This window comes from Nissabacter sp. SGAir0207 (genome assembly GCF_005491205.1).
In the GTDB taxonomy this organism is placed as follows: domain Bacteria; phylum Pseudomonadota; class Gammaproteobacteria; order Enterobacterales; family Enterobacteriaceae; genus Chimaeribacter.
The window spans coordinates 57,672-114,637 of record NZ_CP028037.1 but is presented as its reverse complement, the minus strand read 5'-3'; the positions used below and the strand labels follow the sequence as shown (position 1 = coordinate 114,637).

54 protein-coding genes (2 of these 54 cut by a window edge) are annotated in these 56,966 nt (G+C 62.8%); 25 read left to right on the top strand and 29 right to left on the bottom strand.

The genetic code is table 11. The annotated features are described in order from the left end of the window. From C1N62_RS19710 to ssuD, 8 genes are all read right to left on the bottom strand, one after another. Positions 1-1,077, bottom strand: the 5' portion of a protein-coding gene (locus C1N62_RS19710; protein WP_137765435.1) for an acyl-CoA dehydrogenase family protein. It extends 141 nt beyond the left edge of the window; the window shows 1,077 of its 1,218 coding nt (coding positions 1-1,077); it begins with the start codon at positions 1,075-1,077; its stop codon lies off the left edge, out of view. Then, positions 1,074-2,525, bottom strand: a complete 1,452-nt coding sequence (locus C1N62_RS19705; RefSeq protein WP_137765434.1) for an MFS transporter — start codon at positions 2,523-2,525, stop codon at positions 1,074-1,076. Before C1N62_RS19705 ends, C1N62_RS19710 begins: the two co-directional genes overlap by 4 nt. A 174-nt stretch (positions 2,526-2,699) precedes the next feature. Then, the gene (locus C1N62_RS19700; protein WP_137765433.1) at positions 2,700-3,575 is read right to left on the bottom strand and encodes a MetQ/NlpA family ABC transporter substrate-binding protein; all 876 of its coding nucleotides are present in this window, start codon (positions 3,573-3,575) and stop codon (positions 2,700-2,702) included. Between the two features lie 2 nt (positions 3,576-3,577). Next, positions 3,578-4,279, bottom strand: coding sequence for a methionine ABC transporter permease (locus C1N62_RS19695; protein WP_137765432.1), 702 nt, complete (start codon positions 4,277-4,279; stop codon positions 3,578-3,580). Continuing rightward, positions 4,276-5,295 carry a methionine ABC transporter ATP-binding protein gene (locus C1N62_RS19690; protein WP_137765431.1) on the bottom strand — a complete coding sequence of 340 codons (1,020 nt, stop codon included), beginning with the start codon at positions 5,293-5,295 and terminating at the stop codon, positions 4,276-4,278. Before C1N62_RS19690 ends, C1N62_RS19695 begins: the two co-directional genes overlap by 4 nt. Then, entirely contained in the window at positions 5,292-6,719 is a 1,428-nt protein-coding gene (locus tag C1N62_RS19685) for an LLM class flavin-dependent oxidoreductase (protein ID WP_137765430.1), read from the bottom strand. Before C1N62_RS19685 ends, C1N62_RS19690 begins: the two co-directional genes overlap by 4 nt. A 76-nt stretch (positions 6,720-6,795) precedes the next feature. After that, positions 6,796-8,208: an FAD/NAD(P)-binding protein gene (locus C1N62_RS19680; protein WP_137765429.1), complete on the bottom strand. Its 1,413-nt coding sequence runs from the start codon at positions 8,206-8,208 to the stop codon at positions 6,796-6,798. Between the two features lie 104 nt (positions 8,209-8,312). Continuing rightward, on the bottom strand, positions 8,313-9,470 hold the full coding sequence (gene ssuD / locus C1N62_RS19675) for an FMNH2-dependent alkanesulfonate monooxygenase (protein ID WP_137765428.1): 1,158 nt from the start codon (positions 9,468-9,470) through the stop codon (positions 8,313-8,315). Between the two features lie 276 nt (positions 9,471-9,746). On the opposite strand from ssuD, the gene C1N62_RS19670 reads away from it, so the two are divergent. The 5 genes from C1N62_RS19670 (at position 9,747) to C1N62_RS19650 (ending at position 16,283) form a co-directional block, all read left to right on the top strand. After that, positions 9,747-11,642, top strand: a complete 1,896-nt coding sequence (locus C1N62_RS19670; protein ID WP_137765427.1) for a sigma 54-interacting transcriptional regulator — start codon at positions 9,747-9,749, stop codon at positions 11,640-11,642. Between the two features lie 46 nt (positions 11,643-11,688). Further along, entirely contained in the window at positions 11,689-12,210 is a 522-nt protein-coding gene (locus C1N62_RS19665) for an ATP-binding protein (RefSeq protein ID WP_240775833.1), read from the top strand. A 211-nt stretch (positions 12,211-12,421) separates the two neighbouring features. Next, on the top strand, positions 12,422-13,159 hold the full coding sequence (locus C1N62_RS19660) for a gluconate 2-dehydrogenase subunit 3 family protein (protein WP_137765426.1): 738 nt from the start codon (positions 12,422-12,424) through the stop codon (positions 13,157-13,159). A gap of 3 nt (positions 13,160-13,162) precedes the next feature. Further along, complete coding sequence (locus C1N62_RS19655) at positions 13,163-14,947, top strand: GMC family oxidoreductase (protein WP_137765425.1); 1,785 nt, start codon at positions 13,163-13,165, stop codon at positions 14,945-14,947. A gap of 10 nt (positions 14,948-14,957) precedes the next feature. Then, the gene (locus tag C1N62_RS19650) at positions 14,958-16,283 is read left to right on the top strand and encodes a cytochrome c (RefSeq protein ID WP_137765424.1); all 1,326 of its coding nucleotides are present in this window, start codon (positions 14,958-14,960) and stop codon (positions 16,281-16,283) included. A 60-nt stretch (positions 16,284-16,343) separates the two neighbouring features. Here the strand turns inward: C1N62_RS19650 and C1N62_RS19645 are convergent, their stop codons facing one another. Further along, positions 16,344-18,527, bottom strand: a complete 2,184-nt coding sequence (locus C1N62_RS19645) for a beta-glucosidase (RefSeq protein ID WP_137765423.1) — start codon at positions 18,525-18,527, stop codon at positions 16,344-16,346. Between the two features lie 253 nt (positions 18,528-18,780). Between C1N62_RS19645 and C1N62_RS19640 the strand changes: the two genes are divergently transcribed. Together C1N62_RS19640 and C1N62_RS19635 are read left to right on the top strand one after the other, a co-directional pair. Further along, positions 18,781-19,011 carry a DUF378 domain-containing protein gene (locus C1N62_RS19640; RefSeq protein WP_137765422.1) on the top strand — a complete coding sequence of 77 codons (231 nt, stop codon included), beginning with the start codon at positions 18,781-18,783 and terminating at the stop codon, positions 19,009-19,011. A gap of 432 nt (positions 19,012-19,443) precedes the next feature. Beyond that, the gene (locus C1N62_RS19635; RefSeq protein WP_240775832.1) at positions 19,444-19,950 is read left to right on the top strand and encodes a DsrE family protein; all 507 of its coding nucleotides are present in this window, start codon (positions 19,444-19,446) and stop codon (positions 19,948-19,950) included. 34 nt (positions 19,951-19,984) lie between these two features. On the opposite strand, the gene C1N62_RS19630 is transcribed toward C1N62_RS19635, so the two are convergent. After that, a complete protein-coding gene (locus tag C1N62_RS19630; RefSeq protein WP_137765420.1) occupies positions 19,985-20,527 on the bottom strand; it encodes a DUF924 family protein in 543 nt (180 codons plus the stop codon). A 228-nt stretch (positions 20,528-20,755) separates the two neighbouring features. Here C1N62_RS19630 and C1N62_RS19625 point away from each other — a divergent pair, with 228 nt between their 5' ends. The 3 genes from C1N62_RS19625 to C1N62_RS19615 all read left to right on the top strand — a co-directional run bounded on the left by C1N62_RS19625 (position 20,756) and on the right by C1N62_RS19615 (position 25,089). Continuing rightward, a complete protein-coding gene (locus C1N62_RS19625; protein ID WP_137765419.1) occupies positions 20,756-21,190 on the top strand; it encodes a pyridoxamine 5'-phosphate oxidase family protein in 435 nt (144 codons plus the stop codon). 1,078 nt (positions 21,191-22,268) lie between these two features. Further along, positions 22,269-23,774 (top strand): glycine betaine/L-proline transporter ProP, encoded by a 1,506-nt coding sequence (gene proP, locus C1N62_RS19620; protein ID WP_137765418.1) that lies wholly within the window; start codon positions 22,269-22,271, stop codon positions 23,772-23,774. A gap of 415 nt (positions 23,775-24,189) precedes the next feature. Then, positions 24,190-25,089 (top strand): manganese catalase family protein, encoded by a 900-nt coding sequence (locus tag C1N62_RS19615; RefSeq protein WP_137765417.1) that lies wholly within the window; start codon positions 24,190-24,192, stop codon positions 25,087-25,089. A 41-nt stretch (positions 25,090-25,130) separates the two neighbouring features. Here the strand turns inward: C1N62_RS19615 and umuD are convergent, their stop codons facing one another. The 4 genes from umuD to C1N62_RS19595 form a co-directional block, all read right to left on the bottom strand. After that, complete coding sequence (gene umuD / locus C1N62_RS19610) at positions 25,131-25,559, bottom strand: translesion error-prone DNA polymerase V autoproteolytic subunit (RefSeq protein ID WP_137765666.1); 429 nt, start codon at positions 25,557-25,559, stop codon at positions 25,131-25,133. Between the two features lie 101 nt (positions 25,560-25,660). Continuing rightward, positions 25,661-26,017, bottom strand: coding sequence for a hypothetical protein (locus tag C1N62_RS19605; RefSeq protein ID WP_137765416.1), 357 nt, complete (start codon positions 26,015-26,017; stop codon positions 25,661-25,663). Positions 26,018-26,190: 173 nt separating this feature from the next. After that, a complete protein-coding gene (locus tag C1N62_RS19600) occupies positions 26,191-26,589 on the bottom strand; it encodes an H-NS family nucleoid-associated regulatory protein (protein WP_137765415.1) in 399 nt (132 codons plus the stop codon). A 317-nt stretch (positions 26,590-26,906) separates the two neighbouring features. Beyond that, entirely contained in the window at positions 26,907-27,728 is an 822-nt protein-coding gene (locus tag C1N62_RS19595; RefSeq protein WP_137765414.1) for an IclR family transcriptional regulator C-terminal domain-containing protein, read from the bottom strand. Between the two features lie 238 nt (positions 27,729-27,966). Here C1N62_RS19595 and C1N62_RS19590 point away from each other — a divergent pair, with 238 nt between their 5' ends. The 8 genes from C1N62_RS19590 to C1N62_RS19555 all read left to right on the top strand — a co-directional run bounded on the left by C1N62_RS19590 (position 27,967) and on the right by C1N62_RS19555 (position 34,590). Further along, positions 27,967-28,650, top strand: a complete 684-nt coding sequence (locus tag C1N62_RS19590; RefSeq protein WP_137765413.1) for a 3-oxoacid CoA-transferase subunit A — start codon at positions 27,967-27,969, stop codon at positions 28,648-28,650. After that, on the top strand, positions 28,650-29,330 hold the full coding sequence (locus C1N62_RS19585) for a 3-oxoacid CoA-transferase subunit B (RefSeq protein WP_137765665.1): 681 nt from the start codon (positions 28,650-28,652) through the stop codon (positions 29,328-29,330). Before C1N62_RS19590 ends, C1N62_RS19585 begins: the two co-directional genes overlap by 1 nt. Then, complete coding sequence (gene pcaF / locus C1N62_RS19580; protein ID WP_137765412.1) at positions 29,308-30,510, top strand: 3-oxoadipyl-CoA thiolase; 1,203 nt, start codon at positions 29,308-29,310, stop codon at positions 30,508-30,510. The genes C1N62_RS19585 and pcaF overlap by 23 nt, the downstream gene beginning before the upstream one ends. 8 nt (positions 30,511-30,518) lie before the next feature. Then, a complete protein-coding gene (gene pcaD, locus C1N62_RS19575; protein WP_137765411.1) occupies positions 30,519-31,280 on the top strand; it encodes a 3-oxoadipate enol-lactonase in 762 nt (253 codons plus the stop codon). 15 nt (positions 31,281-31,295) lie between these two features. Then, positions 31,296-32,411, top strand: a complete 1,116-nt coding sequence (locus C1N62_RS19570; RefSeq protein ID WP_137765410.1) for a muconate cycloisomerase family protein — start codon at positions 31,296-31,298, stop codon at positions 32,409-32,411. 42 nt (positions 32,412-32,453) lie between these two features. Further along, entirely contained in the window at positions 32,454-32,744 is a 291-nt protein-coding gene (catC, locus tag C1N62_RS19565) for a muconolactone Delta-isomerase (protein WP_137765409.1), read from the top strand. Positions 32,745-32,819: 75 nt separating this feature from the next. Then, the gene (gene catA / locus C1N62_RS19560) at positions 32,820-33,749 is read left to right on the top strand and encodes a catechol 1,2-dioxygenase (protein WP_137765408.1); all 930 of its coding nucleotides are present in this window, start codon (positions 32,820-32,822) and stop codon (positions 33,747-33,749) included. A 277-nt stretch (positions 33,750-34,026) separates the two neighbouring features. Further along, positions 34,027-34,590: a hypothetical protein gene (locus tag C1N62_RS19555; protein ID WP_137765407.1), complete on the top strand. Its 564-nt coding sequence runs from the start codon at positions 34,027-34,029 to the stop codon at positions 34,588-34,590. A 180-nt stretch (positions 34,591-34,770) separates the two neighbouring features. Here C1N62_RS19555 and C1N62_RS19550 read toward each other — a convergent pair whose 3' ends face one another. The 3 genes from C1N62_RS19550 to C1N62_RS19540 are packed head-to-tail and all read right to left on the bottom strand — an operon-like array spanning position 34,771 to position 38,605. Then, positions 34,771-36,081: a c-type cytochrome gene (locus C1N62_RS19550; RefSeq protein ID WP_137765406.1), complete on the bottom strand. Its 1,311-nt coding sequence runs from the start codon at positions 36,079-36,081 to the stop codon at positions 34,771-34,773. A 1-nt stretch (position 36,082) separates the two neighbouring features. Next, complete coding sequence (locus C1N62_RS19545) at positions 36,083-37,855, bottom strand: GMC family oxidoreductase (protein WP_137765405.1); 1,773 nt, start codon at positions 37,853-37,855, stop codon at positions 36,083-36,085. Positions 37,856-37,888: 33 nt separating this feature from the next. After that, on the bottom strand, positions 37,889-38,605 hold the full coding sequence (locus C1N62_RS19540) for a gluconate 2-dehydrogenase subunit 3 family protein (RefSeq protein WP_137765404.1): 717 nt from the start codon (positions 38,603-38,605) through the stop codon (positions 37,889-37,891). A 395-nt stretch (positions 38,606-39,000) separates the two neighbouring features. Between C1N62_RS19540 and C1N62_RS19535 the strand changes: the two genes are divergently transcribed. Then, positions 39,001-40,047 carry a Gfo/Idh/MocA family protein gene (locus tag C1N62_RS19535; RefSeq protein ID WP_137765403.1) on the top strand — a complete coding sequence of 349 codons (1,047 nt, stop codon included), beginning with the start codon at positions 39,001-39,003 and terminating at the stop codon, positions 40,045-40,047. Between the two features lie 149 nt (positions 40,048-40,196). Then, positions 40,197-41,216, top strand: coding sequence for a LacI family DNA-binding transcriptional regulator (locus C1N62_RS19530; protein ID WP_137765402.1), 1,020 nt, complete (start codon positions 40,197-40,199; stop codon positions 41,214-41,216). A gap of 32 nt (positions 41,217-41,248) precedes the next feature. Here C1N62_RS19530 and C1N62_RS19525 read toward each other — a convergent pair whose 3' ends face one another. Then, on the bottom strand, positions 41,249-42,211 hold the full coding sequence (locus C1N62_RS19525) for a heme-binding protein (protein ID WP_137765401.1): 963 nt from the start codon (positions 42,209-42,211) through the stop codon (positions 41,249-41,251). A gap of 157 nt (positions 42,212-42,368) precedes the next feature. Here C1N62_RS19525 and C1N62_RS19520 point away from each other — a divergent pair, with 157 nt between their 5' ends. The 5 genes from C1N62_RS19520 (at position 42,369) to C1N62_RS19500 (ending at position 46,611) form a co-directional block, all read left to right on the top strand. Continuing rightward, positions 42,369-43,475 carry an L-dopachrome tautomerase-related protein gene (locus tag C1N62_RS19520; RefSeq protein ID WP_137765400.1) on the top strand — a complete coding sequence of 369 codons (1,107 nt, stop codon included), beginning with the start codon at positions 42,369-42,371 and terminating at the stop codon, positions 43,473-43,475. Between the two features lie 218 nt (positions 43,476-43,693). Further along, complete coding sequence (locus C1N62_RS19515) at positions 43,694-44,902, top strand: diguanylate phosphodiesterase (RefSeq protein WP_137765399.1); 1,209 nt, start codon at positions 43,694-43,696, stop codon at positions 44,900-44,902. A 90-nt stretch (positions 44,903-44,992) separates the two neighbouring features. Continuing rightward, positions 44,993-45,622, top strand: coding sequence for an alanyl-tRNA editing protein (locus C1N62_RS19510; RefSeq protein WP_137765398.1), 630 nt, complete (start codon positions 44,993-44,995; stop codon positions 45,620-45,622). A gap of 125 nt (positions 45,623-45,747) precedes the next feature. Further along, on the top strand, positions 45,748-46,062 hold the full coding sequence (locus C1N62_RS19505) for a multidrug efflux SMR transporter (protein ID WP_137765397.1): 315 nt from the start codon (positions 45,748-45,750) through the stop codon (positions 46,060-46,062). 129 nt (positions 46,063-46,191) lie between these two features. Next, entirely contained in the window at positions 46,192-46,611 is a 420-nt protein-coding gene (locus tag C1N62_RS19500) for a VOC family protein (protein WP_137765396.1), read from the top strand. Here C1N62_RS19500 and C1N62_RS19495 read toward each other — a convergent pair. The 11 genes from C1N62_RS19495 to C1N62_RS19445 all read right to left on the bottom strand — a co-directional run. Further along, a complete protein-coding gene (locus C1N62_RS19495; protein ID WP_137765395.1) occupies positions 46,608-47,147 on the bottom strand; it encodes a DUF3156 family protein in 540 nt (179 codons plus the stop codon). The genes C1N62_RS19500 and C1N62_RS19495 overlap by 4 nt on opposite strands. Next, complete coding sequence (locus tag C1N62_RS19490) at positions 47,125-48,618, bottom strand: APC family permease (protein WP_137765394.1); 1,494 nt, start codon at positions 48,616-48,618, stop codon at positions 47,125-47,127. Before C1N62_RS19490 ends, C1N62_RS19495 begins: the two co-directional genes overlap by 23 nt. A 57-nt stretch (positions 48,619-48,675) precedes the next feature. Then, positions 48,676-49,044: a cupin domain-containing protein gene (locus C1N62_RS19485; protein ID WP_137765393.1), complete on the bottom strand. Its 369-nt coding sequence runs from the start codon at positions 49,042-49,044 to the stop codon at positions 48,676-48,678. A gap of 16 nt (positions 49,045-49,060) precedes the next feature. Continuing rightward, positions 49,061-50,362, bottom strand: a complete 1,302-nt coding sequence (locus C1N62_RS19480; protein ID WP_137765392.1) for an FAD-binding oxidoreductase — start codon at positions 50,360-50,362, stop codon at positions 49,061-49,063. A gap of 158 nt (positions 50,363-50,520) precedes the next feature. Continuing rightward, a complete protein-coding gene (gene hpaC, locus C1N62_RS19475; protein WP_137765391.1) occupies positions 50,521-51,033 on the bottom strand; it encodes a 4-hydroxyphenylacetate 3-monooxygenase, reductase component in 513 nt (170 codons plus the stop codon). 9 nt (positions 51,034-51,042) lie between these two features. Beyond that, positions 51,043-52,605, bottom strand: a complete 1,563-nt coding sequence (gene hpaB / locus C1N62_RS19470) for a 4-hydroxyphenylacetate 3-monooxygenase, oxygenase component (RefSeq protein ID WP_137765390.1) — start codon at positions 52,603-52,605, stop codon at positions 51,043-51,045. A gap of 219 nt (positions 52,606-52,824) precedes the next feature. Beyond that, the gene (hpaA, locus tag C1N62_RS19465) at positions 52,825-53,703 is read right to left on the bottom strand and encodes a 4-hydroxyphenylacetate catabolism regulatory protein HpaA (RefSeq protein ID WP_137765389.1); all 879 of its coding nucleotides are present in this window, start codon (positions 53,701-53,703) and stop codon (positions 52,825-52,827) included. A 9-nt stretch (positions 53,704-53,712) separates the two neighbouring features. Further along, entirely contained in the window at positions 53,713-55,065 is a 1,353-nt protein-coding gene (hpaX, locus tag C1N62_RS19460) for a 4-hydroxyphenylacetate permease (protein ID WP_137765388.1), read from the bottom strand. Between the two features lie 17 nt (positions 55,066-55,082). Then, the gene (gene hpaI, locus C1N62_RS19455; protein WP_137765387.1) at positions 55,083-55,883 is read right to left on the bottom strand and encodes a 4-hydroxy-2-oxoheptanedioate aldolase; all 801 of its coding nucleotides are present in this window, start codon (positions 55,881-55,883) and stop codon (positions 55,083-55,085) included. A 9-nt stretch (positions 55,884-55,892) separates the two neighbouring features. Next, on the bottom strand, positions 55,893-56,696 hold the full coding sequence (gene hpaH / locus C1N62_RS19450) for a 2-oxo-hept-4-ene-1,7-dioate hydratase (protein ID WP_137765386.1): 804 nt from the start codon (positions 56,694-56,696) through the stop codon (positions 55,893-55,895). A 27-nt stretch (positions 56,697-56,723) separates the two neighbouring features. Continuing rightward, positions 56,724-56,966 carry the 3' portion of a 5-carboxymethyl-2-hydroxymuconate Delta-isomerase gene (locus tag C1N62_RS19445; RefSeq protein ID WP_137765385.1) on the bottom strand. 138 nt of this gene lie beyond the right edge of the window, so only the last 243 of its 381 coding nucleotides appear in the window; its start codon lies beyond the right edge, outside the window; it ends in the stop codon at positions 56,724-56,726.

Below are 56,966 nucleotides of genomic sequence, written 5' to 3'. Positions count from 1 at the left end.
GCTGAGCCGGGTGTCGGACGCGCCGAGTGCATTGAACAGCTCCGTAGCGGCGCGCGGCACCAGCTCGCTGGCGATCACCTGCGCCCGGTCGGCATCAATCTCCGCCGTGACATTCAGCGCCTGCAACCGCGCCTCATCCGTGGCGGCGTGCGCCTCGTAGGCACGTTGCAGCGCGTGGGCCGCCTGCTGCACGCTGGCCTCGGTGGCCCAGGCCCAGGCGGCAATCTGCCCCACCACCTGCAACACCTGTGGATCCTGCCGTACCTGGCTGGCGTTGCCGTGGCTATAGACGCGGCGGCGATCGCGCACCCCCTCGCGGGCATCACGCAGCACGGCCCGGCCAATGCCAGCCAGCGTCGCCAGCAGCACATGCTGGTAGAAGGCGGTCTGGTAACGGAAGCGGCTGGCAAAGTCATAGACGTGCTCCAGCTCCACCTGTGCGGCGCTGAAACGGGTGGTGCCGCTGCCGGTCAGGCGCTGGCCGAAGCCATCCCAGTCATCCTCGCGCACCACGCCCGGCTGGTGGGTACTGACCAGCGCGATCACATCGTCACCGGTGTCGCTGCGCTGCGCGAATACGTCGATCCAGTCGGCAAACAGGGTGCCGGTGCTGTAGAACTTCTCCCCCTCCAGCCGCCAGCCGTGGGCCTGCGGCGTCACTTTGGTATTGACCTCGCCAAGCTTGACGTTACCAATCTCCGTCCAGCCGCTGCCCACCAGCTCCCCGTCCAGAAAGCGCTGGAACCAGCGGTCACGCGCCGGGCTGTCGGGCTGGTTAAGGCGATCCTCCACAAAAGCGAAGTGGGCGCGCAGCGCCTGCGGCAGGTTGGAGTCGGCCTCCGCCAGCTCGGTCAGCAGGGCGAACAGTTGTGGCAGGGAAGCACCGAAGCCCCCCTTCTCACGCGGGATGCGCAGCGTGCCAAAACCTGCCGCCTTCAGCCACTGGATCGGCTCATGGGGCAGCGTGCGGCTGCGCTCGCGGTCACGCGCGCCCTCGGCGATGCGGGCAAAGAGCGGGCGGAAGCGCGCCGCCAGTTGCGCCTCATCGGCGCCGGTAGAGAGCAGGGGCTGGCTCATGGGGTATCTCCTTCAGGTGAATGGTCATCAATGTCGTGGCGGGTTGGCTCATGGCGCACCGCCAGCAGGAACACAATTGGGATCACGGCGCTCAGCGACACCACCCAAAACATGTTGGTGCCCAAGGACGCCTGCAAAATCGGCAGGACAAACAACGCCAGCGCGCTGCCGATGCCGGAGAGCGAGCGGCTGAAGCCCACGCCGGTGGCGCGGATGGAGGTCGGATAGGAGAGCGCCGGGTAGATCATCAGCTGCGCGCCGGGGCCAAAGCCCTCGGCAAACAGCCACAGGCCGAGCATCAGCACGGCCACGCCAATGCCAATCGCCGCCTGCGGGTGGCCAATCAGCGCCAGCGCCACCAGCGCGATGAACTGGAGGGCAAAGCCCGCGATGGCCACATGGCGCGACGGGTATTTCCACGCCAGCCGCATTCCCAGCAAACCGCCGGTGAAGGCGAACAGCACGTTCAGCCCGAGCGAGGCGGAGATGGTTTCAAACACGCCCGCCCCAAGGAACTGCGCCAGGATCGAGGGCAGGAAGAAGGCGATGGCGGTGTACTCAAAGGAGATGCAGACGTTCATCACGCCAGCGACAATCGTGCGCTCGCGGTAGGGTTTCTGGAACAGCACGCGGAAGCTGGGCTTCGGCGCAGGCGGCGCGCTGGGGCCATCCGGCTCCGCCTCATGGGCATGGATGCCGTAGGCGTCACGCAGGATGCGCACCGCCCCCTTCAGGTCGCCTTGGTTGGCGGCCCACAGCGGCGACTCGTTCATGAATTTGCTGCGCACCGCGATAATCAGCAGCGCTGGCACCGCGCCAAACAGCAGCGAGGCGCGCCACAGCCAGTCAAGGTGCTGCTCCGGCAGCAGGAAGTAGAGGCCAAAGATAATCAGGAAGCAGACTGAGGAGGCGGCGTACCACATCGGGCACCAGGCAGCCAGCCGCGCCGCCTTGTTGGCCTTGCCGCTGAATTTGGAGAACTCCGCCAGATAGGCCATCGCCACCGGCAGATCAATGCCGACGCCGATGCCCATCAGGAAGCGCGCGCCAATCAGCACCCAGACATTCGGTGCCAGCCCGGCGGCAATCGCCGACACCACAAAGAACAGCATATCGGCCATAAACACCGAGTAACGGCCATAGCGATCCGTCAGCCAGCCGCCAATCAGGTTGCCGATGATGGTGCCCAGCATGATGGAGGAGGTGACCAGCCCGGTCAGGGTGGGCGTCAAATTGAACTCCCTCACCACGTCATCAATGCCATAGGAGAGGGTCGTCAGGTCATAGGCGTCCAGGAACACGCCGCCCAGCGCCAGAAAGACGATCATGCGGGCATAGCTGTTGCTGTCGCTGCGGGTGTTGATCAGCCGCGCCACGTCGCTGGCGGAGCGTACCGGCGCCGAGGGCGGCGCGCTGACCAGTTCATCATCAAGGTTAAGTGTGCTCATGGGCATCCTCGGGTTATCAGGCAGGTGTCCCCCGGTTATACGAAGCGCTGCCTGACATCACAACCAACAATCCCTGCTAACGATATTCATCAAATTCAATAAGATACCTGGATGCCGGGCAGCAAAAAAACCGGTTCGGCCAGCGGCGGAACCGGTCAGGGTAACGACAGGAAATCAGTTGGCGGAGACGGGCACCAGCACCCCTTTCACCCGCGGGTCATCGGTCTCGGCCAGCCACCGTTGGACACGCGGATCGGCGAACGCCTGCTGCAATTTGGCGATGCTCGCCTGTTGCAGGTAGGGGGTGCCAATCACCAGCTGGGAGGCAAAGGTTTTGGGCGCGGGCGGGAACAGGATGCCCTTCTCGCGCGGCACCTTGCCAGCGTCAAACTGCGAGACGTAGCCAATGGCGGCATCCACCGAGTTGAGCGCGCGCGGCATGGTGAGCAGATCCAGCTCCTTGAAAACAAAGCCATGCGGGTTCTCGCGGATGTCTTTGAGGGTGGCGGTGCGTGGCTCCACCGCCGGGTCGAGTGTGATCAGGCCAATGCGCTGCAACAGCCACAGCGCCTGCCCCTGATTCGCGCCGTCGTTGGGCACCACAATCTCCGCCCCCTGCGGTAGCGCCTGCACCGAGCTGTAGCGATCCGAGTAGAGGCCAAACGCCCACTGGAACACCGGCACGGTGGCGGTGAGCTGGAAGCCATTGGCATCCACTACCTGTTTCAGCCACCACTGGTGCTGGTAGACGGTGGCGGCATATTGCCCCGCAGCCACCGCGCGATCCGCCTGCACCGGATCCTGAACGCCCACTGCCTCCAGCTTCAGCCCGTAGTCGGGCGCGACGTGCTCGGCGACATAGTTGATCAGTCGCTCCTCCCCGGCCATCGCTGGCTCAAAGTGCACTTTCAGCGTGTTGCCGAAGGTGACCGCCTGCGCCTGCCCGGCGTAGAGATGCCAGGCAAGGCCAGCGGCGGCGAGCACCGCCACGCCAGCGACCACCCACGGCCAGCGCCGTGGCTTGACGATCTCAAATGAGGGGTGTGACATGGCTAATTCCTCTCCTGGTGAGGTTGCAAGGCGGCAACCAGCCGGTCGCCAATGAACTGGATAATCTGGATAGTGGCGATCAACACCACGATGGTGGCGATCATGATGTGTTGGTCAAAACGCTGGTAGCCGTAGACCACGGCCAGATAGCCGATGCCGCCCGCACCGATGGTGCCAGCGATGGCGGAGTACTCAATCATGGCGATCAGGTTGAGAGTCACGGCCGCCACCAGCGCCGGCAGTGCCTCGCTTAGCTGGGCGCGGGTGATGATCTGCCACGGCGAGCCGCCTGAAACCAGCCCGACCGCCGTCACCTCCGGCGGCAGTTCGCGCAGCGCGTTCTCCACCAGCCGGGCGAAGAATGGCACGCCAGCGGCCACCATCGGCACAATCGCCGCCGGGATGCCGATGGTGGTGCCCGTCAGCCAGAAGGTGAAGGGGATGATGGCGGCCATCAGCACCAGAAAGGGCAGCGAGCGGCCAATGTTGACCAGCCAGCCCAGCGAGCGATTGAGCGCTGGCTGCGGGAACAGCCCGCGCGACGAGGTGTTGAACAGCACCACCCCCAGCGCGCCGCCGAGCGTGACGACCAGCAGCATCACGATGCCGACCATCAGCCAGGTTTCGCCATAGGCTGGCAGCATCAGTTGGGCAATCTGGTTCCAGGGGGTGTCCCGGCTCATCACGTCAACCGAATGCGTCATACCGCCTCCCGCCAGGCGGGTGCCTGTTCCAGCACCTCCGCCGCCAGTCCCAGCGCGTGGAGCGCCTGCACCAGTGCCTGCGCGCTGACGGGCGACTCCGCGAAGCGCACCGCGATGCGCGCTCGCCCCGCCTGCCGGTCGCCCAGCCGCTCCACCTGGCCGCCGAGCAGGTCAATGTGCAGGTTGAACTGGCGGCTCAGGCGGCTGATCCAGTCTGTCGCCACCGGCTGGCGGGTGCCGTAGGTGACCTGCAACAGCAGATCGCCCGCGCCCGGCAGCGCCCGCACCGGGAAGAGTTGCTCCCCCAGCCGTGAGCCGGGCTGCGCCAGCAGGTCACTGACCTCCCCCTGTTGCACCAGCCGACCGTCGCGGATCTCCGCCACCGCGTCGGCGGCGCTGCGCACCACATCCATCTCATGGGTGATCAGGATGATGGAGAGGCCGAACTGGTCACGCAGCTGCATCAGCAGGTGGAGGATGGCGTGGGTGGCCTCTGGGTCCAGCCCGGAGGTGGCCTCATCCGCCAGCAGCACGGCAGGTTTTAGCGCCAGCGCGCGGGCAATACCCACCCGTTGCCGCTGGCCACCGGAGAGTTGCGCCGGGTAGCGGTTGGCCTTGTCCGCCAGCCCGACGCTCTCCAGCAGCTCCCCAACGTGGCGCGCGATCGCCGGTGGTGCTACGTGCAGGTACTCCAGCGGCAGCGCCACGTTCTGCCAGACGGTCTTGCGTTGCAGCAGCGCCGAGGACTGGAACACCGTGCCGATGGCGCGCCGCTCCCGCCGCAGGGCCGCGCCGCCCAACAGCGAGAGATCCTGACCATTGACGCGGATACTGCCCTGGCTTGGCCGCTCCAGCAGGCTGATGCACTTCGCCAGCGTGGATTTGCCCGCGCCGCTCGGCCCCACCACGGCCGTGATGCCGCCCGCTGGCACCTGCAACGAGATGCCTTTCAGCACCTCCACCGTGCCGCCGTGGCGGGTGCGGTACTGTTTATGCAGATTTTCGATCTCAATCATGGTGTATTGGCCCCTGCGGTTTCACCCTGCGTGACGTTGTCACCCGCTGGCCAGCGATAGCCGGTGGCTGGGTGTGGTGCGGCCAGCCGTGGCCCCTGCCCAAACAGCTTCTCGCGCAGCGTGCCCTCGGCGTAGTCGCGCTTGAACACCCCGCGCTTTTGCAACTCCGGCACCAGCAGCTCGACCACATCGACAAAGGTTTCATGGGTCACGGCATAGGCAAGGTTGAAGCCATCGACGTCAGTCTCCTCCACCCACGCCTGTAGCTCGTCGGCTACCGTCTGCGCACTGCCCACCAGCAGCGGGCCAAAACCGCCGATGCCCACCCACTCCGCCAGCGCCTGCACCGTCCACTGGCGGTTGGGATCGGCGGTGGAGAAGGTTTCAACCGCCGACTGGATGGCGTTGGTGTGCAGATGCTTCAGCACCTGATCGGCGGGATACTGGCCGAAGTCGATGCCTGTCCAGCCGGAGATCAGCGCCAGCGCCCCCTCATGGCTGACGTAGGATTTATACTCCTGCCACTTGGCCTGCGCCTGCCGGTCGGTCTCGCCGACAATCACCGTTTGCAGGTTGAAGATCAGGATGCTGCGCGGATCGCGCCCCGCCTCGGCGGCGCGGCGGCGGATATCCGCCACGGTCTTTTTCAGCAGCACCTTGGAGGGCGCGGCGACAAACACGCACTCGGCGTGTTCCGCGGCGAACTGCTTGCCGCGGCTGGAGGCCCCGGCCTGATAGAGCACCGGCGTGCGCTGCGGCGAGGGTTCGCACAGGTGGATGCCCGGCACCTGGAAGAAGTGCCCCTGATGGTTGATCGGGTGCACCTTGCTCGGGTCGCTGAACAGGCGGCGCTCGCGGTCGCGCAAAATCGCCCCCTCCTCCCAGCTCCCCTCCAGCAGCTTGTAGACCACCTGCAAATATTCATCGGCGTAGTCATAGCGCACGTCGTGGTCGCTCTGCGCCTGCAACCCGAGATTGCGCGCGCCGCTCTCCAGATAGGAGGTGACGATGTTCCAGCCTACCCGCCCCTTGGTCAGGTGATCCAGCGTCGAGAGGCGGCGGGCGAAGGGATAGGGGTGCTCAAAGGAGAGCGAGGCGGTCAGGCCAAACCCGAGGTGCTCCGTTACCAGCGCCATCGGGGTGATCAGCGCCAGCGGGTCATTGACCGGCACCTGCGTCGCCTGACGGATCGCCGCCTCGTTGTTGCCGTTCAGCACGTCATACACGCCCAGCACATCGGCGATAAACAGGCCATCAAATTTGCCGCGCTCTAGCAGGCGCGCCAGCTCCGTCCAATAGGAGAGATCCTTGTACTGCCACGAGCGGTCACGCGGGTGCGCCCACAGGCCGGGCGACTGGTGCCCAACACAGTTCATGTCAAAGGCGTTCAAACGGATCTGGCGGGGTGATGAGGGTAAGGTCATGGCTACGCTCCAGGTAAAGCCGGGCCGCCGGAGCAGGCCCGGTGGGATCAAGGTTTGGTTAGGGGAAAGCGTTAACTCAGCGGGAAACCGGACATCGCCGGGAGGCGTCATTGACCGGCAGGGTCTCAAGGATACGTTGCGCCACCGCCTCGGCGTGCTCGGCCACCTGCGGCAGGCCCATCAGTTCGCCAAAGCGGCCGCGTGCCGCCGGGCCAGCCACCAGCAGGCGCGGATCGGGCTGCCCCTGCGGGTCGAGCGCCTCGGAGTGGGCATTGACCAGAATGCCGAGGCCGAGCGGATCGGCCACGATGCGCCCTTGCGCCGCCAGCGCGCGCAACAGCGGCTGGCTCTGGATCAGCGCGCTGTGGGCCGGGCCGGTGGTAACCATCAGGCGGTCAACCGTCACCTGCTCCAACATGCCGCGCCGGTGTTTCAGTGACAGCGTCACGGTGTGCGGCGTGCTGTCGAGGGCCGCCAGCCGTGCCGACACGACCCGTAGCTGGCCGCTCTGCTGCGCCGCCGCGATCACCGCGTGCACCTGGGGCGCGATGCGGTAGCGATGGACATCCCACCAGGGCCGCAGGTGGCGCAGGAAGCGGCGCTGTTCCGCCAGCGGCAGGCGTTGCCAAATCTGCTGCCCCCGCCGGCGCACCTCATCCAGCACCGCCTGCCAGCTGATGCCCTGTTCGGCAGCGGCGGCAATCTCCCGGCGGGTACGTGCCAGCCAGTCGCGGGTGCGGTCAGCGGTGACTTCATCGGGAGAGAGCGTCCACGGCGTGTAATCCCCCTCGGCGTTCGGGCGCGGCAACAGCCCCCGGCGAGAGAAGGCGGTAATCGGCCCACGGTGGCCAATGCGGTGCAGCGAGGCCACCACATCCGCCATGCTCAGGCCCGTGCCGATGATGCCGACCCGCTCATCACGCCCCACCCGGTGCAGCGCCGCCGGTTGCCACGGGTCGGCCACCAGCGCCGGGTGGTCGGCCAATCTTGCCGCCACCTGATGCGGCAGTGCTGGCGGCGGGTGGCTGATCGCCAGCACCACCACATCCGCCACCAGCCGCTGCCCGGCGGCGGTGACGATCGCTCCCTGATCCAGCCCGATGGCGCGATCCTGTAGGTGGCGCAAGGTGGAGGGAGAGTCACTCGCCGCCTGCCAAAACTTCTCTGCCATATAGCGGCCAAAGGCCGACCGCTGCGGGTAGAGTTTGCCATCCCGCCAGCGCGCCTGCGGATCGTCAGCGAATGCCGGGCTGGCGCGATACCAGCGCTCAAACTCCCCCTCCTCGGCGGCCGAAAGCATCATCCGCGCGGCAGGCACATTGATGCGGTGTGCCGGGTCTTCCGCGGAGTAGGCTACCCCATGCCCCGGCTGCGGGCGCGGCTCGAGCAGGGTGATCTCCAGCGGTTGCTCGCTGCGGCGCGCCAGCTGGATCGCCAGCGCCGCGCCGCTGAAGCCGCCGCCCACGATCACGATGTGTGGCCTACCCACGGGCGCGGCCCGCCTGTGGTGCGCACGCAAGCCCATACGCTCGCGGCATCGGTGCAATGTGGTGGTTCTGGTCTGGCATCATAGGTTCCCTTTGCTGGCCGGGCTTATTTGCCCGGACGTTTGTCACCGCCGATGGTCTCGCCAAACGGGCCGGTGTTGATGGTACGCGCGCGCTGGTGCGCCGCGTTCTCCAGCGGCAATAATGGCATCACCAGTTCGGCAAAGCGGTGCGCCTCCTCCAAATGCGGATAGCCGGAGAGAATAAAGTTCTCGATGCCGAGCGCCTGATACTCGCGGATGCGATCGGCGATCTGCTGCGGGCTGCCCACCAGCGCGGTGCCTGCGCCGCCGCGCACCAGCCCGACGCCTGCCCACAGGTTTGGCCCAATGCGCAGGCTCTCGCGGTTGCCTTGGTGCAGGGCGCTCATCCGCGCCTGACCGGTGGAGTCCATGCGGGCGAAAATCTTCTGCGCCGCCGCGATGGTCTCCTCATCCAGATGGGCGATTAGCCGGTCAGCCGCCGCCCACGCCTCCTCTTCCGTTTCCCGCACAATCACATGCAGGCGAATGCCATACTCCAATTTGCGGCCGCGCGCCTCTGCACGCTGGCGCACTACGGCGATCTTCTCCGCCACCTGCGCCACCGGCTCACCCCAGGTCAGGTAGCTATCAATCTGGTTGGCCGCCACGTCAATCGCTTCCGGGGAGGAGCCACCAAAGTAGAGCGGCGGGCCATTCTCCTGCACCGGTGGGAAGAGGATCTCCGCCCCTTCAACATGGATGTGCTTGCCCTCAAAGTCCACTTTTTCACCCTTCATCAGGCGTGAATAGACGTTAAGGAACTCCTCCGTCACCTCGTAGCGTTCGGCATGGTTGAGGAAGATGCCGTCGCCCTTGTTCTCCACCGGGTCGCCGCCCGTCACCACGTTGATCAGCAACCGGCCTTCGGAGAGGCGATCCAGCGTCGCGGCCATGCGCGCCGCCAGACTCGGTGGCTGGAGGCCGGGACGCACCGCCACCAGATAACGCAGCCGACGGGTGATCGGGGCCAGCGCTGAGGCCACCAGCCAGGAGTCCTCGCAACTTTTGCCGGTCGGGATCAGCACGCCGTAGTAGCCCAGATTATCGGCGGCCAGCGCAACCTGCTGTAAATAGGGAAGATCCACCGGACGGCCGCCCTGCGTGGTGCCCAGATAACGCCCGTCGCCGTGGGTCGGCAGGAACCAGAACACTTTTAATTTGCTGTCAGTTGCTTCGCTCATTATGCAATTCCTATATAACCATATCTGTTATTTATCGATGGATGCTTCCCGTTTGGTTATAAATCTATTAGCAGGATGCGTGCCAGCTTGTGATTCCACTTTTTTCATTACTTATTAGTAAGATAAAAAACTGGCCCGCCACACCGATTGTTGCAAATGCAACAAGTGCGCTGTCACCCCTGCCGCATTTGCAACAGCCACGCGCGTTTGCCCCCTCCCGCTGGCGGCAGCAGTGGGATAAGCTTTTTCTCCCATACCTGCCGCAGGGAGAGTGCCATGCAGAACGTTCACCCCATCGCCCCCGATCAGCCGGTCTTGATTGATCCGGCCTCCATCGCCTTCCAGAACTTGCTGGACCAGCTGGCGCCCACTGACGCCACCGTGCTGATTGTCGGCGAGACGGGCACCGGCAAGGAGGTGGTGGCGCGCTATCTGCACCACCATAGCCCCCGGCGGCACCAGCCCTTTCTGGCCGTGAACTGTGGCGCGCTGACCGAGAGTCTGGCGGAGGCCGAACTGTTCGGGCATGAGAAGGGGGCATTTACCGGCGCGGCTCAGGCCCATCCGGGCTGGTTTGAGGCGGCGGAGGGCGGCACGCTGCTGCTGGATGAAATCGGTGAACTGAGCCTGTCGCTACAGGTGAAATTGCTGCGGGTATTGCAGGAGCGGGAGATCACCCGCGTCGGCTCGCGCAAGCCGGTGCGCATCAATGTGCGGGTGATTGCCGCCACCCACGTCGATCTGGCGCAGGCGATCCGCGAGCGGCGATTCCGTGAGGATCTCTACTACCGGCTGAACGTGGCGGCCGTGGCGTTGCCGCCGCTGCGCCAGCGCCGTGAGGATATCCCGGTGTTGGCCGAGCACTTCCTGTCACTCTATGCCCGCCGACTCGGGCGGCCACGGTTACGGCTGTCGCCTGAGGCGCTCGCCGCGCTGATGGCCTACGGCTGGCCGGGCAATATCCGCGAACTGGAGAACACCCTGCACAATGCGGTGTTGCTGAACCGGGAGAGCACCATCACGCCGCGGCAGTTGCGGCTCAGTCAGGAGGAGCTGGCCCCCGCGCCGACGGCGGACAACCTGCACGTTGAGCGCTTCATCCGCCAGGAGGTGGAGCGCGGTGCGCCCCAGCTCTATGCGCGGCTGGTGGAGAGCATGGTGCGCCATGCGCTGGAGGCCAGCGACGGCAACCAGTTGCAGGCGGCCTCGCGGTTGGGCATCAGCCGCCACACGCTGCGCACCCACCTCGCCCATCTGGGGCTGATCAAAGGGCGCAGCAAACCCGCCGCCGCGCTGGCGGCGCAACAGGGCGACCGCACGCTGCGTATCGGCTACCAGAAGTTTGGCAATCTGGGCATGTTAAAGGCGCGGCAGAGTCTGGAGACGCTGTTTGCCGGGCGCGGGGTCAACGTGCAGTGGAGCGAGTTCCCCGCTGGCCCGCAGCTTTTGCAGGCGCTGCACCACAATGAGATCGATTTCGGCACCACCGGCGAGGTGCCGCCGATCTTCGCGCAGGCGGAGGGCAGCCCGCTGCTCTACGTCGCCTATGAGCCGCCCGCGCCGCAGAGCGTGGCGATGGTGGTGCCGCCAGACAGCCCCTTCCATACCCTGGCCGATTTGGCGGGCAAGCGCATCATGGTGAACAAAGGGTCGAATGTGCACTATTTGCTGGTGCAGATGCTGGATGAGCAGGGCATGGCGCTGAATGACCTACGCATCGTCTACGCGCCGCCGAAATATCCGCTGGCCCCCAGCGACTATCTGGCCGCCGATGCCTGGATGATGTGGGATCCGCTCTTAAGCGACGCCGAGCAGGCCGGTTGGCGGGTGATTGCCGATGGCCGCCAACGGGTGCAGAACCAGCAGTTCTATCTGGCGCGGCGCGATTTTGTCGCGCAGGCCGGGGATACGCTGCCGCCGCTGCTGGAGGCGCTGCAACAGACCGGACACTATATCGACAGCCAGCGGCACGAGGCCGCCCGCCATCTGGCCGGTGAGCTGGGCCTACCCTCCCCCTCGCTGGAGCAGGCGCTCTCCCGCCGCAGCCACCGCACGCAGTTGATGAATCATCAGGTGATCCGTGACCAGCAGGCGATCGCTGACCGCTTCTACGCGCTCGGGCTGCTGGCTCGCCCTATCGCCGTGCGTGACGCCATCTGGCAACCGGGGTGAATTCTTCATACGCTTAACCTGTTAACGGCATTCATTCAGGAGAGAGATGATGGCACTGCATACCCCGTCACAGCCAGCGTCACCGGCACCGGCATTGCACTTGTTCTGCGGCAAGGCTGGCGCAGGAAAATCCACGCTGGCACAGGAGTTGGCGCGCGATCACGGCATGATGCTGATCAGCGAGGATGGCTGGCTCAGCACCCTGTTCCCGGCGGAGATCGCCTCGCTGGCGGATTACGCCGAGCGCGCCACCCGGCTGAAACGCGCTCTGGCCCCGCATCTCACCCAATTGCTGCAACATGGCGTCATGCTGGCGCTCGACTTCCCGATGAATACCGCTGCCTCACGCGCTTGGGCGCGGGATCTGGCCGAGGCCGCTGGCGTCAGTGCCGTGCTGCACTGGCTCGATCTGCCCGATGACGTCTGTCTGGCGCGCGTCAATGCGCGCAATGCCTCCGGTGAGCACCCCTATACGCTGTCAGCCGAGCAGTTCGCGCAGTTAGGCCGTCATTTTGAAGCCCCGCACCCCGATGAGGGATTGACCCTTCAGCCGGTACGCCATTTTTAAGAAAATTTCTGATATTTTAAGAAAGCAGATTTAACATTTGCTGCAAAAGCATTCACCCCGTATAAATGTGATCCAGCTCACTTGTTAGGCATAACCGGATAATTTGTAAGAATATATTTAATGCCGTTATTTGCAAAGAAAAGGTAAACAAAAGCGATTTTAATCACGCTTTGTTAATTTTTTGTTTGACACAAGTAAGTGAGCGCAAGGAATGTCTAAATCATTTTCAGGAAATTCCCGTCGGGATTTCTTGCTGAAAACCATCACGCTGGCACCGGCCGTGGCCATTGGTGCCAGCGGGCTGGGCGGTCTGGCGGCTGTGAAAAAAGCCGATGCGGCGGAAGATATCGCCCCGGCCAACCATGAAGCCAGAGCCTATACCCCCACCTTCTTCACCCCGGAAGAGTATGCCTTTGTCTCCGCGGCCGCTGCCCGCCTGATCCCGGCGGATGAGCGCGGTCCCGGCGCCGTGGAAGCCGGTGCACCGGAGTTCATCGACCGCCAAATGAACACCCCGTATGCAACCGGTTCCAACTGGTACATGCAAGGCCCGTTCGACCCGGACGCCGATCCCGCGCTGGGCTACCAGCTGCCGCTGGTGCCGCGTGACGTCTACCGGCTGGGCATCGCTGCCGCCGATGAGCACGCCAAAAAGCAGTATGGCAAGGTGTTCGCCGAGCTGGAGACGGCGCAGCAGGAGGAGATGCTGGGCCAGATGGAAGCCGGCAAAGTGACCTTCAGCCAGGTGCCAGCGAAGATCTTTTTCGCCACGCTGTTGCAGAACACCCGTGAGGGCTTCTTCAGTGACCCGATCCACGGCGGCAACCAAAATATGGTGGGCTGGAAGCTGATTGGCTTCCCAGGCGCACGGGCAGACTTTATGGACTGGGTGGAACGGGGCGAAGCCTATCCCTTCCCGCCGGTATCAATTCGCGGCGAGAGGGCGTAACTGATGGCCAATGTAATGAAGAAAGTGGATGCGGTCATCGTCGGTTTCGGCTGGACCGGGGCGATCATGGCGAAAGAGCTGACCGAGGCTGGCCTGAATGTGGTGGCGCTGGAGCGCGGCCCGCACCGTGACACCTACCCGGATGGCGCCTACCCGCAGGTGATTGATGAGCTGACCTACAATATCCGCCGCAAGCTGTTCCAGGATCTCTCCAAGAGCACCGTCACCATCCGCCACAATAGCTCGCAGACCGCCCAACCCTACCGCCAGCTTGCTGCGTTCCTGCCTGGAACCGGTACCGGCGGCGCGGGCCTGCACTGGTCTGGCGTGCACTTCCGTATCGACCCGATGGAACTGCGGATGCGCAGCCACTATGAGGAGCGCTACGGCAAGAAATTCATCCCGGAAGGCATGACCATTCAGGACTTCGGCGTCACCTATGATGAGCTGGAGCCGTTCTTTGACAAGGCGGAGAAGGTGTTTGGCACCTCTGGCAGTGCCTGGAGCGTCAAGGGACAGGTGATCGGTCAGGGCAAGGGCGGCAACCCGTTTGCGCCAGATCGTTCAGACAACTTCCCGCTGCCCGCGCAGAAGCGCACCTACTCCGCCCAGCTGTTTGCAGCGGCGGCCGAGTCAGTGGGCTACCACCCGTATGACCTGCCTTCAGCCAACACCTCCGCGCCCTATACCAACCCGTATGGCGCGCAGATGGGCCCGTGCAACTTCTGCGGCTACTGCAGCGGCTATGCCTGCTACATGTACTCCAAGGCGTCGCCGAACGTGAACATCTGGCCAGCGCTGCGTCAGGAGAAGAAGTTCGAACTGCGCGACAATGCCCACGTGCTGCGCGTCAACCTGACCGACGACAAGCGCCGCGCCACCGGCGTGACCTATGTCGATGCGCAGGGCCGCCAGATTGAGCAGCCAGCGGACATCGTGATCCTCGGCGCGTTCCAGTTCCACAACGTGCACCTGATGCTGCTCTCCGGCATCGGCAAGCCGTATGACCCGGTGACCAACGAGGGTGTGGTCGGGCGTAACTTCGCCTACCAGAACATCTCCACCATCAAGGCGTTCTTCGACAAGGACGTGCACACCAACAACTTCATCGGCGCGGGCGGCGCGGGTGTCGGCGTGGATGACTTCAACGCCGATAACTTCGACCACGCCAAGTATGGCTTCGTCGGTGGCTCGCCGTTCTGGGTCAACCAAGCGGGTGCCAAGCCGATCTCCGGCCTGCCGACCCGTCCGGGCACCCCGACTTGGGGCAGCAAGTGGAAAGCCGAAGTGGCGGATGTCTACACCCACAACGTCTCGATGGATGCCCACGGCGCGCACCAGTCCTACCGCTCCAACTATCTGGATCTGGACCCGAACTACAAGAACGTCTACGGCCAGCCGCTGCTGCGCATGACCTTCGACTGGCAGGACAACGACGTCAAAATGTCGCAGTTCATGCATGACCGGATGCACAAGATTGCCGAGGCGATGAACCCGACGGTCATCACCGGTGCACCGAAAAAGCCGGGCCAGCACTTCGATACCACCGTCTACCAGACCACCCACATGAACGGTGGCGCGATCATGGGCGAAGATCCGAAGACCAGCGCAGTGAACCGCTACCTGCAAAGCTGGGATGTGCACAACGTCTTTGCACCGGGCGCATCCGCCTTCCCGCAGGGGTTGGGCTACAACCCAACCGGCACCGTCGCGGCCCTGACCTACTGGGCAGCACGCGCCATCCGCGAGCAGTACCTGAAAAACCCAGGCCCGTTGGTGCAGGCATAAGGAGCATGTCATGAAAAAGTTAATCTTTGCACTGACCCTCGGCGCGGCCAGCGTCAGCGCCTGGGCGCAGGACAACAGCGGCGCGGATCTGATCAAGCGCGGCGAGTATCTGGCGCGCGCCGGTGACTGCGTGGCCTGCCACACCAGCATGGGCGGCACCGAGTTCGCGGGCGGGCTGGGGATGAAGACGCCAATCGGCACCATCTACAGCACCAACATCACGCCGGACAAAGAGACCGGCATCGGCGACTACAGCTTCGAGGATTTCGACAACGCGGTGCGCCGTGGGGTCGCCAAGAATGGCCAGACGCTCTACCCGGCGATGCCCTACCCCTCTTACGCGGTGGTGAAAGAGGATGACATGCGCGCGCTCTATGCCTACTTCATGCATGGCGTGGCACCGGTGAAGCAGGCCAACCGCGACAGCGACATCCCGTGGCCGCTCTCCATGCGCTGGCCGCTGCGCTTCTGGCGCGGCATCTTCGCCCCAGAGGTGAAAGACTTCACGCCAGCCAAGGGCGAGGATCCGGTACTGGCGCGCGGTCGCTATCTGGTGGAGGGACTGGGCCACTGTGGCGCCTGCCACACCCCGCGTAGCCTGACGATGCAGGAGAAGGCGCTGAATGATCAGGAGGGCAGCAGCTACCTCTCCGGCAGCAACGCGCCGATTGATGGCTGGGTCGCCACCAACCTGCGCGGCGATAACAAGGATGGGCTGGCTCGCTGGAGCGAGCAAGAGCTGGTGGAGTTCCTGCGCACCGGCCGCAATGACCATACCGCCGTGTTTGGCGGCATGACCAGCGTGGTGGAGCACAGCCTGCAATACCTGAGCGCCGATGACGCCACCGCCATCGCCCGCTACCTGAAGTCGCTGCAACCGCAAGACCCGCACCAGCCGCCGTTCAAAGAGGACGAGACGGTGGCGCAGCAGCTGTTCCACGGTGACGACAGCAAGCCGGGCGCGGCGATCTATGTCGATAACTGCGGCGCGTGCCACCGCACCGATGGGCGCGGCTACGTGCGCGCCTTCCCGGAGCTGCGCGGCAACCCGGTGGTGATGTCTGATGACGCCACCTCGCTGATCCACGTGGTGCTGACCGGCTCGGTACTGCCGGGTGTTCAGGGCGCGCCATCCAGCCTCACCATGCCGGGCTTCGGCTGGCGGCTGAATGACCAGCAGGTCGCGGACGTGGTCAACTTCATCCGCTCCAGCTGGGGCAACCACGCGCCAGCCATCTCGGCCTCGGACGTCGCCAGCGTGCGCAAGGACAAGGATGTGATCACCGATCCCATCATGCTCGGCAGCCCCTCGATTGAGAAGCTGCACGCGGAATAACCTGCGCTAACGCACAGACAAAGGGCCTCTGATAGAGGCCCTTTTTTTATGGCGGCACGGTTACTGCGACCGTCCGCCGATGGGTAGCCACGCCTCCGGCAGGTGGACGGTGGTGCTCAGCGCCTCGTCCATCGCGTGCGCGCCAGCCACCACCTGATAGTCACCCCGGTAGATGTGCCACTTCACCTGCCCGGTGTCCCAGCGCGCCACCAGCCGTGGATCAACCTCCACCGCCACTTCGCTGCTCTCGCCCGGCTTCAGTGTCACGCGCTGCCAGCCCACCAGCCGCTTGACGAAACCGTGGTCGCTGCTGCCGTTGCTCAGGTAGAACTGCGGCGTATCGGTGGCGGTGCGGTTGCCATTGTTGACCACCGTCAGCCGCAGGCGCATCCCACCGCCCGCCACCGGCTCCACCTTCAGGTTGTGGTAGTGGAAGCGGCTGTAGGTCAGGCCGTAGCCAAACGGGAACAGCGGTTTCAGCGCCTCGCGCTCAAACCAACGGTAGCCGACATCCGCCCCCTCAATGTTGTAGTCAACCCGGATATCCTGCTTCAGCGGCTGGCCGGGCATGGCGGTGGTGCTGTCAGGATCGGGCAGGCTATGGCGCGGCAACTGTGACTCCGCCGCCGGGAAGGTGACCGGCAGGCGGCCAGCGGGCGAAACCCGCCCGCTCAGGATGTCAGCGATAGCCTCGCCGCCCCGGCTGCCGGGATACCACGCCTCCAACACCGCGCCCACCTGATCCAGCCACGGCATCTTCACCGGGCCGCCGGTTTGCAGTACCACCACCGTGCCGGGGCGGGCGGCGCTTACCGCCTCAATCAGCGCATCCTGATGGTTCGGCAGTGACAGGTCACGCACGTCGGTGCCCTCCGCCTGCCACTGCCAGGCGAACACAATCGCCACCTCGGCGGCCTTGGCCTGTGCGGCGGCGCGCGCCGGGTCAGCGCCGTCATCCCAGCTCACCTCTGCCTGTGGGAACGCCGCCCGCAATGCCGTCAGCGGCGATGAGGGGTGCAGCACCATAGTATCCGTGAAGACGCTCTTGAAGGGCGTTGGCGCACGCTGGCTGCCCGCCGGGATCACCTGGCTGGAGCCACCGCCGGAGATGACGCCCTTGTCGGCATAGCCGCCAATCACCGCGATGCGTTTGACCTCCGCATTGATGGGCAACTGGCCGCCGCTGTTTTTCAGCAGCACCATGCCCTGACGCGCCACCTCCTGCGCGACGGCAGCGTGGGACGCCTCATCTGACGGGCGTGGCTGCGGCGGGTGGCGCAGGCCATCTACGGCAATCAGGCTACGCACGATGCGGCGTACCATGTCATCCAGCCGCGCCATCGGCACCTTGCCGGACTCCACCGCCTCTTTCAGTGGCTGGCCGAAGAACACCGCCTTATCCAGCTCCTCGCCGGACTGTTGGTCCAGCCCGGCCATCACCGCCTTCTCCGTGGAGTGGGTCGCGCCCCAATCCGACATCACCCAGCCGGGATAGCGCCAGTCACCCTTCAGCACCCGGTTCAGCAGGAAGGCATTTTCGGAGGCGTACTCACCGTTGATCTTGTTGTAGCCCGGCATGATGGCACCCGGCTGCCCCGTCTCCAGCGCCAGCTGGAACGCCAGCAGGTCGGACTCACGCGCCGCGCCCTCCGCCAGTACCGAGTCCGCCTGCACCCGGCCCGTCTCCTGTGCGTTCAGCGCATAGTGCTTGACGGTGGAGACCACGTGGCGGCTCTGGATGCCAGCCACCGTCTCACCGGCCATCAGGCCCGTCAGCAGCGGGTCTTCACTCAGGTACTCGAAATTGCGGCCATTGCGCGGTTCGCGGATCAGGTTCATCCCGCCTGCCAGCAGCACGTTAAATCCACGAGCGTGGGCCTCCTCCCCCAGCAGCTCGCCGGTGCGGCGCGCCAGCGTCGGTGAGAAGGTAGAGGCACTCAGCAAGCCCGATGGCAGGGCAGTCATGCGATCGTCCGGGCGCACGCCCGCCGGGTTGGCGACGCCAAGGCTGGCATCGCTCTCCTGCAAACCGGGGATGCCCAGCCGTGGGATGGCGGGCGTATAGGCCGCCGACCCCACCGCGCCCTCAGGTTTCGGGCGATCGCCGAGCGCAAAACCCACTGGCGTGTGCACCAGCATGATCTTCTCATCGAGCGTCATCTTGCTGACCAGCTCTGCCGCCTGCCGGTCGGCCGGGGCGCTGGCCTGATACACCTGTTGTTCCTGCTGCGCACTGTCCGTCATCGGTTCCTCCTTATTTAAAAGCCTGCCCATAAGGATAGTCCCCACCACCGTGGATGGCGGTTTTTACAGATTCTTACCCCCGCTCGCACTTTTATAAAAATTAAGCAGCGGCAGGGGGGATAGCGGTACGGCAGGTTAAAAATTAAGCGCTATACTCAAAGTGAAAACATGACTTTCTGCTGTTCAGGACGTGCCTGTCAGAATTTTTCAGTAGGACTATTCCTTACCGCAGGTGACATTGATAGGAGGACTCATGAAAGCACTGAATACCATCGCTCTGTTGCTGCTCATTATTGGCGGCTTGAACTGGTTACTGGTCGGCCTGTTCCAATTTGATCTGGTCGCGGTTATTTTCGGTGGCCAAACGGCGATACTCTCACGCATTGTTTACATCATTGTTGGCCTGTGCGCGCTCTACTGCCTGGCGCTGTTGCCACGCATCCGCTCGCATACCGTCACATCGACCACCACCACTCGCCTCTAAGCCAATGGCTTCCCAGAATCATGCCCAAAATAAAAGCGGCAGTGCCCATTCCTGCCGCTTTACTGTTTTATTCGTTTCCGTTATCGATTAGGCCGGCTAATTAATTCCCGTACACTAACCCCGCTATTTAGGCTGCCAACTAAGCGCATGGAAAATATTCATGTTAGCGCCCTTTACCTGTCGTCCTAGTCTTATTCTGATTCTTGTCAAGCCTGATTAATATGGCGAAACACTATGCTATAAATCTCTCCACATCTGCACGTGGTGAACCGCTTTCCGCCCCTTTTGGGCGCTTGAAGGCTGATGTGCTCTGTCTTGTATTATTTGGAGAAAGGTATGCGTCTGGCGTCAACGGTATTAACAGTGGTACTGAGTGTGGCCGCAAGTGTGGCAGTGGTGAAGTCCCCGGCCCTCATCAATAAAGTGCATGCCATGAATGCACCTAAGGATGAACCGGGCTTCTGGCAAACGCCAACTATCGATGGTTACGGCCCTGTACACTATTGGGATGATGTGGCTTATCGCCCAAGCGTGGGCAATGGCGATCCTTACAAGATCGTCTTCTTTATTAATAAACAGGAAGTGGGGCCAGACCAAATTAACGAGGGGCTGGATCGCGTTGCGCGCGCCGTGAACCTCTATGTGGCCTCTGGCGTGCCGCTGGACCAGCTGAAGTTTGTGGCCGTGCTGACCGGCGGTGCCACGCCAGCCACCCTGAACAATGAGCAGTTCCACAAGATTAACGGCTTCGATAACCCGAACCTGCCGCTGATTGAGAAACTGCGCAAGGTAGGGGTGGATATCTCCGTCTGTGACCAGTCAGTAGCGGCGCACCACTATGACCGCACCTGGGTGGATAAGAGTGTGACACAGGCGCTCTCCGGCCTGACCACCGTCACCACCCTGGAGCATCAGGGCTACTCCTTTATGCCGCTGTAATCCCCCGGACGGCGCCACCCGGCGCCGTTTTTCGCTAGAAGAAAGGGAGCTGGTTCTCTTTCAGGTAGCGTGCCTCCTCTGGCGTGGATGCCCTGCCCAACCGTGCGTTGCGGTGCGGGTAGCGGCCAAACCGCTCAATGATCTCCCGGTGCTGCCGCGCATGGTGCGCCATCTCCGCATCGCCCAACGCCTCAAACAGCGCGACAGCCTGCTGGTGGATGACGCGTGACTCCGCGTGCATCCAGGGCATCAACAGGAAGGCGCGTTCCCGCGTGGGCAGTTGCTGCCAGCCGGGCTGGCGCATTGCCTCCTGTGAGAGCACCAGCGCCATGCCATCCTGCGCCCAGGCCGCCGCATCCTGCCGCGCCAGATTGCGCGAGAACTGATCCAGCACGATGACCTCCGCCAGCCGCCCGCGCAGGCTGTGCCGCCACGAAGAGAGTTCGCCACGACATGCCGCCTGCCAGCACTCGCCAAACCGTTCGCGCAGGGTCTGGTCAAACTGCTCATCCTTGCTGAACCATTTCGCCTCACCGGCCTCATCAAACCAGAATGCCAGTACCTGTTCATACTCCATTGCCCTTCCCCCTTTAGGCCGCTGATGCCCTAAATTTAGCCAATCTGGCGGGAGTGTGGTGACGGCACATCGTGTGGATATTCATTTTTGTTATAGGCCGTCGATTGGACGCTCGGGTGTTGCTCTACTAGCCTTATCTGGGTGACACATTGATTTGAAACGGGTTACGCGCCCTTTGCAGCACCGCCAGCCTGGCGGTTCCCTGATCATGATAACCAGGAGCTTACGATGAGCCAGAAGACGCTGTCCGAACTGTCCAAACTGATCAAAGACATCGACTACGCCATGATGTGTACCTACAGCGAAGGTGGCGCCATCGCCAGCCGTCCAATGAGCAATAACCGCAACGTGGAGTACAACGGTGACGCCTACTTCTTTACCACCGAAGACAACCAGACCGTGGCGGACATTGATCGCAACACGGCCACCACGCTGAACTACGTCACCGCCAAGTCCTCCGACAAACCGAGCCTGTTTATCGCCATCGAAGGCACCTCGGAGCTGATCCGCGACAAAGAGACGCTGAAAGAGTACTGGACGCCGGACGTGGAGAAGTGGTTCCCAGAGGGCATCGACACCCCTGACCTGCTGCTGATCAAGGTCAGCGCCCAGCGCCTGACCTACTGGGACGACCAGAACAACCATCAGGAAATTACGCTGTAATCCCCTGCTCAAAACCGCCTGCGGGCGGTTTTTTATTTCCGCGATAACGCCAGCCAATTTCGCCCGGTTCCGGCAGTGAATATTCCGGCCCTTTAGCCGCCCACCCCATCGCGAAATTTACTTCCCCTCACGGTGAAGCCCGGACAATTTTCCCCCGTGAACCGGCACCTGCTAACGCCGCAAAGTGATGGCGGAAGTGGGCATTATTACACGATGGCGGCCCGCCATTTTCCGGCACTGGCTGGGATAGCGGACGAATATCTTCCCTTGCTTCACAATGGTGCCAGTTCGCCGCGCCGATCTGGCCGGGAAAATATCATTCTGCCGGGCCGCAGCCGGCCCAATTATAGCGCGACAATGTGACAGGGCGTTTATTCCGCTGAGCATGGAAACCCCAGAATACGCGGCTGGCGCTGGCGAAGAAATCACCCGGCGATTTTTTTGCCATTTATTGAGCAGGTTGCAGTAATGACGCTTTGTTCGCCGAAATGCCCGGCGCGGAGGGGTGAAAAGGCAGGTTTATGTGCACATTTTGACTGGATGCGTTAGCCATCGTCGTGGTACTGGCAAGGAGAACAACAGGAGGAAGGTGATTTTTTCAGCGAAAAAATAGCGGTGGACTCTGCCAGCAATTAACCACGCTGTTATGATTGCATCCGGGAAATTGATTTCCTGACGCCCCCAGTTTTTGGCGCAATATCCCCCCGCGCGATCGCCTTGGTTGCAATGAATAATCTCTGCCAAAACCGAGTCAGTTAAGCAAAATTAAACAACCCACTTTTTTCCACTTCGGGAAATAGCGTAGCCTGCTCAACCAGATATGCCCACTAACACTGGGTGTACTCGCAATTTGGCTTATTTTGTCCTTCAACTTATCCTGTCGGCTTAATAGTGAAGCGGAAAAATCCGGATATTTTTGCTGATAATTTGTGCATTCAGCGTTTTATTTTGCATTTTCGCTTAGAACTTAACCATAAAGACCCCATTTACTGTTCCTATAGTCTATCCTTCTGTTATAACAATTATGAATGACTGGAACCATCAAGCATCAATAACCATAACAACAGGTCCACTTGCTATGAAACTTAGAAAAAAACAGGTGAAGCCCATCGGCTTAAAAGACGTAACCATCATCGATGATGCCAAGTTGCGTAAAGCCATTACCGCTGCCTCTCTGGGCAACGCAATGGAGTGGTTTGATTTTGGGGTCTACGGCTTCGTGGCCTACGCGCTCGGGCAGGTCTTCTTCCCGGATGCCAACCCCAGCGTACAGATGATCGCCGCGCTGGCGACCTTCTCGGTGCCGTTCCTGATCCGCCCGCTGGGTGGGATGTTCTTCGGCACCCTCGGCGACAAGTATGGCCGCCAAAAAATCCTCTCCATCACCATCATCATTATGTCCGTCAGTACCTTCTGTATCGGGTTGATCCCCTCCTATGCCTCCATCGGCATCTGGGCGCCGATCCTGCTGTTACTGGCGAAAATGGCACAGGGCTTCTCCGTCGGCGGTGAGTACACCGGCGCGTCAATCTTTGTCGCCGAATACTCCCCTGACCGCCGCCGTGGCTTTATGGGTAGCTGGCTCGACTTCGGCTCCATCGCTGGCTTCGTGACCGGTGCCGGTATCGTGGTGCTGATCTCCGCCATCGTCGGCGAGGCCAACTTCCTCGAATGGGGCTGGCGCCTGCCGTTCTTCCTGGCACTGCCGCTGGGCATCATCGGCCTCTACCTGCGTAACGCGCTGGAAGAGACCCCGGCCTTCCAGCAGCACGTTGACAAGCTGGAACAGGGCGACCGCGAAGGCCTGCGTGATGGCCCGAAAGTGTCGTTCAAAGAGATTGCCACCCGCCACTGGAAAAGCCTGCTGACCTGTATCGGTCTGGTGATCTCCACCAACGTCACCTACTACATGCTGCTCACCTACATGCCGAGCTACCTGTCGCATAACCTGCACTACTCGGAAGACCACGGTGTACTGATTATCATCGCGGTGATGATCGGGATGCTGTTTGTGCAGCCGGTGATGGGCCTGCTGAGTGACCGCTTTGGCCGCCGCCCGTTCGTGATTATCGGCAGCATCGCGCTGCTGGTGCTGGCAGTGCCTTGCTTCATGCTGATTAACAGCCAAGTGACCGGGCTGATCTTCGCTGGCCTGCTGCTGCTGGCGGTCGTCCTTAACGCCTTCACCGGCGTAATGGCCTCCACCCTGCCAGCGATGTTCCCGACCCACATCCGCTACAGTGCGCTGGCCAGCGCCTTCAACATCTCGGTGCTGATTGCTGGCCTGACGCCGACCATCGCCGCCTGGCTGGTGGAGTCCTCGGGTGACCTCTATATGCCGGGTTACTACCTGATGGTGGTGGCGCTGGTGGGTCTGGCGACCGGTATCTTCATGAAAGAGACTGCCAACAAGCCCCTGCGCGGCGCGACCCCGGCGGCCTCCGACCTGGCGGAAGCCAAGGAGATCCTGCGTGAGCACCACGACAACATTGAGCAGAAGATCGAAGACATCAATACGCAGATCGCTGAGCTGGAGACCAAACGTGCCAGCCTGATCCAGCAACACCCGCGTATCAACGAATAAGGCTCCCATGCCTTGCGCAAAGCCCCGGCCACTGCCGGGGCTTTTTACATTTTGTCGCCTTTCTTAACGCAAAACTGCGCTATCCCGCCAAGCCGCCAATAACCCCAAGGTTATCAGGCGATTCAGTGCCCCGAGCCACGCTGGTGCCCCCTGATACCGCCTCCCCCTTTCTGCCAGCCACCCGACACATTTCCCATCACAGCCGCGTCACTTATCCCACATGTTCTATAACTTAGGTGTGTTATCTGCCCGGCTGGCCCTGTGCCACCTCCCAGATAACGCCATGCAGTGCCGTTTTCACCCGATGGTTTTTCCCCACGGCCTGCATGTGTGAGCATGATATCGACAAAGCACCACAATGCGGTTTGCAGGGGGCTTCCCCTATTTCTGACCACCCAAACATTGAGGATGGCGAATGTTTAAACATGTCAAATCACTGCAATACACTGTCCGGGTCTCTGAACCCAACCCTGGTCTGGCTAACCTGATGCTGGAGCAGTTTGGCGGGCCACAGGGCGAACTGGCGGCGGCCTGCCGCTACTTCACCCAAGGGCTGGGCGATGACGATCCGGGGCGCAAGGATCTGCTGCTGGATATTGCCACCGAGGAGCTAAGCCATTTGGAGATCATTGGCACCATCGTGGCGATGCTGAACAAGGGCGCGAAGGGCGAGCTGTCGGAAGGGACGCAGAAAGAGGCCGATCTCTATCGCTCGCTGACCGGCAACGGCAATGACAGCCACATCACCGGCGTACTGTATGGCGGCGGGCCGCCGCTGACCAACTCCGCTGGCGTACCTTGGACGGCCGCCTACATTGATACCATCGGCGAGCCGACAGCCGACCTGCGCTCGAATATTGCTGCCGAAGCCAGGGCAAAAATCGTCTATGAACGCCTGATCAACCTGACGGATGATGTCGGCGTGCGTGACGCACTGACCTTCCTGATGACCCGTGAAGTGGCGCACCAGCTCTCCTTTGAGAAGGCGCTCTACGCCATCCGCAACAACTTCCCGCCGGGCAAACTGCCGCCGGTGCCCGCCTTTGCCAACATCTACTACAACATGTCGGGTGAGGGCGAGGTGCGGGGGAGCTGGAACTCGGATGAGAACTTCCAGTATGTGGCCGACCCGCAGCCCGCGGTGGATGGCGGCGACGGGCTGGCGGTACTGACCATCCCGGAGTCGCAAAAAGTGGACTATCAGGTGATGGCGCAGCGCACCCAGTCTGACCCGAACATCAACCCCGCCACCGGCGCGGAGCTTGGCTCCACCCCGTTGGAGGATAAGGATCTGGGGAGCAAGGGCCAGCCATAACGGCCAGCCCGGCAGGGGGCATACCCGCGGGTATGCCTTTTTTACTTGCGCAGGGTATGGATGACGTGCAGCACCTTGCCGAAGATCTCCAGCCGGTCAGCCTCCACGTAGATGGGCTGGTAGGCCGTGTTCATCGGCTCCAGACAGAGACGCGGCGTCAGGCAGAGCCGCTTGACGGTAAACTCCCCCTCCACCGCCGCAATCACGATGTCGCCATGCTGCGGCGTTTCGGCGCGATCCACCACCAGCAAATCGCCACTGTTGATGCCCGCCAGTACCATTGAATCCCCCTCGGCACGCACAAAGTAGGTGGCGCTGGGGTGACGGATACAGTACTCGTTCAGATCCAGCGTCCGCTCGATGTAGTCCGCCGCCGGTGACGGCACCCCGGCACGGCAGTAGTCGGCAAACAGCGGCAACGCCAGCACCGGTATCTCCTCATCCGGCGTGCTAAATATGCTCGTTACAATCACATCACTTCCCTCAATGATACTGGTTATCTATCCAGTATATGATAATTTAGAGGAATGGAAAGTGAGATTGCTCCGTTTCTCAAGGTGTTAGCCGCAGGTTATTTCGCCAGTGCCGCCATCAGGCTGGCGCGGCAGGCGCTGTCTTGCTGCACGGCGCGGGCTTTGTCGGCCTCAGGCAACCCTTGGAAAGCGGCAATCACCCGCCGGGCTTCGTCGCGATCCAGCGATTTGCGGTCAAGCGCGTAGAAGGAGTTGCCGCCCTCAATCACGGTATTGAAATCGCGCAGGTAGGCCTCTGGCGATGTGTCACTGCCCAAGCGCTGCACAATCACACACATCACCGCGCTATAATAGCCGTCGTTTTCCACACGGGCTTTATCGGCCCGATTTTTCCACCACATGCCAGCGGCCGCCAATATCAGCAGCACGAGAATTAAGGTTACGCTTTTTTTCATTTTGATCTTTTCTTGATAATAAAAGGTGATTCTAAAGTGTCATCAGACAAACCACCAGCCAGAATAGCGGGATGATATAGGGTTGGTTGAGAAAAGCGGAAATGGCGGCAGGGAAAGAGGCAAAGCGGGGAATTAAAGGCAGGACGCCGCTGTTACACGGCGTCCTGAGGCGATCACAGGGCGAAATCGTCCAGCGACTTGCCGGCATCCAGCGCCAGTTTAATGGCTTTCGGGGTGCGGCCCTGGCCGGTCCAGGTTTTCAATTCGCCATTTTCATCGCGGAATTGATATTTCGCCGGACGCGGCTGGCGCTTCTGGCGGCCACCCTGGGCATCGGTCATCGCCAACAGTTCAGCCGGGTCAATGCCCTCTTCCTGCATCAGCTCCAGATACTCTTTCAGCTTGGTAAGGTGCTCTTCTTTCTGCTGCTTTTCTGACGCCTCTTCTTCGCGGCGTTCTTCCACGATAGTTGTCAGTTTTTGCAGGATTTCTTCCAAGGTTGAGAGATCGACCTCACGCGCCTGTGTGCGCAGGCTGCGAATATTGTTCAACGTCTTCAGAAAACCAGTCATAATAATACCTTTCTATTCGATGCTTTATATTTATACAAATGTTTAAGAAGCGCGATCTTATAATACCCCTACGACTATTAACAACATTAAATCGTAAATAGCCGACAACAGCCTAATAAGTATCCGATTTTTCCTGCGCTATTATCCGCGCAGAAATCAGGGATACCCTGCCGTCATTAAAATAGTGGATACCATTATTACGATATAATGCCCAAACTGATGATGGCGAAACGCCGCATATCGGCGGCGCAAACAGGATAATATTGCGCGGCCTTCAGGCAAGCCAAGCCGGCAGGAATTTCATTTAAATGTCGCGATTACAACAATAGCGCCAGCTCCATCGCGGTACGCTGCAACTGCGGCAATACCGTGTCGCGCAGGGTCTGGGCCGAGACCTGCGAGGCATTGACGCCGACGTTCATCGCCGCCACCACCCCACCCTTACGCGCGTGCATCGGCACCGCAATGGATCGCAATCCTATCTCAAGTTGTTGATCATTAATCGCATACCCCTGCCGCTGCACCCGCGCCAGCTGCTCGCGCAGTTGGGTGGCGTCACGCACCGTGTGGGGCGTCAGCGGCTCAAAGGTGACGCGTGACAGGTAGGCGTCCAGCTCGGGTTCCGCCAGCGCGCTGAGCAGCACCAGTCCCATCGAGGTGGCGTAGGCAGGCAACCGGCTACCACGCTGTAGGTCGATGGTCATGATGCGTTTCACATTGGCGCGGGCGATGTAGAGGATGCTGTCGCCATCCAGCGTCGCCACCGAACAGGACTCATTGAGCTGCTTGCTCAAAAACTCCAGCGAGTTCTGTGCCGCCCGCGCCAGTTCCGAGCTGGCAAGGTAGGCATGGCCAATGGTCAGCACCCGTGGCAGCAGCACATAGTGGCGGCCATCCGGGCAGTGGACAAACCCCAGCGCCTTGAGGGTGTAGAGACAGCGCCGCACCGCCGCGCGCGGGATGCCGGTCATCTGGCTGATCTGCGAAACCGACAGCCGGTGCAAGTGCGGTGTGAAGACCTGCAACACCTCCAGCCCACGCGCCAGTGACGCCATGAAATTGGGATCGCCCTTGTAGGTGTGATCGCTCAGCGCGCCAATCTCCCCCAGCCGCTGCCACTCGTTATGCCCCTCGCTCACCCTATTCTCCCCTTGGTTGGTGACGTCTGGAGGGCTAATTATCGCCTTCACCGCCCCGTCGCAAGCGCCCCGCGTGCAAATTCTCTGGCTGGATCACAGATTTAACACAATTTTAACCAACTGTCCGATAATCGCACAATGTTTTGATATTCGGTATTGCGGCAGGTCAGGGCGGCGCATAGGGTGAAAAAAACAGCAGTCACGCGGAGCACACTCCGCAGTGTGAAAAGGAGATCCCATGATTGATAAAAGCGTCCCCTCCGCCGACGACGCGGTGGCGGACATCCATGACGGGGCAACGGTGATGGTCGGCGGCTTTGGCCCGGCTGGCCAGCCCTACGCGCTGCTGGAGGCGCTGGTGCGCCGCCGCCCGCGCGACCTGACCCTGATCAGCAACAACGCCGGCAACGGCGACCACGGGCTGGCGGCGCTGCTCAAGGCTGGCTGCGTGCGCAAGGTGGTCTGCTCCTTCCCGCGGCAGGCGGACTCCTGGGTATTCGACGAGCTGTATCGCCGGGGCGAGCTGGAGCTGGAGCTGGTGCCGCAGGGCAATCTCGCGGCGCGCATCCAGGCCGGTGGCGCTGGGCTGGGCGGCATCTTTACCCCAACCGGCTACGGTACCCAGCTGGCGGAGGGCAAGGAGACACGGGAGATTGAGGGACGCCACTATCTGTTCGAGCTGCCGCTGAAGGCGGATTTCGCGCTGATCCGCGCCCACCTCGGCGACCGCTGGGGCAATCTGGTCTATGACAAGACCGGCCGCAACTTCGGCCCGATCATGGCGATGGCGGCGGCCTGCACCATCGCCGAGGTCAACCGGCAGGTGCCGCTTGGTGGGCTGGACCCGGAGCAGGTGATCACCCCCGGCATCTTTGTCCAGCGTCTGGTCGCCACCGCCGCCCAACAACGGAGGAGCGCATGATGGACAAACTGACCCACGAACAGCTGGCGCGCCGCATCGCGCAAGACATCCCGGAGGGGGCCTACGTCAACCTTGGCATCGGCATCCCCACGCAGATCGCCAACTACCTGCCCCATGACAAGGAGATTTTCCTCCAGAGCGAGAATGGCATCCTCGGCATGGGGCCAGCCCCGGCAGAGGGCGAAGAAGACCCGGAGCTGATCAACGCTGGCAAGCAGTACGTCACCCTGCTGGAGGGCGGCTGCTACTTTCACCACGGTGACTCCTTCGCCATGATGCGCGGCGGCCACCTGGATATTTGCGTGCTGGGGGTTTACCAAGTCTCGGCACGCGGCGATCTCGCCAACTGGAGCACCGGCAAGCCCGGTGCCATCCCGGCGGTGGGCGGCGCGATGGATCTGGCGATCGGCGCGCGTCAGGTGTTCGCCATGACCGAGCACCTCACCCGCCACGGCGAGTGCAAAATTGTCGAGCAGTGCACCTACCCGCTGACCGGCGTCGGCTGCATTGACCGCATCTACAGTGACTTGGCGGTGATGGACGTCACGCCCGAGGGGCTGGTGGTCACGGAGATTTTCGGTGGCCTGACGCCGACGCAACTGCAAGAGATCACCCCGGTGCCCCTCACCTTCCACCTTAACCAACGCGAGGACGCTGATGCAAACCGCCTATCTGTGTGACGGGGTACGCACCCCCTTTGGCCGCCTGAATGGCGGGCTGGCCGCGCTGCGTGCCGACGATCTGGCGGCGCTGCCGATTCAGGCGCTGATGGCGCGCCACCCTCAAGTGGCGTGGGAGCAGCTGGACGACGTGCTGTTTGGCTGCGCCAATCAGGCCGGTGAGGATAACCGCAACGTGGCGCGCATGGCGCTGCTGCTGGCGGGGCTGCCGGTCTCGGTGCCGGGCTGCACCGTCAACCGCCTGTGCGGTTCGAGCCTTGACGCGGTGGCGATGGCAGCGCGGGCGATCAAAACCGGCGAGGCTGACCTGCTGCTGGCGGGCGGCGTGGAGAGCATGTCACGCGCCCCCTTTGTGATGGGCAAGGCGGAGAGCGCCTTCAGCCGCACCATGCAACTGGAAGACACCACCATGGGCTGGCGCTTCATCAACCCGAAAATGCAGGCGCTCTACGGCACCGACACCATGCCGCAGACCGCCGAGAAGGTGGCGGCGCGCTATGGCGTCTCGCGTGAGGATCAGGATGCCTTCGCGCTGCGCAGCCAGCAACGTACCGCCGCCGCCCAACAGGAGGGGCGTTTCGCGCCGCAACTGATTGGCGTCAGCGTGCCGCAGAAGCGCGGCGAGCCGCTTGAGGTGACGGCGGATGAGCATCCGCGCGCCACCACGCTGGAGGCGCTGGCCCGGCTCAGGCCAGTGGTCACGCCACAGGGCAGCGTGACCGCAGGCAACGCCTCCGGGCTGAATGACGGGGCCTGCGCCCTGCTGCTCGCCAGCGAGGCGGGGATCGGCCGCCACGGCCTGACCCCGATGGCACGCATTGTCGCCAGTGCGGTGACCGGGCTGGAGCCATCGATCATGGGCGTTGGGCCGGTGTCGGCGGTGCGCAAAGTGTTGGCGCGCGCCGGGCTGACGCTCGGGCAGATGGATGTGATTGAGCTGAACGAAGCCTTCGCCGCCCAGTCACTGGCGGTGACGCGCGAGCTGGGATTGCCGGATGACGCCGCGCACGTCAACCCAAATGGCGGCGCGATCGCCCTCGGCCACCCGCTCGGTGCCTCCGGTGGCCGACTGGTGATGGCCGCGGCCTATGAGCTGCAACGCACCGGCGGCCGCTATGGCCTCTGCACCATGTGCATTGGCGTCGGCCAGGGCATCGCGCTGATCATTGAACGGGTATAGGGGGCCGCATGGAGATTGAGTATCGCCTTGATGGGCCGGAGGGCGCGCCGCTGCTGGTGCTCGCCAACTCGCTCGGCACCACCTATGAGATGTGGCAGCCGCAGCTTGAGGCCATGACTGCCCATCACCGGGTGCTGCGTTTCAACGCGCGCGGCCACGGGGCCACCCCGTTGCCAGCCGGGCCGCTGACGCTGGCGCAATTGGGCAGTGACGTTATCACCCTGCTCGAACACCTGGGGGTGGAGCGCGCAGGGTTCTGCGGCATTTCGATGGGCGGCCAGACCGGGCTGTGGCTCAACCGCCACCATCCGGGGCGCTTTCATGCGCTGGCGGTCGCCAACACCGCCGCCCGCATCGGCACCCGTGAAGGGTGGCAGGATCGCGCCCGGTTGGTGCGGGAGCAGGGATTGACGCCGGTGGCCGTTGGCTCGGCGGAGCGCTGGTTTACCCCGGCCTTCCGCCAGCGGCACCCGGAGCAGGTGGCGGCGCTGATCCGCGCGCTGGCGGCAGGCAACGCGGTAGGCTACGCCGCCTGCTGCGAGGCACTGGCCGTGGCTGACCTGCGCGAGGATCTGCACCACCTGTCGCGGCCGATGCTGGTAATTGGCGGCCAGCATGATCCGGTCACTACCGTCGCTGACGCCAGCGAGATCGTGCGCGCCGCGCCAAACGCCGAGCTACACCTGCTGCCCGCCTCGCACCTGAGTAACGTTGAGACGCCAGACGCGTTCAGCGCCGCTGTTTTGCACTTTTTCCGCCGTGCGGCATAACCGAAGGAACCGTGAATGAGCATCCAGATAGAACGCATCGAGAGCTGGCTGGTGGATATCCCGACCATCCGCCCGCACAAGCTGTCGATGACCACCATGGGCTGCCAGACCCTGACGCTGGTCAAAATGACTGACCGCGATGGGGCCGAGGGCTGGGGCGAGGCGACCACCATCGGCGGCCTGAGCTACGGCCCGGAAAGCCCGGAAGGGATGAAGTCGGCGATCGACACCTACCTCGCCCCGGCGGTGTGCGGCCGCGCCTTTGATGGCCCGGCGGCGCTGGCGGCGGCGATGAACCTGCCGGTCAAGGGCAACACCTTTGCCAAATCGGCGCTGGAGACCGCCTTTCTCGACCTACAGGGCAAGCGCCTTGGCGTACCGGTCAGCACCCTGCTGGGCGGCGCGCGTAGCCCGACCCTGCCGGTGTTGTGGACGCTGGCGAGCGGCGACACCCAGCGTGATATTGAGGAGGGCAAGCGCCTGCTGGCCGAAGGGCGGCACAGCGCCTTCAAGCTGAAGATTGGCGCGAAGAGTCTGGCGGAGGATCTACGTCACACCCGCGCCATCCGCGAGGGGCTGGGCGAAGGCGTCAGCATCCGGGTGGATGTTAATCAGGCGTGGGACGCGGTGACAGCGGTGCGCGGCATGGCGGCGTTGCAGGAGATTGGCATCGATCTGGTGGAGCAGCCGGTGGCGCTGTGGGATCGCGCCACACTGGTGCAGCTCAGCCAGCGCTTCACGCTGCCGGTGCTGGCGGATGAGGCGGTAGCCGATGCCCATGACGGCTATGCGCTGGCCGCCGCCGGTTTCACCGGGGCCTACGCCCTGAAGATCGCCAAGGCCGGTGGGCCAGCGCAGGCGCTAAAACTGGCGCATGTGGCGCAGGCGGCGGGCGTCGCGCTCTACGGCGGCACCATGCTGGAGGGCACCATCGGCACCCTCGCCTCACTCCATGCATGGTCTACCCTGCCGCTCAGCTGGGGCACCGAGATGTTCGGCCCGCTGCTGCTGAAAGATGACATCGTTGCCAACCCGCTGGTGTTCCGCGAGGGCGGCGTAACGATCCCGCAGGGGCCGGGCCTCGGCATCACCCTGGACGATGACAAATTCCGCCACTATCAGCGTAAATAAAACCGGCGTAAATAAGACCCGCGTAAATAAGGAGAGCTACCGATGTTATTCAAAGTTGAGATGGTGGTGCGCATCCCACCGGAGATGCCTGCCGACACAGCCGAGCAGATCAAGCGGGAGGAGAAGCAGTACGCCCAGCGGTTGCAGGAGCAGGGTGTCTGGCGCCACCTCTGGCGCGTCGCTGGCCAGTACGCCAACGTCAGCATTTTCGATGTGGAGAGCAATGAGGCGCTGCATAACCTGCTCACCCAACTGCCGCTTTACCCCTATATGGAGGTGACGGTGACGCCGCTCTGCCGCCACCCCTCCAGCATCCATCCAGACGATCGCTGATGCCATGACTGGCCGGCGTCTCGCTGGCCCCTCTGCCTGACCCGATTCACCCTACACTGCAATGAGGGCAATAATATGAAAACCAATTACAGCCAGCATGACGATGTCAAAAAATTACTGGAGATCAGCTGTGGCCTGCACAGCGAGGGGGGCGACGCCCGCTTCAAGCAGATTATGCACCGGCTGGTGAGCGACCTGTGCCACCTGATAGATGAGTTCGACGTCACGCCCGAGGAGTTCTGGCAGGCGGCCAACTACCTGCACACCCTCGGCGGGCGGCAGGAGGCGGCGCTGCTGGCCGCCGGGCTGGGGCTGGAGCACTATCTGGATATGCGCGAGGATGCGCGCGAGGCCGAGGCCGGTTTTGGCGGCGGCACCCCGCGCACCATCGAGGGGCCGCTCTATGTCGCCAATGCGCCGCTGAGCGACGGTTATGCGCGCATGGATGACGGCAAGGATGATGGCCGGGTAATGTGGCTGCACGGCCAGGTCAAGGACACCGACGGCCAGCCGCTGGCGGGCGCGGTGGTGGACATCTGGCACGCCAATACGCTGGGCAACTACTCCTTCTTTGATAAATCGCAGGGCGAGTACAATTTGCGCCGCCGCGTCCGTACCGATGCCGAGGGGCGCTACGCCGTACGCAGCATCGTGCCCTCCGGCTACGGCTGCCCGCCCGATGGCCCGACGCAGGCGCTGCTCGATCGCCTTGGTCGCCACGGTAACCGCCCGGCGCATATCCACTTCTTCGTCTCCGCGCCCGGTCATCGCCACTTGACCACCCAGATCAATTTAAATGGCGACCGCTACCTGTGGGATGATTTCGCCTTCGCCACCCGCGACGAACTGATTGCCGAGCCAGTCAAGATCACCGATCCCACGATTAGCGCGAAACGCGATCTGCCCCACCCGCACACTGAAATTGAATTTGATTTCACCCTGACCCCAGCAACTCAGGCGCACGAAGAGCAACGTATTCAGCGCGCCCGTGCCCTGCAAGAGTAATAAACCCCATTTCCCCTTGGCGCCCGCGGGCGCCTTTTTTATGTTTGGAATTGAGAGCCATTATTTTTGTGATGTCATCTATTGAAAATAAAACAGCCCCGCATTCCCATCACGATTATTTTTCTCATTTTATATTTAATACACTAACAATTAACCAATGTTAAATTGCCGTCGGGAAATAGCGCGCAGTAGGATTAATCATGATTAATCCAAGGGAGATTATTATGCCTATTCCAGCAAACTTATGGTTAAAAGATGACGGTGGGATGCCAATAAGATGAAAATTGCCAAGAGATTCGTTTTTGCGCTCATTTATCTCTTACTCACCTTTGCCTTTGTTATCGCTGGACTTTTATTGGCACGCATAGCGCTCCCTTTTGTCGCCTACTCTTTTTATGCATTGGCAAATGATTTTAGCGTTATCGGCGATGATGGCGTATTGACACTCTATGCCGCCGTGGCCTTCTGGGTATCATTGTCTATAGGACTTACGCTCTCATTTTTCATCACCAGAAAGATAAAAAAGTCCAAGGCACAAGCCATAAAAATTATGCGTTACGTTGTTCTATTTATTTTTATGGCGGTTGCTACTGCTGCGCTGTGCATTTTGTCGGCGAGGGTGATCTATTTTACCCTCACCTATCAGATATATGACCTGGCACACTTTTTCGATATTTATGGTGATGAGGATGTGACGACGTTTTTTGCCGCCATCATCTTTTGGACGACACTGCCGGTCAGCTTGCTGAGCGCATTTTTCACCACCCGCGCCATTCTCCGGCGTTGGGATAGCCATCGTAGGGGCAAAAAGACGCATGGCCAACAGCCGCCTGCGGTTTGAAAGGTGCCGGCACGAGAGCGGTGGCGAAATTCGCCCCTGGTGTTGGCTGGCCGCCACCGCCTTCGTCCGGCTTAATAAGGGTAACAACTGTAACCGGTTTACACTTCCGCTAAAATGTTAAGAAAGCGTAAAACAGAACATTCTGTAAGCGGTTCAGGCGCGTCCTTGCGCCCACGTACTTTAGTGTGCCGCCATCTGTGGCGGCAATTTCAATAGCTCACGCTCATCCGCTACATCCTTCACCGGCACCGCCGGTGCGGCATTGCCCCAGCTGTTACGCACGTAGGTGGCAACGGCCGCCACCTGATCATCCGACAGCTTCCACGCAAAGCTGGGCATCGCCCCGCTGGTCGGGTTGCCTTGGGTCACGGCCCCGCGCCCGCCCTGCAATACCGTGGTGATCAGCGAGGAGGCGTCCTTCGCCATCAGGCCGGGGTTGCCCGCCAGACTGGCCGCCAGGTTCGGGATGCCCTTGCCGTCGCTGTTGTGGCAGGCCGCGCAGTTAGCGGAGTAGACGTGCTCGCCAGTCTGCATCAGCGGGTTGTCCGCTGGCAGCGGCTGCGGGCGCTTGGCACCGGAGTCCGGCACCGATTTCAGGTAGACCGCAATGGCGTGCAGATCGGCATCCGTCAGGTACTGGGTCGAGTTGCTGACCGCCTCGGCCATCGGGCCGGAGGCCACCGCGACATGGTTGCTGCCGAGTTTCAGGTACTGCGCGATCTGATCCTCGCTCCAACTGCCGATGCCGGTATAGCCATTTGGCGTGATGTCTGGCGCATGCCATTCCGCCATGTTGCTGCCCTGTAGGTAAGCATTTTTGTCGCCGCCCAACAGGTTCTTGGCGGTGTGGCAGCTGGCGCAGTGCTCCAGCCCCTGCACCAGATAGGCACCGCGGTTCCACTCGGCGCTTTTGCTGGCGTCGGCGGCAAAGCCGTGGTTGGCGAAGAACAGCAGGTTCCAGCCCATCATTGCCAGCCGGATGTTATACGGGAAGCCAAGGTTGGTCTCTGGCACCTGATTGTGAACCGGTTTAACCGAGCGCATGTAAAGCCAGAGATCGTGCATATCCTCATCACTGACATTCACATAGGCGTTGTAGGGCATCGCTGGGTAGAGGTTCTCGCCCTCCTTGCCACGGCCATGCCGCACCGCGCGGAAGAAGTCGCGCTCCGTCCAGTTGCCGATGCCGGTTTCGGCGTCCGGCGTGATGTTGCTGGCGAAGATGCCGCCAAACGGCGTACTGATGGAGTAGCCGCCGGAGAACGGCGTTTTGCTGCCCGGCGCGGTGTGGCAGGCCACACAGTCACCGGCGATGGCGACATAACGGCCACGCGCCACCGCCTCGGCGTCGGCATCCGCTGGCGGTTGGCTGGTCAGCGTCTGGTTGCCCGCCACGTCGTCCGCGCTGGCGTCCGCGTTCTGCCAGAGCAGGCCCGCTGCGACTGCGGCAGCAATCAGGGCCACGCCCCCAATGATGGTTGTTTTTTTCATGTCACACCTTTACCAGCGGGCCAGGGTTTTTCAGGTACTGCTCAATGATCGCCTTCGCCGTCCACAGGCTTAGCGCACCGATGGTGCCGGTCGGGTTGTAGCCCGCATTGTTGGGGAAGGAGGAGGCACCGAGCACAAACAGGTTGTGCGCATCCCAGCTCTGCTGGTAGCGGTTGAGCACGCTGGTTTTCGGGTCGGTGCCCATCACCGCGCCGCCGATGGTATGGTCACTGGCAAAGTTGTAGGGCGAGTAGTGGCCGGAGGCCGAGTTGGTGCCGATCACCGTCTTCGCACCCATCGCTTTGCCAATCTCAACACTTCTATCCATGATGAAGGCGGCCGAGCGGCGGTCATTGTCGTTGTAGTCGAAGGTCACGCGCAGCAGCGGGTTGCCGTTGTCATCCACGTACTCCGGGTCGAGATCGAGGTAGTAATCCTCATGGGAGAAGCTGGTGCCCTGCCCGAAGATGAAGGTAGCGTTCTGGAAAGCGTGGGTATAGGCCTGTTTCCACGCCTTGCCCCAGCGCGGGGTGCCGGGCGGCAGGGCATCGGCGTTGCCGATTGGCCGCGCGCCGCGTGCTACCACCAAAATGCCCGCGCCACCAATGAAGTCCTTGTCGCTGTGGTCGAAGTTATCGCCGTTGTAGTCATCCACCTGCTGTGACAGCGCGCCCGCACCGATGTACTGGTTGAGGTTCTCATCCTCAAAGAACAGGCTCGCGCCGGAGACAGTCTGGAAGCTGTAGGCACGGCCCACCACGCCGGTTTTGCTGACCGGATCGTAGGGCTTGCCAATCTTGGAGAGCAGCAGCAGGCGCACGTTCTGCATCTGGAACGCCGACAGCACCACGATCCCCGCCGGTTGCTCCCACTCTTTTTTGTTCTTGTCGACGTAGGTCACGCCGGTTACGGTTTTGCCGTCCGCCGCCTTGTTAACGCGCACCACTGCGGAGTCGGTCAGCACCGTGAAGTTCTCACGCTGCATCAGCGCCGGGATCACGCAGGCGTTGGGGCTGGATTTGGAGAAGTTGCCGCACCCGTAGTAGAGGCAGTAGCCGCAGTAGGTACACGGCCCCATGCGCACGCCCAGCGGATTGACGTAGGCGCGGGAGGCTTGCCCGGCGGGCACCATGAAGGGGTTGAGGCCCATGCCTTTGGTGGCGTCGCGGAAGATGTCGGTCAGGCGCATCCCCTCCAGCGGCGGCAGCGGGTAGTCGCTGCTGCGGTCGCCCTCAAACGGGTTCCCCTCCGGGATGGTCTCGCCCTTCAGCTTGCCAGCCTTGCCGGAGACGCCAGCGATCTTCTCAAAGCGGTCGTAAAACGGCTCCAGCTCGTCATAGGTGACGCCCCAATCCTGGAGGATCAGGCCCTCGGCGATCTTCTGCTTGCCGTAGCGCGCCACGGTCTGGCTGTAGGGCTGGAAGTCAAACGGCAGGAAACGCCACGCCATACCGGCCCAGTGGGTGCCGGAGCCGCCAACGTTGTAGCCCAGCTCGTTCAGGTTCCAGTCACGGGTCGGCAGCGCCTGCTGGGTACGGTTGTTGCGGAAGGTGGTGGTCTCCACCGCAGGGGGGAGCAACATGCTGCGGCGGGTATCCCAGCGCAGTTCATCGGTATCCACGGAGGGCGGGAAGTCGGTGGCGGTCTCAAACCACGGGCCACGCTCAATCGCCACGACATTCAGGCCAGCGCGGGTCAGCTCTTCCGCAATCAGGGAGCCGCACCAACCCAGCCCAACAATCACCACGTCAGCTTTTGGACGGATAGTATTCATAATTAAAACTCGTCTTAATGGTTTGCCACGCGCTTAGAGCGTGTTGTCAATCAGGCTGGTGGGGATGATGTTCAGCTTCTGCCCTTTTTTGCTGAGCAGGTCGCGGAAGTCGTAGCGTGCACCGGGGAAGCCAATCATTTTCCAGCTGGCCATCTCTTTGTTGCCACCATAGATCGGATCGGAGAGGAAACCCTCGCGGACGTTTTGCAGCAGCAGTTCAAACAGCACCTTGGTCTCTACCTCTGGCCCCAGATCGAGGGCATCGGCCTCCATCGCGTGCAGCAGACGATCCTGCTCCGCGCCGGGGAGCGCGACAAAAGGCTTGCCGCTCTGGCGCTGGGTGTAGGCATCCAGCGCCGCCAGCCCCTGGCGGTAGCGCTGGGCCGGGGTGAGCGGGGATTGCGGCCCCTGCTCCGGCGTGCCCTTAACGAATTTGCCCAGACGGTAGAGCGCGGCGGCGTTGCCGTAATCGCCGGCCAGCTGGCGGTCGATGAAGGTGGCGCATCCCGCCTCCTTGCCGCTGATGCTCAGCTCGTCGGCCGGGATGAAGCGCTCGGCGATGGCGCCCACGGTGTCGAATTCATGCTGGGTCAGGTACTGCAAGCCGCCCTGACGTGGTGGGGCGGGCGGTGTGCTGGCCGTGCCGCTCTCCCAAGGCTGGCCGCCGGTGACGACCTCCGCCCTGGCGATCGGCAAGGAGGTGGCCACACCCAGTGCGGCGAATGAGGTAAGAAACTCTCTGCGTTTCATGTTTTCCCTGCAAAATAGATAGACATTGCCCCGCTGGCCGTTATTTCCTCCGCACGATGGCAGGGCGATTTTTTTCCGCAGGCGAGCACATGCCTGACCGGTTAATCAGAACAGGACGATGTTTTCGCAAGGGGGAGTATCGGTTTAACGGCGCAGCAGAGTGCGATTCAGCTTGACCAGAGGTGGGGCATTCACATTTTAAATAAAATAATTAATAAAAATTTAACACAGATTAAGCATAATTTTTTCTTATTCCGTTGGGAAGAATTGCCTTGATGGAATTCCATCAACGCAGCCCGTTTCCACTCCGCATTAACATTTCTATGATGAATTTGCCTCACCCCTATAACAGCCAAGGTCGGCTGTTTCATGAATAGAAAATAATCGGAGTCCCTATGTTTCCATCTGCCCTGCCCCAACCCCGTTTGCCCCAGCGCCGTGACATTCCCTCCCTGCGTTGGGGGATCATTGGCCCCGGCTGGATTGCCAACCACTTCGCGCAGGCGCTGCGCCACCACACCGACCAGCAACTGGTGGCGGTGGCTGGCCGCAACGCGGAGAAGACCCAACACTTCGCGGAGCAGTGGGCGATCCCGCACGCCTACACCGATACCGACCAGATGCTGGCGCGCCCGGATCTCGACATCATCTACGTGGCGACGCCGCACAACCACCACCTGCCGGATGGGCTGAAGGTGTTGCGCGCCGGTAAGCACCTGCTGGTGGAAAAACCGCTGGCCCTCAACGCCCAGGAGGCGGCGCAACTGCAACGCGAGGCGCAGGCGCAACAGCGCCTCTGTCTGGAGGGGATGTGGTGTGACTTCACGCCAAAATATGATGTGCTGACGCAACTGCTGGCGAATGGCGATCTGGGCGAATTGCACACCCTGTTGGCGGATCATGGGGAGTTTTTCACCGCCGATCACCGCATTTTCAATGCCGATCTGGCGGGCGGGCCGATGCTCGATCTGGGGAGCTACCTGATTGCCCTGAGCGTCAAGGTGGCCGGTGGCGCGCCGGAGCGGCTGGTGGCGACCGGCCAGTCGGTGCCGGGTGGCGTAAACGGGCAGGCCTCCATGCTGCTGACGCACGCTGGCGGGATGCACGCCGTGCTTAATACCACGCTGTTCAGCCGCACGCCGAGCGGCGCGGTGATCGCCGGGCGTGATGCCACGCTGGTGCTGGATGGGCACTTCTACGCGCCGGGCGACTTTGTGCTCACCGCCAGCCAGGGCAACCACTCGCTGCGCTGGCAGGATGCTGGCAACCACTACGCCCAGCTCTGCCATGAGATGGAGCACGCCGCATGGTGCATCGGTCAGGGACGGCTGGAGTCACCGATCCGGCCCCTCGCCACCACCCTGACCACGCTGGGGGTGATGGATGAGGCGCGCCGCCAGCTCGGCATTGTCTTCAATGAGGAGCGTGATAATCACGCGTGATGTGTTTGGCAACAATTGATGCCTTGCCTGCCGGGCGGGCAATTTGATAATAGGCCCGGCTGGCTGCCGGGCATGGCCACGTTGGCTGTTTACCCCCCTTTTCCGCCAGCCCATTGGGCTGGCGTTATCTGGTTATTTTTGGAGCAGTAATGAAAAAGTTTACCCTGGAGATGCTGGCGAAGATGGCTGGCGTCGGTGTGGCAACGGTTGACAGGGTGCTCAATGAACGTGGCGGCGTTTCGCCGGAGACCACGCGGAAGGTGTTGAATGCGGCGCGGGCGATGGATATAAAACGCCCGCTGCCAGAGGCGTACCAGCACCCCTGGCAGGTGGAGGTGTTCCTTAGCGCCAATCCTTCCCATTTTTTTAAGCAACTGGCGCAGGATTTCGCTGACATTGCCGGTGGGCTGGGCTACCGGCGCATTACGCTGCACCGCACCTTCATCCCGGAGTCTCAGCCGGAGAAGCTGGCGCACTACATCATGCAGAGCAGTGAGAAGCGCGATGGCCTGATTGTATTCGGCCATGACTACCCGATTATCCATGAGGCGCTGGCGCACTGCCGGGCGCGTGGGGTGCCGGTGGTGACCATTGTCACTGACCTGCCGGGGGCGGCGCGCCTGTGCCATGTCGGCATTAACCAACAGCAGGCGGGGCGCACCGCCGGGTTGCTGATGAGCAAGACCGCCCGCCAGCCGGGCGATGTGATTATGGTCAGTGGGCGGGTGGACTACCGCGCCCACCAGCAGCGCATTGCTGGCTTTCGCGAGGCGATTGCCCAGCGCGCGCCGCACCTGCGGTTGCGGGAGTTACTCTGTGGGCAGGATCAGCGCGACATGATCCGCTCGCTGCTCCATGACGCCCTACTGCACTCGCCGCAGTTGGTGGGCATCTACAACACCGGCGTCGGCAACACTGAAATCCGTACCACCCTGCAACAGCACCAGCTGCTGGGTGACTGCGTTTACATCACCCATGAGCTGTACTCCGTGACGCGGGCGCTACTGCAACACGACCTCGCCTCCTTCACCCTCGACCAGAACGCCGCGCAGCACGCCCGGCTGGCGATGGATATCCTGCTGCGCCACCTCGACACGGGCGAGCAGCCGGATCTCTACCGGGCCGGGAAGGTGGAGCTGAAGGTGATTACGGCGGAGAATATCGATTGATGGAGCGGCCAGCGCGCGGCTGGCCGGTGGCATCAGGCGCGGGGTTGCCAGCGCGCGACGGTGCCATTTTTGTTGTAAGTGAGCGGTGACGGGAAGCGGATAAACTCCACCAGCATTCCCCACGGGGTTTTGCCGAAGTGGAAGCGGTTGCCCTCGCCGCCCTCGCAGCCGGAGAGCGGGTTAGGCCCTGCCAGCAATTCGCCACCGGCGGCGACAAACTGCCGGGTGGCCGCCTCAATGTCGGCACAGTAGACGCCCAGGTGCGTCAGGCCCACGTCATTGATCCCGGCGGCGCGCTCGCGCTGGTAGCCGGTCAGGCTGAACAGTTCGACGTTCGCGCCATTGCCCAGCCGCAGCATCCGCACCTCTTTCATCGCCGTGTCGGGCCGCAGGCCGTTCATCGCCGTGATCTCTTCGCCACCGGAGGGTGCTTGTTCCTTGTCAATCAGCGCATAGAGGGTGACGGCGTGGAACGCCTGCTGGAAAAAGCGCTCGGCGGCGTCCATGTCCGGCACGGTGATGCCGACGTGCTCAATCCCGATGGGCGCGTCATCACGCAGGAAGTGCTCCAGCAGGAACGGGAAGCGCTCGCCAGCCTTCTCCGCCAGATATTGCTCACTCTCCTCCGTGTCACCACTGACCGACACCGCGCCCACGAACTGGCCGTTGACCGTCAGCGGGCAGGTGCCGCCCAGCGGGATCAGCCCCGGCAGGTTGCCGACCCAGGACTCGGTTTTCGCCATCTCGCTAAAGGTGCCGGTGGATTGCTGGAAACCGGCGCAGGAGCGCCCCTTGCCCACCGCCGCCTCGGCGCTGGCGAAATAGGCATTGTCCATTCGGCGGAAGCCCACCAAGTGGCCGCCAAAATCCATTACCGCCACTGAAACCGGTGTATTGCGCTCTGCCGCCTCCGCCACCACGGTTTGGATAATAAGCTGGGCCAGATTATCACTGATGCTAAAATTTTTAATTAATTGCAGCCCGTTACCTTCCATTCTCTTCTCCCTGTTTGTCTATTTCAAAAAACTCAACTAAACATGAAGATAAAGCGTTGGCCACGTTATCGGAAAAGACAAGGCCACTATTTGATGGAATTAAATCAAGCGCGGGAAATAGCGGTGTGATTGCCACGCCAATTTAGAGGGAAAAAAGATGAGAAGACGAGATTTTATTACTGGCAGCCTCGCGGCCTGCTGTCTGGCGCGCGCGCCCTTTAGTCTGGCGGGGCCGACCCGCTCACCCGCGCTGGAAGCGGTAGTGGCCTCGCCGTGGCTGGCCAATGGCGTGACGGTGTCACCAAAAGGGGAAATCTTCCTGAATTTTCCGCGGTTTAAAGAGCACAATACCTCGCCAGCGGTGGCGCGCCAGACAGCCGCCGGGCTGGTGCCCTTCCCCGGCAACCACTGGAACCAGTGGCGGCCCGGTGACAGCGGCACCGATACGCTGGTCAACGTCAATGCGGTGCATATCTTCTCTCAGCCCTGGCTGTGGGTGGTGGATCAGGGCACGCCAGAGGGCGGCAAACCGGGGCCGGGGGCGGCGAAAGTGATTGCCTTTAATCTGGAGAGTGGCGAGCCAGAAAAGATTATTCGTTTTAATGCTTCAATATTGCCAGAGGGGGGAGTACTGAATGATCTACGCCTCTTCGGCAATTATGTGTTTATTACCGACTCCGGCCTCGGCGGGATTATTATTTACGATCTCAACACCGGCAAATATAAGCGCAAGCTCTCCGGCTCGCCACTGTTGAAAAAGCCGTCGCAGGCGCAGCAAAAAGGGTTCGGTGGCCGGGTGCTGAGTGATGGCAAAGGCACACTCCCCGCGGTGCAGAGCGACATGCTGGAGATCAGCCCCAACGGGCAGTGGCTCTATGTGGCGACGCCGACCGGGCCACTCTACCGCGTGCCGCTGGCGCTGCTGCTGGACGAGGTGCTGGATGGCCGCGCGCTGGAGCAGCGGATGGAGAAGGTGGCGGATATCCCCTCCATCGGCGGCACGGCAATGGACCGGAAGGGCCGCATCTACCTGTCGAACGTCGAGGAGCGGGCCATTGAGGTGCTGCACCCCAATGGCCGCCGCGAAATCCTGTTGCAGGATAACCGACTTATTTCACCGGATGCGCTCTATATCGCCAATGACGGTTTCCTCTACATTCCCGCGCCGCAGCTCGAGTACCTCGCCGCCCACTCCGGGGGCCGTGGCGACCAGACGCGCGCGCCCTATTACATCTACCGATATTTGCTGCCGGTACGTCCGTAACGCCCTATTTTCGTTCGGAAATTGCCAATAGGGACAGCAAAGCGGCTGAATCAGGGCAGTGGCGGCCCTGATTCACCGCCAATCGCGCAGGATGGGTGCAGAAGGCGGCAAATTGCGCCACAATAGCGATCCACTCTGATACATGCGCTCCTCCTTAACAAGAATGGCGACAGCCTGCATGTGATGGCCCTTTTGGTGAATTTTCCCAGGATACGTTCATGCTTTCGACGCTGATCTACCGCAGCCGCCCCAGCCAATTGGCGGACGCCCCCTTTCTGGCCGCGCTGGCCGACCACGCCCGGCAACGCAATGAGCCGGTGCAGGTCACTGGCATTCTGCTGTTTGATGGCGACCACTTTTTCCAGATCCTTGAGGGGCCGTACGCCGCAGTCAACGCCGTCTATGCTCGGATTTGCGACGATGGGCGGCACCAGCAGATTGTTGAGCTGATGCGCGACTACGCCCCGGCGCGGCGCTTTGGCAAGCTGGGCATGGAGGTGTTTGACATGCGCGGCTGCCCGCCAGAGGAGGTGCTGCCGCAGATTCTGGCGCGCAGTACCCTCCAGCCGCGCGCTGGCGATGAGGATCGGGTGGTGCGCTTTATCCGCGCCTTTGCCAGTGGCCGCTGGCGACAAAGCCTTCCCGGCCATGACGCGGAGCACGCGCTGCGGCTGGTGACCCGGCCCGCCCCCTTCCAGCCGGGCGCGGCCGCACCGAGCCAGCCCTGCCGCTTCGCCCTGCAACCAATCGTGGACACCACCCACCAGCGCGTCAGCGCGCTGGAAGCGCTGATCCGCGCGCCGGACGGCGGCTCGCCCGCGGCATACTTCGCCTCCCTCTCAGACGAGGCGCAGTATGCCGCGGATCTGGAGGCCAAGGTCTACGCCTTCCAACTGGCACAGCAGATTGGCATTGGCGACAGCATGATCTCCGTCAACCTGCAACCGATGTCGCTGGTGAAGGTGCCCGACGCAGTGCCAGAGCTGGTGCGCGCAGTGACGCAGAGCGGGCTGGTGCCGAGCCAGGTGATTGTCGAGATCACCGAGAGCGAGTTTATCACCCACTTTGACGCCTTCGAGGCCGCCATCCGGCAACTGCGCGCCGCCGGATTCAGTCTGGCGATGGATGATTTTGGCGCGGGCTATGCCGGGCTGTCGCTGCTCGCGCGCTTCCAGCCGGACAAGATCAAGATTGACCGCGCGATCATCAGCGGCGTGCACCGCAGCGGCGCGCGGCAGGCGATTGTGCGCGCCATTCTGGCGTGCTGCTCTGCGCTGGAGATTGCGGTGGTAGCCGAGGGCGTGGAGGAGGCCGAAGAGTGGCGCTGGCTGGCGGCGGCGGGCATCCACACCTTTCAGGGTTACCTGTTCGCCCGCCCGGCGCTGGAGCAGGTCGCCCCCATCACCTGGCCGCTGCTGGGCGAGTGACGGGCGGCCGTTGTTGTGGCCTAATGATCAACATAATGTTAAAAATCTGCTAAAACTGATCGCTTTTCCACAGACAAAGGCAGGGACACCATGACCACCAAACACTACTTCTTCAGTGATGAGCTTACGATGGACGCCGAGGTGCTGGCCTGTGAGCCGGGCGATGAGGGCACCTGGCACGTGCGGCTGGCGGGGACGCTGTTCCACCCGCACGGCGGCGGCCAGCCCTCGGACATCGGCCGCCTTGGCGGCGCGCGCGTGCTGAAGGTGATGCAGGATGAGACCGGCATTATCCACGTGACCGACAACCCGCTGGCGGCGGGAGAGGTGCCGCTGGAGGTGGATGCCGACAACCGTCGGCTCAACACCCGGCTGCACTCCGCCGGGCATTTGATTGGTACGGTGGGCGAGCGGCTCGGCTGGCGCGCGGTCAAGGCCAACCACCGCCCCGGCGAGGCGCGCGTGGTGTTTGAGGCGACCGGGTCAGACGAGGCCCCGGCGGCCTCGCTGTTGAGCGATCAAGTGAACCAGCTAGTGGCCGCCGCGCTGGCGCGCAACCAGTACCTGGAGGGCGAGTCTCGCTGGGTGACCTGGGGCGACCTGCCAGCCTACGCCTGCGGCGGCACCCATGTGCGCGCCACGGATGAGGTGGGCAACGTGTTGATCACTGCCGTGAAGCTGAAAAAGGGCGCGCTGACCGTCTCTTATGCGCTGGCCTGACGCGTTAGCGGCGTGACATCTCTCTCTGGGGCGGCTATCGTAGCCGCCCTTTCCGCGCCGGGGACGGCCCCGGCGTCTGTTTCTCACGTCCGGGACGGCCCGGCTCTTAACGCAAAGGAGCCAGCATGGCCTGGATTCTGTTGGTGGTGGCGGGGTTGTTTGAGGTGGTGTGGTCGTATGCGATGAAGCTGTCGCAGGGCTTCACCAAACCCTGGCCGACCGTGATCACGCTGGTGGCGATGGTGGTCAGCTTCGCCCTGCTCTCTTTCTCGATGCGTACCCTGCCGCTCGGCACCGCTTACACCATCTGGACCGGCATTGGCGCGGTCGGTGCCTTCCTGCTCGGCCTGCTGGTGCTGGGCGAGCCAGCCAGCCTGATGCGCATCACCGCGGCGGTGCTGATCGTCGCCGGGCTGGTGCTGATGAAGCTCGCTTCCTAAACCGCAGGCCAACCCATTGGTTAGCGTGAGAATAATTCACGCGCATAGTATGTCGGTTCAGGCTATAACAGGGGGACGATTTCATTTTTCGCCCCCGGAGAGCGGCGAACACGCAGACCAGGATGGACTATGCCACAGGGAAACGACCTCTACTGGAACCGGATGGTTCCTGAACTCACCGTATCGGACTTCAACGCCTCGCTCACCTTTTATGTCGATGTCCTCGGCTTCCATATCATGATCCGTCGCGGTGCGCCGGATTTCGCCTATCTCAGCCTCGGGGAGGCACAGCTAATGCTGGAGGCCGCCCACGACACCGGCTGGCGTACCGGGGAGCTGGAGCACCCCTACGGGCGCGGCGTCAATTTCCAGATTGAAGTGGAGGATGTGATGCCGCTGGTGGCGCGGCTGGCGCAGCACGGCATTGCGCTCTACCGCCCGCTGACCGACAACCACTACGCCACCGGCAGTGACAGCGCCTGCCAGCGTGAGTTTCTGGTGCAAGACCCGGATGGCTACCTGCTGCGCTTCAGCCAGTACATCGGCTAGCGCGGAAAGCGGGCCATCGCCTCAGCGACCATCTTCAATACGCTCAGCAACAGCATTCGCTGGTGGGACGTCAGGCGCAGGTAGCGCCGTAGCGGCGGCAGGCGGCAGGCCACCTCGCTCGCCGCCCACGGCTCAATCACGCAGCGCCACTCTCCCCCTTCCATCCGTAGCTCAAACTGGCGGTAGTCCAGCTCCGCCAGCGTCTGCCGCAGGTTGGGGAAGTGGTTGAGGTGGCGGGCCAGCGCCGACGCCATCGCGCCACGACCCGTAAAGCGCACCGGCTGGCGTCGCCACCAGCCCGGCTGGTGGGCACGCACACGCCCCTCGGCGCGTTCGGCCAGCGGCCCGGCGCAACTGAACTCGCAGCGCCAGAGGTTCGCCATAAACAGCCGCTGCCGCCGCGCCTCCACCCACACCTCCACCCCCGGCCCCAGCGTCAGGCACAGCCGCCCCTGTTGCTCCTCCGGCTGCCAGTTCGCCAGATCGGCACTGACGGCGCGCAGCAGCGTCGGCTCAGACCAGCGAGCGGAGCGCATCGGGTGCCTCCTCGTGAAGCTGCGGGTGGCGCGCCATCGCCCGCGTCACCACCTCCTCCACCGCCACCGGCTTGAAGGGATTGACCCGCTGCACCAGCAGTGTCCAGCCCAGCGCGTAGAGGGAGGCGATGGCCAGCATCACACCAAAGGGCACCAGAATGGCGCTGCGATCCATGCCCGCCGGGGTGATGTGCCAGATGGCGATGATGATGCCGACGCTGGAGATCACCTGCGGCAGCGGGAAGAGCGACGAACGGTAGGCACGCGGCAGATCCGGGCGCCTGATGCGCAGCAGCACCACCGAGAGCGTCACCAGCAGATAGGCCACGCCCCATGCACAGACCGCTGCCAGAATCAGCGGCACGATGCGATCGACATTGCCCTGCAAGTACCACGCGTGCAGGCAGGGGATGGCTGCCGCCAGCGCGATGGCCGCCACCGGCGTCTTGAAGCGCGGGTGCAGCCAGGTGAGCACGCGCGGCAGCGCGCCATCCAGCGCCATGCTGTAGAGGATGCGTGGCACGGCGGCCATCAGCGTATTGATGGTGGCGGCCCCCGCCAGAATCAGCCCGAAGCCCAGCCAGTACTGGCCAGCATGGCCCATCACCTGATAGGCGAAGGCGGGCAGCGCCAGCGGCGTGTCCATCAGGCGCAGGCCGTGGGCCGGGTCTACCAGCACGTTATCCACCTGGCGGCTCATCGCCGCGCCGTACAAAAACAGGCAGCCAGCGACACAGAGCAACCCCAGCCCCATCGCCTGCGGCAGGGTGCGGTGCGCGCGCTTGATCTCCGGGGCCATCGGCGTCACCAGCTCACAGCCGACGAACAGAAACATCGCCATGCCGATATAACCGACAAAGCCGCCGACATCCCCCAGATTGAGGGCCGCGCCAAACCAGCCCGGCTGAGTGACCGCCGGGGCGGTGAGCAGCCCACCGATGCCAAACACCAGCAGGGTGAAGCCCATGCCGAAGGTCAGCACCACTTCCACCTTGCTGAACACCTCAATGCCCAGCGCGTTCAGACAGGCGAACAGCAGCACCATCGCCACGCCCAGCAGCCAGGTGTCCTGATGCGTCGCCAGCGTCGGCAGCAGGGACTCAAAGTTGGCGAGCGCCATCACCCCAGCCAGAATGGTTTCGGCGGTCGCCGCGTAGATATGCACCACCAGATAGGCGCAGAGCGCGCCGACGATGGCGAAGAAGCGCCCCATCCCACAGGAGATGTAGTCATACACCGAGCCGGTGGTGGGGATCAGCGCCGCCGCCTCGGCAAAGGTGGTGATCTGCGCCTGCATCATGATGAAGGCCAGCAGCACCGCCAGCGCGAAGCTATCGCCCCCCATGCCAAAGCCGCTGGTGGCGGTCAGCAGGGTCGGGCTGGCCATCAGCATCCCGACGGAGCTGGCCATGGTGCCGGGGAAGCCAATCACGCCGCGATCCAGGTGCGCCCTCAATTTTTGGTTATACATGCCCACCTCCACCGGGTGTCAGAAAAAAACGGACGGCGCAGGGCCGTCCGTCCGGGTTTAGCGCAACGTCACGTTCGCCAGATAGTGTTTTACAAAGCGCTCGCTCAGCACCTGCCAGCGCACGGCGGTGCCCTGCTCGACAAACCAGCTGTCGCCCGGCCGGTAACGGGTGGTTTCGCCGGTCGCCTCGTTGGTCAGCTCGATTTCACCCTCCAGCAGCGTGGCGTGCTCGGTGAAGGGGTAGGTCATGCGGAAGCCACCACGGGTGGCGGAGAACAGCCCACAGGTCAGGTCATCGCCCGGCTCGCCAAAGATCATCGCCCCGGCAGCCTGCGGGTCGCCCTCGGTGGGGGTAGCCCCCAGCAGGCGGATGCTGCCAATTGGCTGGAGTTCAGGGATCGGTTGGTTCAGTTTCAACGGTGTCATGCTCTTCTCCGGTCAGTTAATTGCGGCCTTTCCAAAAGCCGCTGGTTTGGTGCATCAATTTGCCAGCGGTCACCAGCAGCAAGCGCAGGCTGTCGCGGCCGTGGACGGTGGCGTGGGGAATGCGGCTCATCAGTTGGTAACGGTCAGAGCCGCCATTCATCCCCTCCGCCAGAATCTTGCAAACGATATGTGACGGCGTCACGCCGAAGCCGGAGTAGCCCTGCACATAGAAGACGTTGTTGTGCGCCTTGAGGGTGCCAATCTGCGGGAAGAGGTTGGCGCTACACGCCATCGGCCCGCCCCAGGCGAAATCAATGCGCACATCGCGCAGATAGGGGAAGACCTGCAACATCAGCGTGCGGTTCCAGGCGGCGAAGTCGCGCGGCGTGTACTCGACAAAGCGCGTGGCGCTGCCAAACAGCAGCCGGTTTTCACGCGTCAGCCGGTAGTAGTTGATCACCGGGCGGATGTCGCTGAACGCGCCCCGCAGCGGGCTGATGCGCTCCACCAGCGCGTCGGGCAGCGGCTCGGTGGCGATCTGGTAGGAGTAGGTCACCAGCGTTTTGGCGTGGATCTCCGGCTCCAGCTTGTTGAGGAAGCTGTCGCAGGCCCATAGCAGCTTCGCGGCGCGCACGCTGCCGGTTGCCGTGCGCACCCGCACTTGCTTGCCGTACTGCACCTCAACCGCCGGGGAGGACTCAAAGATCCGCACGCCGAGGGAGGCGGCCGCGCCAGCGGAACCGAGCAGCATATTGAGGGAGTGGATCTGGCCGCCGCCCATGTGTTTCAGCGCGGCACGGTAGACCGTCGAACCCACCACCTGCTGCACGTCGCGCCCGGTGTAGAGCGCGATCTCCTGCTCCGGGTCTGCCGCCCGGAACTCCCGCTCCCACTGGCGCAACGTCCGCTCCTGACGGGCGTTGTAGGCCAGGTAGCCATAACCGGGCACGAAATCGGCGTCGATCTGGTATTTGCGAATGCGGTCACGGATGATGCCCGCGCCCATGTTGGCGATGGCGAACAGCGCGGCCATGCCGTCCGGGCCGACATGCTTTTTCACCGCCTCGATGTCATGGCCGATGCCCGCCATCACCTGCCCGCCGTTGCGGCCGGTGCCGCCATAGCCGAGGTGGCGCGCCTCCAGCACCACCACGTTGGTGATGCCCTGCTCCGCCAGCTCCAGCGCGGTATTGATGCCGGAGAAGCCGCCGCCAATGATCACCACGTCCGCCTCAATGTCCTGTTGCAGCGCGGGGAAGCTCAGCGAGTATTTTTTCGTGGCGCTGTAGTAGTTCAGCGCATCCAGTTGGTTATGCATGGGTTGCCCTGTCTTATCTGGTCGAAGGCCCAATACACCATGCGCGCCGGGCGCGAAGTATCGTCCATAAGAGGGAGGAGGCGCGGAAGCGTGAGGCAACGCACAGGCGGCGGACACAAAAAAACCGGCCGGGGCCGGTTTGTTCGCAGGGTGAAGGGTCAGGCGGGCAGCGCCGCCGGGTGCGGCGTGGCGTGGAAACGGCGCTTGAAGTAGATCAGCCCGTTGCCCTCCTCCGCCAGCGTGATGTGCTGGATCGCCAGCAGGTAGACCTGATGGGTGCCGATAAGCTGGATCTGCTGGATCTCACCCTCTAGGCTGGCCAGCGCGCGATCGAGCACCGGCTGGCCGGTCGCGCCCTCGTGCCACCCCTCCAGCGTGAAGCGCTGCTCCATCGGCAGTTCGGTCATGCCAGCGAAGTGGCGCGCCATCTCCTCCTGCTCATGGTTGAGCACGTTGATGCACATCCGGCCATTCTGCTCAAACACCGGGTTCATGGCGCTCTTGCGGTTGACGCAGATCAGCACGGTGGGCGGCGAGTCGGTAACCGAGCAGACCGCCGTGGCGGTGATGCCGCAGCGCCCGGCGCTGCCTTGGGTGGTGACGATGTTGACGGCGGCGGGCAGGCTGGCCATCGCGTCACGGAAACGGCGTTGTTGTTCGTCGAGAGACATAAAACCCCCTTATTTCAGTAAACGGTCGAGCTGGTTGATGTCATTGCCATTGTGCAGGTGCGGCACTTTCCAGCCGTCGCGGTCGTAGTCCGCCAGACAGCGCTCCACCATCTCCATCATGCCCTTCATGTTGCCGGAGCCTTGGGCGTGGCGCAGGCACTGGAGGCGCACCTCATCCTGACTGCCCGCGTAGTTGATCTCATACAACTCATGGCGGCCGCCAAACTCGGTGCCGATGGCGTCCCACATCAGTTTCAAAATCTTGATGCGCTCCTCGTGGCCCATGCCGTTGGAGCCGCGCACATACTGCGCCAGATAGCGGTCAATCTCCGGGTTGTTGAGGTCACGCACGCTGGAGGGCAGGTAGATCAGGCCGCTGGTGACGTTGCTCTCAATGATGTTTTTGATCTTGCTGTAGGCCATCGGAGCCATCACGCGGTAGGTCTGCATCGCCTGCATGTCTGGCAGCCAGGCGCCGTTTTTCCACGGTTGCGCCTCCGCCCACATTGCGTCACTCAGCGACCAGAAGAGGTTGCGCCACGCCACCACCTCGCCCAGCGCCGCCTGCACGCCGCGGAACTCCATCACGCCGGTGCACTCGAGGCTCTTTTGCAGCAGCGCAGTGATGAAATCGAGCTTCACCGCCAGCCGCACGCAGGCCTGCATCGGGTAGAGGCGCGCGAAACCGGCCTCAACGCTCCAGCGGCGGCAGCGGTCGAAGTCGCGGTAGATCAGCACGTTCTCCCACGGGATCAGCACCTTGTCCATCACCAGAATCGCGTCGTTTTCGTCAAAGCGGCTGGAGAGCGGGTAGTCGAACGGCGAGCCGGTCGCGCCCGCGGTCAGTTCATAGGAGCCGCGTGAGATAAGCTTCACGCCATCGGCGTCCATCGGCGCGACGAACATCACCGCGAAGCTGGGATCGTCGCCCATCACCTGCGCCGAGCCAAAGCCGATGAAGTTGTAGTGGGTCAGCGCCGAGTTGGTCGCCACCACTTTCGCGCCGCTGACGATGATGCCAGCGTCCGTCTCCTTCTCCACCTGGATATAGACATCCTTCACCTCGTCCGCTGGCTTGTGGCGGTCAATCGGCGGGTTGACGATGGCGTGGTTGAAATACAACCCTGCCTCCTGGATGCGGGTGTACCAACGGCGGGCGTTGTCGGCGTATTCGCCGTAGAACTCCGGGTTGGCCCCCAGTGAGCAGCCGAAGGCGGCCTTGTAGTCCGGCGTGCGCCCCATCCAGCCGTAGGTCAGGCGTGACCAGTCAGCGATGGCGTCGCGCTGCAAGCGGATCTCCTCGGCGGAGCGGGCAAAGCGGAAAGTGCGGTGGGTGTAGCCGCCGTTGCCGGTGTCGGTCTGCCAGCAGAGGCTGTCATGGGTCTCAGGCGCATGCAGCGCGTCATACAGGGTGGCAACCGAGCCAGCGGCGTTGCGGAAGGCCGGATGGGTGGTGACATCCTTGACCCGCTCGCCATAGATGTAAATCTCGCGGCCATCTTGCAGGCTCTTGAGGTACTCATCCCCGGTGAAGGGGCGGTTGGTGGCGGCGCGGTGGGCTTCAGGTTTCATGGCATGACCTCGGGTTTCAGCGGTGAATAGGGTATTTGTTATTTATGTGTTTCTTTTCTGTTAATCGATTTAAGCGCCGGATGGCCCGCCCCGGAAGAGACGTTTCAGGCGATTGCCGGTACTTTTCCGTTGCGCGCAGCGGGAGCGTGGAGATTTGCGATCGCGATCAAAGGCCGAAAAAAAGGGCGGGATGGAGAACCCATCCCGCCCGGCCAGCACTTATCGGTTGCGGAAGGCGCTCGGTGGGCAGCCCGCCATGCGGTGGAAGAAGCGCGCGAAGTAGGCCGGGTCTTTGTAACCCAGCGCGTAGGCGATCTGGTGGACGCTCTGCGGGCTGTAGCGCAGCAGCCGTTTCGCCTCCCGCAGCAGCCGCTCATAGATCAGGCGCTTGGGCGGCTGGTTGGCGAAGCGGCGGCACAGCCCGGTCAGCCGTGATTCGCTGATGCCGAGCGCGTTGGCGTAGTCCGGCACTGCCCAGTGCTGGGCGAACTGCTCATCCACCAGCCGGTTGAAGCGCTGGAAGATGCGCATCTCGCCGCGCACGCCGCAGGCCGAGTGGTCATCTGGCGGGGCCTCGCGCAGTAGCAGGGTAAAAATGGCTTGCGCCAGCGCCGCCAGCACCAGCTCCCGCCCCGGATGGGGCTGGCTGAACTCGGCGGCCACCAGCGGCCAGTAGTGCTCCAGCGCCGCCAGCGTGTGCGGCGACGACTCGAGCGACAGGCACAGCCCGGCGAGGGTCGCCGCCTCGCCGCTGCCCGGCCACAGCTTCTCAATCAGCGGCCAGATCAGCTCCTGGCGCACCGTCAGCACATGGCCGTCGCTCTCCGGCCCGGTGATGAAGGCGTGCGGCACCGACGGTGGCGTCAGGATGAACAGCGGCGCTTGCACCGAGTAGTAGTGGTCATCCAGATGCAGCGTCACTTTGCCGGTGGCGAGGTAGTGGAGCTGGAAGTAGCGGTCATGCCAGTGCGGGCGCATGTCGCGGCCAAAAAAGGCCGCCAGCCGGGCAAAGGTTTCATAGTGCACATCATCATTGGCGTAACGCGCGTCATACTCCTTGCTGATGTCGATATTCTCGAAGGTCGCCGCCTGATCCATGCGCGCCCCCTACTGGCTTTTCTGCTGGAGGGCGCTGGCTGGCGTCACCGTTCGCCCCTCGCCCGCCATTGGGATGCGCGTCAGTACCAACGCGCCCAGCACCAGCAACCCCGCGACAAACCACAGCCCGGCGTTGAAGCTGCCGGTGGCGTCACGCAGGATGCCGATCATCAGCGGGCTGACCGCCGAACCGACGTTGCCGATGGCGTTGATCACCGCCAGCGCCACCGCACGGGCGGTAAAGCTGATCACCTGATCGGGCGTGGTCCAGAAGATCGCCATCGCGGTGAACGCCCCGGCGGAGGCCATCACAATCCCCAGCAGTTGCACCAGTGGATGGGCGGTGGCGGAGGCCAGCAGCCAGCCAGCGGCGGCAAACAGGTAGGGCAACAGCGTATGCTGCTTGCGCTCCCGCAAGCGGTCAGAGCGGCGGCTCCACCACACCATCGCCAAAATGGTGCAGAACTGCGGGATGGCGGCCAGCAGGCCAATCATGATGTCGCTACTACCGGCGTTGAAGCTTTTGAGGATCTGCGGCGTCCAGATGTTGATGGCGCTCAGGGTGTTGGTCAGGCAGAAGTAGGCCAGCGTGTAGAGCAGCACCACCGGCGTTAGCACCTGCCGCCACAGCGGGCGCGCAGTGGCGGTTGGCGGCGCGGCGGCGCGCTCGCGCTCAAGCATTCCCTGTAACGCCCCCTTCTCCTCCGCGGACAGCCAGCGCGCCTGCGCCGGTTTGTCATCGAGGAAGAACCAGGTCATCACGCCGAGGAGCACCGAGGGCAGCCCCTCCAGCAGGAACAGCCACTGCCACCCCTTGAGGTTCAGCAGGCCATCCATCGCCAAAATGTAGCCGGAGAGCAGCGAGCCGACCATCATGGTGACCGGCATGGCGATCATGAACAGCGCGTTGGCGCGGGCGCGGTAGTGGGCCGGGAACCACCAGGTGAGGTAGAGCAGCACGCCGGGCAGGAAACCGGCCTCGGCGATGCCCACCAGCATCCGCAGCGCATAGAGGGTCTGTGGGCTGGTGGCGAACAGGGTACAGGTGGAGGCGATGCCCCACAGCACCATGATGCTGGCGATCCAGCGCCGCGCGCCCACAATCCCCAGCATGATGTTACTGGGAATGCCGCAGATCACATAGGTGACGTAGAACAGCGTTGCCGCCAGCCCAAACATGGTGGAGGTCAGCCCCAGATCCTTGCCCATTGTCAGGCCCGCGAAACCGATATTGATGCGATCGAGGAAGGAGAAAACAAACAGGACGAACAGGAAGGTGATCAACCGCCTGAAGAGCTTTTTGATCACCTGCTGCTCAATTCCGGACAACTTGTTCTCATGGTGTGGCGTTGCCGCTGTCATGGTCTTCTCCCCCGATCTCAATAGACCGATTTGTCTGCGTGGATGGCAGGTGTCGACAGGGTGGTGAAACGCGCCGCCAATGCCTCGGCCGCCCGCGCCAGCAGGGTGGTATCGACGCCCACCGCCACAAACAGCGCCCCCAGTTCCAGATAGCGCTGCGCCAGTGTTTCATTCGCCATCAGGATGCCGGGTGCCTTGCCCGCCGCCAAAATTTGGCTAATGCTGTGCTCAATCGCCGCCTGCACCGTGGGGTGGGTCGGGTTGCCCGCGAAGCCCATGTCGGCGCTGAGGTCAGCCGGGCCGATAAAGACGCCGTCCACCCCCTCGACCGCCAGAATCGCCTCCAAATTGTCGAGGCCCAGCCGGGTCTCGATCTGCACCAGCACACAGATTTGCTCATCGGCGCGCAGCAGATAGTCGGCCACCCGGTTCCAGCGCGAGGCGCGGGCCAGCGCGCTGCCGACGCCGCGGGTGCCATTTGGTGGGTAGCGGCAGGCTTTCACCGCCCGCTCCGCCTCTTCCGCCGTCTGCACCATCGGGATCAGCAGGGTCTGCGCGCCGACATCCAACAGTTGCTTGATCACCACGCCATCATTCCACGGCGGCCGCACCACCGGGTGGCTGGCGTAGGGGGCGATCGCCTGCAACTGGCCAAGCACCGAGCGCACGTCATTGGGCGCGTGCTCGCCATCAATCAGCAGCCACTGGAAGCCCGCGCCCGCCAGCAGTTCGGCGCTGTAGCCGTTCGCCAGCCCCAGCCAGAGGCCAATCTGCGGCTGCCGCTGTTGCAGCGCCTGTTTAAAGGTGTTGATGAACATAGGGTCTCCTTAAATGAACCGGCAACTGATGGCGCCCAACGCGCCGTAGTCAACGTGGAAGGTGTCGCCCTGACGCGCCGCCACCGGGCGGGTGAAGGAGCCGCCGAGGATCACCTGCCCCGCCTCCAGCTGCACGTCGTGGGCCGCCAGTTTGTTCGCCAGCCAGGCAACGCCGTTGGCCGGGTGGTTCAGCACCGCCGCCGCCACGCCCGACTCCTCAATCACGCCGTTGCGGTACATCAGCGCCGAGATCCAGCGCAGGTCGAGGGCATCCGGCTTGATCGGCCGCCCGCCCAGCACCACGCCAGCGTTGGCGGCGTTGTCGGAGATGGTGTCGAACACCTTGCGCGGCCGCTGGCTCTGCGGGTCGATGCCGTGGCAGCGGGCATCAATGATCTCCAGCGCCGGGATCACGTAGTCGGTGGCGTTGTAGACATCAAACAGCGTGCAGTGGGGGCCGCGCAGCGGTTTCGCCAGCACGAACGCCAGCTCCACCTCGACGCGCGGCACAATGAAGCGCTCGGTAGGGATGTCGCTGCCGTCATCGAAAAACATGTCATCCAGCAGCGCCCCGTAATCGGGTTCGCTGATTTGCGAACTGGCCTGCATCGCCTTCGAGGTGAGGCCGATCTTGTGGCCCTTCAGCACCCGCCCGCTGGCGATCTTCTCCGCCACCCACGCCCGCTGGATGGCGTAGGCATCCTCCAGCGTGATCTCCGGGTGGCGCAGCGACAGCTGGCGGATCTGCTCGCGGCTCTCTTCAGCCTGATGCAGCTCGCGGGCGAGGCGGCCAATGGTCTGGGTGTCCAGCATGGTGTTACTCCTTTAGCGAAATGGCGTTCAGCGGAATAGCGCGTGCACGTTGTTCTGTTTGAAATTGAGCAGCGGGTGCAGCTCCTCCACCGCCAGCGACAGCGCCAGGTAGCGCGACGCCATCAGCCCGGCGAAGTGCTCGGTGATGCAGTCAAACAGCGCCGCCATCACCGGTTGCAGATCCTCCTGCGAGCGGCCGTGGCCGATCTTCAGCGTCATATGCACGAAGGCATAGTCGTGCTGGCCGTCGGCCATCTGCCAGGTCTCCAG

Coding starts and splice junctions, on each gene's coding strand:
- C1N62_RS19705 (WP_137765434.1), bottom strand. CDS start 2,525: ATGAGCACACTTAACCTTGATGATGAACTGGTCAGCGCGCCGCCCTCG.
- C1N62_RS19700 (WP_137765433.1), bottom strand. CDS start 3,575: ATGTCACACCCCTCATTTGAGATCGTCAAGCCACGGCGCTGGCCGTGG.
- C1N62_RS19695 (WP_137765432.1), bottom strand. CDS start 4,279: ATGACGCATTCGGTTGACGTGATGAGCCGGGACACCCCCTGGAACCAG.
- C1N62_RS19690 (WP_137765431.1), bottom strand. CDS start 5,295: ATGATTGAGATCGAAAATCTGCATAAACAGTACCGCACCCGCCACGGC.
- C1N62_RS19685 (WP_137765430.1), bottom strand. CDS start 6,719: ATGACCTTACCCTCATCACCCCGCCAGATCCGTTTGAACGCCTTTGAC.
- ssuD (WP_137765428.1), bottom strand. CDS start 9,470: ATGAGCGAAGCAACTGACAGCAAATTAAAAGTGTTCTGGTTCCTGCCG.
- C1N62_RS19670 (WP_137765427.1), top strand. CDS start 9,747: ATGCAGAACGTTCACCCCATCGCCCCCGATCAGCCGGTCTTGATTGAT.
- C1N62_RS19665 (WP_240775833.1), top strand. CDS start 11,689: ATGATGGCACTGCATACCCCGTCACAGCCAGCGTCACCGGCACCGGCA.
- C1N62_RS19660 (WP_137765426.1), top strand. CDS start 12,422: ATGTCTAAATCATTTTCAGGAAATTCCCGTCGGGATTTCTTGCTGAAA.
- C1N62_RS19655 (WP_137765425.1), top strand. CDS start 13,163: ATGGCCAATGTAATGAAGAAAGTGGATGCGGTCATCGTCGGTTTCGGC.
- C1N62_RS19650 (WP_137765424.1), top strand. CDS start 14,958: ATGAAAAAGTTAATCTTTGCACTGACCCTCGGCGCGGCCAGCGTCAGC.
- C1N62_RS19645 (WP_137765423.1), bottom strand. CDS start 18,527: ATGACGGACAGTGCGCAGCAGGAACAACAGGTGTATCAGGCCAGCGCC.
- C1N62_RS19640 (WP_137765422.1), top strand. CDS start 18,781: ATGAAAGCACTGAATACCATCGCTCTGTTGCTGCTCATTATTGGCGGC.
- C1N62_RS19635 (WP_240775832.1), top strand. CDS start 19,444: ATGAATGCACCTAAGGATGAACCGGGCTTCTGGCAAACGCCAACTATC.
- C1N62_RS19630 (WP_137765420.1), bottom strand. CDS start 20,527: ATGGAGTATGAACAGGTACTGGCATTCTGGTTTGATGAGGCCGGTGAG.
- C1N62_RS19625 (WP_137765419.1), top strand. CDS start 20,756: ATGAGCCAGAAGACGCTGTCCGAACTGTCCAAACTGATCAAAGACATC.
- proP (WP_137765418.1), top strand. CDS start 22,269: ATGAAACTTAGAAAAAAACAGGTGAAGCCCATCGGCTTAAAAGACGTA.
- C1N62_RS19615 (WP_137765417.1), top strand. CDS start 24,190: ATGTTTAAACATGTCAAATCACTGCAATACACTGTCCGGGTCTCTGAA.
- C1N62_RS19605 (WP_137765416.1), bottom strand. CDS start 26,017: ATGAAAAAAAGCGTAACCTTAATTCTCGTGCTGCTGATATTGGCGGCC.
- C1N62_RS19600 (WP_137765415.1), bottom strand. CDS start 26,589: ATGACTGGTTTTCTGAAGACGTTGAACAATATTCGCAGCCTGCGCACA.
- C1N62_RS19590 (WP_137765413.1), top strand. CDS start 27,967: ATGATTGATAAAAGCGTCCCCTCCGCCGACGACGCGGTGGCGGACATC.
- C1N62_RS19585 (WP_137765665.1), top strand. CDS start 28,650: ATGGACAAACTGACCCACGAACAGCTGGCGCGCCGCATCGCGCAAGAC.
- pcaF (WP_137765412.1), top strand. CDS start 29,308: ATGCAAACCGCCTATCTGTGTGACGGGGTACGCACCCCCTTTGGCCGC.
- pcaD (WP_137765411.1), top strand. CDS start 30,519: ATGGAGATTGAGTATCGCCTTGATGGGCCGGAGGGCGCGCCGCTGCTG.
- C1N62_RS19570 (WP_137765410.1), top strand. CDS start 31,296: ATGAGCATCCAGATAGAACGCATCGAGAGCTGGCTGGTGGATATCCCG.
- catC (WP_137765409.1), top strand. CDS start 32,454: ATGTTATTCAAAGTTGAGATGGTGGTGCGCATCCCACCGGAGATGCCT.
- catA (WP_137765408.1), top strand. CDS start 32,820: ATGAAAACCAATTACAGCCAGCATGACGATGTCAAAAAATTACTGGAG.
- C1N62_RS19555 (WP_137765407.1), top strand. CDS start 34,027: ATGAAAATTGCCAAGAGATTCGTTTTTGCGCTCATTTATCTCTTACTC.
- C1N62_RS19550 (WP_137765406.1), bottom strand. CDS start 36,081: ATGAAAAAAACAACCATCATTGGGGGCGTGGCCCTGATTGCTGCCGCA.
- C1N62_RS19545 (WP_137765405.1), bottom strand. CDS start 37,855: ATGAATACTATCCGTCCAAAAGCTGACGTGGTGATTGTTGGGCTGGGT.
- C1N62_RS19540 (WP_137765404.1), bottom strand. CDS start 38,605: ATGAAACGCAGAGAGTTTCTTACCTCATTCGCCGCACTGGGTGTGGCC.
- C1N62_RS19535 (WP_137765403.1), top strand. CDS start 39,001: ATGTTTCCATCTGCCCTGCCCCAACCCCGTTTGCCCCAGCGCCGTGAC.
- C1N62_RS19530 (WP_137765402.1), top strand. CDS start 40,197: ATGAAAAAGTTTACCCTGGAGATGCTGGCGAAGATGGCTGGCGTCGGT.
- C1N62_RS19525 (WP_137765401.1), bottom strand. CDS start 42,211: ATGGAAGGTAACGGGCTGCAATTAATTAAAAATTTTAGCATCAGTGAT.
- C1N62_RS19520 (WP_137765400.1), top strand. CDS start 42,369: ATGAGAAGACGAGATTTTATTACTGGCAGCCTCGCGGCCTGCTGTCTG.
- C1N62_RS19515 (WP_137765399.1), top strand. CDS start 43,694: ATGCTTTCGACGCTGATCTACCGCAGCCGCCCCAGCCAATTGGCGGAC.
- C1N62_RS19510 (WP_137765398.1), top strand. CDS start 44,993: ATGACCACCAAACACTACTTCTTCAGTGATGAGCTTACGATGGACGCC.
- C1N62_RS19505 (WP_137765397.1), top strand. CDS start 45,748: ATGGCCTGGATTCTGTTGGTGGTGGCGGGGTTGTTTGAGGTGGTGTGG.
- C1N62_RS19500 (WP_137765396.1), top strand. CDS start 46,192: ATGCCACAGGGAAACGACCTCTACTGGAACCGGATGGTTCCTGAACTC.
- C1N62_RS19495 (WP_137765395.1), bottom strand. CDS start 47,147: ATGCGCTCCGCTCGCTGGTCTGAGCCGACGCTGCTGCGCGCCGTCAGT.
- C1N62_RS19490 (WP_137765394.1), bottom strand. CDS start 48,618: ATGTATAACCAAAAATTGAGGGCGCACCTGGATCGCGGCGTGATTGGC.
- C1N62_RS19485 (WP_137765393.1), bottom strand. CDS start 49,044: ATGACACCGTTGAAACTGAACCAACCGATCCCTGAACTCCAGCCAATT.
- C1N62_RS19480 (WP_137765392.1), bottom strand. CDS start 50,362: ATGCATAACCAACTGGATGCGCTGAACTACTACAGCGCCACGAAAAAA.
- hpaC (WP_137765391.1), bottom strand. CDS start 51,033: ATGTCTCTCGACGAACAACAACGCCGTTTCCGTGACGCGATGGCCAGC.
- hpaB (WP_137765390.1), bottom strand. CDS start 52,605: ATGAAACCTGAAGCCCACCGCGCCGCCACCAACCGCCCCTTCACCGGG.
- hpaA (WP_137765389.1), bottom strand. CDS start 53,703: ATGGATCAGGCGGCGACCTTCGAGAATATCGACATCAGCAAGGAGTAT.
- hpaX (WP_137765388.1), bottom strand. CDS start 55,065: ATGACAGCGGCAACGCCACACCATGAGAACAAGTTGTCCGGAATTGAG.
- hpaI (WP_137765387.1), bottom strand. CDS start 55,883: ATGTTCATCAACACCTTTAAACAGGCGCTGCAACAGCGGCAGCCGCAG.
- hpaH (WP_137765386.1), bottom strand. CDS start 56,696: ATGCTGGACACCCAGACCATTGGCCGCCTCGCCCGCGAGCTGCATCAG.